Origin of the sequence: Salinicola corii (assembly GCF_008298015.1) — a bacterium.
GTDB classification, from domain to species: domain Bacteria; phylum Pseudomonadota; class Gammaproteobacteria; order Pseudomonadales; family Halomonadaceae; genus Salinicola; species Salinicola corii.
This window is the reverse complement of the sequence record NZ_VTPX01000001.1, coordinates 511,725-569,395: the sequence shown is the minus strand read 5'-3', so window position 1 is coordinate 569,395 and position 57,671 is coordinate 511,725. Positions and strand designations below refer to the sequence as shown.

The 57,671-nt window shown below is 66.2% G+C and carries 49 protein-coding genes (2 of these 49 cut by a window edge); 25 read left to right on the top strand and 24 right to left on the bottom strand.

The features are described from left to right. A protein-coding gene (locus tag F0A16_RS02605) for a lysylphosphatidylglycerol synthase transmembrane domain-containing protein (protein WP_149433821.1) crosses the window boundary here: on the top strand, positions 1-445 show its end. It extends 545 nt beyond the left edge of the window; the window shows 445 of its 990 coding nt (coding positions 546-990); the start codon falls outside the window, past its left edge; the stop codon is at positions 443-445. A gap of 2 nt (positions 446-447) precedes the next feature. Here the strand turns inward: F0A16_RS02605 and F0A16_RS02600 are convergent, their stop codons facing one another. Continuing rightward, positions 448-1,347: a RibD family protein gene (locus tag F0A16_RS02600; RefSeq protein ID WP_239023682.1), complete on the bottom strand. Its 900-nt coding sequence runs from the start codon at positions 1,345-1,347 to the stop codon at positions 448-450. A gap of 183 nt (positions 1,348-1,530) precedes the next feature. Between F0A16_RS02600 and ribA the strand changes: the two genes are divergently transcribed. Continuing rightward, the gene (gene ribA / locus F0A16_RS02595; RefSeq protein WP_149433820.1) at positions 1,531-2,670 is read left to right on the top strand and encodes a GTP cyclohydrolase II RibA; all 1,140 of its coding nucleotides are present in this window, start codon (positions 1,531-1,533) and stop codon (positions 2,668-2,670) included. A gap of 51 nt (positions 2,671-2,721) precedes the next feature. On the opposite strand, the gene F0A16_RS02590 is transcribed toward ribA, so the two are convergent. The 4 genes from F0A16_RS02590 to recC are packed head-to-tail and all read right to left on the bottom strand — an operon-like array spanning position 2,722 to position 13,353. Next, positions 2,722-3,531 (bottom strand): creatininase family protein, encoded by an 810-nt coding sequence (locus F0A16_RS02590; RefSeq protein ID WP_149433819.1) that lies wholly within the window; start codon positions 3,529-3,531, stop codon positions 2,722-2,724. After that, a complete protein-coding gene (gene recD / locus F0A16_RS02585; protein WP_149433818.1) occupies positions 3,528-5,621 on the bottom strand; it encodes an exodeoxyribonuclease V subunit alpha in 2,094 nt (697 codons plus the stop codon). Before recD ends, F0A16_RS02590 begins: the two co-directional genes overlap by 4 nt. Continuing rightward, on the bottom strand, positions 5,618-9,619 hold the full coding sequence (gene recB / locus F0A16_RS02580) for an exodeoxyribonuclease V subunit beta (RefSeq protein ID WP_149433817.1): 4,002 nt from the start codon (positions 9,617-9,619) through the stop codon (positions 5,618-5,620). The genes recD and recB overlap by 4 nt, the downstream gene beginning before the upstream one ends. Further along, entirely contained in the window at positions 9,616-13,353 is a 3,738-nt protein-coding gene (gene recC, locus F0A16_RS02575; protein ID WP_187775880.1) for an exodeoxyribonuclease V subunit gamma, read from the bottom strand. Before recC ends, recB begins: the two co-directional genes overlap by 4 nt. 172 nt (positions 13,354-13,525) lie before the next feature. On the opposite strand from recC, the gene F0A16_RS02570 reads away from it, so the two are divergent. The 3 genes from F0A16_RS02570 (at position 13,526) to F0A16_RS02560 (ending at position 16,290) form a co-directional block, all read left to right on the top strand. After that, positions 13,526-14,368, top strand: coding sequence for an EamA family transporter (locus F0A16_RS02570; protein WP_149433815.1), 843 nt, complete (start codon positions 13,526-13,528; stop codon positions 14,366-14,368). A 126-nt stretch (positions 14,369-14,494) separates the two neighbouring features. After that, complete coding sequence (locus F0A16_RS02565; protein ID WP_149433814.1) at positions 14,495-15,499, top strand: amidoligase family protein; 1,005 nt, start codon at positions 14,495-14,497, stop codon at positions 15,497-15,499. Then, complete coding sequence (locus F0A16_RS02560) at positions 15,499-16,290, top strand: gamma-glutamyl-gamma-aminobutyrate hydrolase family protein (protein ID WP_149433813.1); 792 nt, start codon at positions 15,499-15,501, stop codon at positions 16,288-16,290. Before F0A16_RS02565 ends, F0A16_RS02560 begins: the two co-directional genes overlap by 1 nt. Here the strand turns inward: F0A16_RS02560 and F0A16_RS02555 are convergent. The 15 genes from F0A16_RS02555 to F0A16_RS02485 form a co-directional block, all read right to left on the bottom strand. Beyond that, positions 16,258-16,608, bottom strand: coding sequence for a RidA family protein (locus F0A16_RS02555; protein ID WP_149433812.1), 351 nt, complete (start codon positions 16,606-16,608; stop codon positions 16,258-16,260). The two genes, F0A16_RS02560 and F0A16_RS02555, sit on opposite strands and share 33 nt — an antisense overlap. 48 nt (positions 16,609-16,656) lie before the next feature. Further along, entirely contained in the window at positions 16,657-17,832 is a 1,176-nt protein-coding gene (locus F0A16_RS02550; RefSeq protein ID WP_239023681.1) for an NAD(P)/FAD-dependent oxidoreductase, read from the bottom strand. Beyond that, complete coding sequence (locus tag F0A16_RS02545) at positions 17,805-19,235, bottom strand: FAD/NAD(P)-dependent oxidoreductase (protein WP_149433811.1); 1,431 nt, start codon at positions 19,233-19,235, stop codon at positions 17,805-17,807. The genes F0A16_RS02550 and F0A16_RS02545 overlap by 28 nt, the downstream gene beginning before the upstream one ends. Next, positions 19,232-19,531: a (2Fe-2S)-binding protein gene (locus tag F0A16_RS02540; protein ID WP_149433810.1), complete on the bottom strand. Its 300-nt coding sequence runs from the start codon at positions 19,529-19,531 to the stop codon at positions 19,232-19,234. Before F0A16_RS02540 ends, F0A16_RS02545 begins: the two co-directional genes overlap by 4 nt. Beyond that, the gene (locus F0A16_RS02535; RefSeq protein WP_149433809.1) at positions 19,506-20,624 is read right to left on the bottom strand and encodes an NAD(P)/FAD-dependent oxidoreductase; all 1,119 of its coding nucleotides are present in this window, start codon (positions 20,622-20,624) and stop codon (positions 19,506-19,508) included. Before F0A16_RS02535 ends, F0A16_RS02540 begins: the two co-directional genes overlap by 26 nt. A gap of 95 nt (positions 20,625-20,719) precedes the next feature. After that, positions 20,720-21,526 (bottom strand): ABC transporter permease, encoded by an 807-nt coding sequence (locus F0A16_RS02530; protein WP_149433808.1) that lies wholly within the window; start codon positions 21,524-21,526, stop codon positions 20,720-20,722. Positions 21,527-21,528: 2 nt separating this feature from the next. Then, entirely contained in the window at positions 21,529-22,446 is a 918-nt protein-coding gene (locus tag F0A16_RS02525; RefSeq protein ID WP_149433807.1) for an ABC transporter permease, read from the bottom strand. Beyond that, entirely contained in the window at positions 22,443-23,531 is a 1,089-nt protein-coding gene (locus F0A16_RS02520; RefSeq protein ID WP_149433806.1) for an ABC transporter ATP-binding protein, read from the bottom strand. Before F0A16_RS02520 ends, F0A16_RS02525 begins: the two co-directional genes overlap by 4 nt. 90 nt (positions 23,532-23,621) lie before the next feature. Beyond that, a complete protein-coding gene (locus F0A16_RS02515; RefSeq protein WP_149433805.1) occupies positions 23,622-24,668 on the bottom strand; it encodes an ABC transporter substrate-binding protein in 1,047 nt (348 codons plus the stop codon). 154 nt (positions 24,669-24,822) lie between these two features. Continuing rightward, a complete protein-coding gene (locus F0A16_RS02510) occupies positions 24,823-25,728 on the bottom strand; it encodes a LysR substrate-binding domain-containing protein (RefSeq protein ID WP_149433804.1) in 906 nt (301 codons plus the stop codon). Between the two features lie 171 nt (positions 25,729-25,899). Beyond that, positions 25,900-27,198, bottom strand: a complete 1,299-nt coding sequence (locus F0A16_RS02505) for an MFS transporter (protein WP_149433803.1) — start codon at positions 27,196-27,198, stop codon at positions 25,900-25,902. Between the two features lie 104 nt (positions 27,199-27,302). After that, entirely contained in the window at positions 27,303-28,610 is a 1,308-nt protein-coding gene (locus tag F0A16_RS02500) for an MFS transporter (RefSeq protein ID WP_149433802.1), read from the bottom strand. Positions 28,611-28,835: 225 nt separating this feature from the next. Then, a complete protein-coding gene (locus F0A16_RS02495) occupies positions 28,836-29,267 on the bottom strand; it encodes an OsmC family protein (RefSeq protein ID WP_149433801.1) in 432 nt (143 codons plus the stop codon). Positions 29,268-29,400: 133 nt separating this feature from the next. Next, a complete protein-coding gene (gene tpx / locus F0A16_RS02490; RefSeq protein ID WP_149433800.1) occupies positions 29,401-29,904 on the bottom strand; it encodes a thiol peroxidase in 504 nt (167 codons plus the stop codon). A gap of 94 nt (positions 29,905-29,998) precedes the next feature. Continuing rightward, positions 29,999-30,625, bottom strand: a complete 627-nt coding sequence (locus F0A16_RS02485) for a DUF1415 domain-containing protein (protein ID WP_239023680.1) — start codon at positions 30,623-30,625, stop codon at positions 29,999-30,001. A gap of 140 nt (positions 30,626-30,765) precedes the next feature. On the opposite strand from F0A16_RS02485, the gene F0A16_RS02480 reads away from it, so the two are divergent. Further along, positions 30,766-31,665 (top strand): aldo/keto reductase, encoded by a 900-nt coding sequence (locus F0A16_RS02480; RefSeq protein WP_149433798.1) that lies wholly within the window; start codon positions 30,766-30,768, stop codon positions 31,663-31,665. An 85-nt stretch (positions 31,666-31,750) separates the two neighbouring features. Next, on the top strand, positions 31,751-32,839 hold the full coding sequence (locus F0A16_RS02475; protein WP_239023679.1) for an alpha/beta fold hydrolase: 1,089 nt from the start codon (positions 31,751-31,753) through the stop codon (positions 32,837-32,839). A gap of 12 nt (positions 32,840-32,851) precedes the next feature. Here the strand turns inward: F0A16_RS02475 and nfi are convergent, their stop codons facing one another. Continuing rightward, positions 32,852-33,583, bottom strand: a complete 732-nt coding sequence (gene nfi, locus F0A16_RS02470) for a deoxyribonuclease V (RefSeq protein ID WP_149433797.1) — start codon at positions 33,581-33,583, stop codon at positions 32,852-32,854. A gap of 154 nt (positions 33,584-33,737) precedes the next feature. Here nfi and F0A16_RS02465 point away from each other — a divergent pair, with 154 nt between their 5' ends. From F0A16_RS02465 to F0A16_RS02455, 3 genes are all read left to right on the top strand, one after another. Next, positions 33,738-34,964, top strand: coding sequence for an exonuclease SbcCD subunit D C-terminal domain-containing protein (locus tag F0A16_RS02465; protein WP_149433796.1), 1,227 nt, complete (start codon positions 33,738-33,740; stop codon positions 34,962-34,964). Next, positions 34,961-38,269, top strand: a complete 3,309-nt coding sequence (locus F0A16_RS02460; protein ID WP_149433795.1) for an AAA family ATPase — start codon at positions 34,961-34,963, stop codon at positions 38,267-38,269. Before F0A16_RS02465 ends, F0A16_RS02460 begins: the two co-directional genes overlap by 4 nt. A 337-nt stretch (positions 38,270-38,606) precedes the next feature. Beyond that, positions 38,607-39,902, top strand: a complete 1,296-nt coding sequence (locus F0A16_RS02455) for a CitMHS family transporter (RefSeq protein WP_149433794.1) — start codon at positions 38,607-38,609, stop codon at positions 39,900-39,902. Positions 39,903-39,908: 6 nt separating this feature from the next. Here F0A16_RS02455 and F0A16_RS02450 read toward each other — a convergent pair whose 3' ends face one another. Beyond that, positions 39,909-41,099 (bottom strand): ROK family transcriptional regulator, encoded by a 1,191-nt coding sequence (locus F0A16_RS02450; RefSeq protein WP_149433793.1) that lies wholly within the window; start codon positions 41,097-41,099, stop codon positions 39,909-39,911. A gap of 187 nt (positions 41,100-41,286) precedes the next feature. On the opposite strand from F0A16_RS02450, the gene xylB reads away from it, so the two are divergent. The 4 genes from xylB (at position 41,287) to F0A16_RS02430 (ending at position 46,605) form a co-directional block, all read left to right on the top strand. Beyond that, positions 41,287-42,021: a D-xylose 1-dehydrogenase gene (gene xylB, locus F0A16_RS02445; protein ID WP_149433792.1), complete on the top strand. Its 735-nt coding sequence runs from the start codon at positions 41,287-41,289 to the stop codon at positions 42,019-42,021. A 46-nt stretch (positions 42,022-42,067) separates the two neighbouring features. After that, entirely contained in the window at positions 42,068-43,474 is a 1,407-nt protein-coding gene (locus tag F0A16_RS02440; protein WP_149433791.1) for a sugar porter family MFS transporter, read from the top strand. Between the two features lie 84 nt (positions 43,475-43,558). Next, positions 43,559-44,962: an MFS transporter gene (locus F0A16_RS02435; protein ID WP_149433790.1), complete on the top strand. Its 1,404-nt coding sequence runs from the start codon at positions 43,559-43,561 to the stop codon at positions 44,960-44,962. Between the two features lie 23 nt (positions 44,963-44,985). Continuing rightward, a complete protein-coding gene (locus tag F0A16_RS02430) occupies positions 44,986-46,605 on the top strand; it encodes a glycoside hydrolase family 43 protein (protein ID WP_149433789.1) in 1,620 nt (539 codons plus the stop codon). Positions 46,606-46,659: 54 nt separating this feature from the next. Here F0A16_RS02430 and wrbA read toward each other — a convergent pair whose 3' ends face one another. Continuing rightward, the gene (gene wrbA, locus F0A16_RS02425; protein ID WP_149433788.1) at positions 46,660-47,265 is read right to left on the bottom strand and encodes an NAD(P)H:quinone oxidoreductase; all 606 of its coding nucleotides are present in this window, start codon (positions 47,263-47,265) and stop codon (positions 46,660-46,662) included. Between the two features lie 257 nt (positions 47,266-47,522). On the opposite strand from wrbA, the gene argE reads away from it, so the two are divergent. Both argE and F0A16_RS02415 read left to right on the top strand, forming a co-directional pair. Continuing rightward, a complete protein-coding gene (argE, locus tag F0A16_RS02420) occupies positions 47,523-48,683 on the top strand; it encodes an acetylornithine deacetylase (RefSeq protein WP_149433787.1) in 1,161 nt (386 codons plus the stop codon). A 45-nt stretch (positions 48,684-48,728) separates the two neighbouring features. Then, positions 48,729-49,160, top strand: coding sequence for a gamma-glutamylcyclotransferase family protein (locus F0A16_RS02415; RefSeq protein ID WP_149433786.1), 432 nt, complete (start codon positions 48,729-48,731; stop codon positions 49,158-49,160). Between the two features lie 33 nt (positions 49,161-49,193). Here the strand turns inward: F0A16_RS02415 and F0A16_RS02410 are convergent, their stop codons facing one another. Continuing rightward, complete coding sequence (locus F0A16_RS02410; protein ID WP_149433785.1) at positions 49,194-49,949, bottom strand: FadR/GntR family transcriptional regulator; 756 nt, start codon at positions 49,947-49,949, stop codon at positions 49,194-49,196. A 307-nt stretch (positions 49,950-50,256) separates the two neighbouring features. Between F0A16_RS02410 and F0A16_RS02405 the strand changes: the two genes are divergently transcribed. The 9 genes from F0A16_RS02405 to F0A16_RS02365 form a co-directional block, all read left to right on the top strand. Beyond that, positions 50,257-50,997 (top strand): SDR family oxidoreductase, encoded by a 741-nt coding sequence (locus F0A16_RS02405; RefSeq protein WP_149433784.1) that lies wholly within the window; start codon positions 50,257-50,259, stop codon positions 50,995-50,997. Positions 50,998-51,203: 206 nt separating this feature from the next. Continuing rightward, a complete protein-coding gene (locus tag F0A16_RS02400; protein ID WP_149433783.1) occupies positions 51,204-52,046 on the top strand; it encodes an ureidoglycolate lyase in 843 nt (280 codons plus the stop codon). A gap of 29 nt (positions 52,047-52,075) precedes the next feature. Further along, entirely contained in the window at positions 52,076-52,978 is a 903-nt protein-coding gene (locus F0A16_RS02395; RefSeq protein WP_149433782.1) for an amidohydrolase family protein, read from the top strand. Next, complete coding sequence (locus tag F0A16_RS02390) at positions 52,975-53,775, top strand: L-fucose dehydrogenase (RefSeq protein ID WP_149433781.1); 801 nt, start codon at positions 52,975-52,977, stop codon at positions 53,773-53,775. The genes F0A16_RS02395 and F0A16_RS02390 overlap by 4 nt, the downstream gene beginning before the upstream one ends. A gap of 20 nt (positions 53,776-53,795) precedes the next feature. Beyond that, positions 53,796-54,134 carry an L-rhamnose mutarotase gene (locus tag F0A16_RS02385; RefSeq protein ID WP_149433780.1) on the top strand — a complete coding sequence of 113 codons (339 nt, stop codon included), beginning with the start codon at positions 53,796-53,798 and terminating at the stop codon, positions 54,132-54,134. After that, positions 54,092-55,108, top strand: a complete 1,017-nt coding sequence (locus tag F0A16_RS02380; RefSeq protein WP_149433779.1) for an ABC transporter permease — start codon at positions 54,092-54,094, stop codon at positions 55,106-55,108. Before F0A16_RS02385 ends, F0A16_RS02380 begins: the two co-directional genes overlap by 43 nt. 10 nt (positions 55,109-55,118) lie before the next feature. Further along, positions 55,119-55,877 carry an ATP-binding cassette domain-containing protein gene (locus F0A16_RS02375; protein WP_149433778.1) on the top strand — a complete coding sequence of 253 codons (759 nt, stop codon included), beginning with the start codon at positions 55,119-55,121 and terminating at the stop codon, positions 55,875-55,877. Positions 55,878-55,951: 74 nt separating this feature from the next. Continuing rightward, the gene (locus F0A16_RS02370; protein WP_149433777.1) at positions 55,952-56,989 is read left to right on the top strand and encodes an ABC transporter substrate-binding protein; all 1,038 of its coding nucleotides are present in this window, start codon (positions 55,952-55,954) and stop codon (positions 56,987-56,989) included. A gap of 151 nt (positions 56,990-57,140) precedes the next feature. Beyond that, on the top strand, positions 57,141-57,671 hold the 5' portion of the coding sequence (locus F0A16_RS02365) for a zinc-binding alcohol dehydrogenase family protein (protein WP_149433776.1). It continues 513 nt past the right edge of the window; 531 of the gene's 1,044 nt are visible here — the first part of the coding sequence; its start codon is at positions 57,141-57,143; the stop codon falls past the right edge of the window.

Below are 57,671 nucleotides of genomic sequence, written 5' to 3'. Positions count from 1 at the left end.
CGTGTTGAGGCGGCGGCGCTGGCCGGCACTGGCAACGTTCGGCCAGGACATCAGGCGAACGCTGCTGGCAATATCCGTGTGGCCCGCCCAACTAGTCAGCTCGCTACTGGTGATTGCCACCTACGTCGCCGTATTTCTCTGCGCCGCCCAGGCCTTGGGCCTTCAACGGCCGGTCCCGCAGTTGCTGCCGCTGATTCCTCCCCTACTGATGGCCATGGCGATCCCCTTGACCGTCGCAGGCTGGGGGTTACGGGAAGGCGCTGCCGCGCTGATCTGGCCGCTGGCCGGACTGCCGGCCCAGGAGGGAGTCGCGCTGTCCGTGACCTACGGCCTGCTCGTTCTTGCCGCCAGTCTGCCGGGATTGGTGGTGGTGCTGTGGGACCGTCGAGCGAGCCGGGTAGCCTCGGTCCGCCAAAAGATGGCATCGGAGGGACATCCCGGATGAGATCAAGACGCCGACGGAGCTCGGTCGCGCAGATCGAGATCGAACAGCATATCGTCGCCCAGCCGGAAGTGACGGCAGACGGGGCGCAGCGCGTCTTCCAGCGAATCGATTTCGGGCAGCGTCAGCGCCGGGCGACCGGAGCCGATCAGCATGGGTGCGACCACGCTGTGCAGGCGGTCGAGACGCTTCGCTTCGAGAAAACGGGAGATCGTCAGGCCGCCGCCCTCGACCAGAATCCGCCGGCAGCCTTGCTCTGCGAGCAGCGCGATGACCTCGGCCGGATCGACGCCGGCGGCCCCCTTCGTCAGCGTCTTGACGCTGACGTGCGCCGCCGTGCCGTGGCCACCGACGCCAGCACCGACCAGATGCCAGGTGGGCACCGCCGGCCGCATGAAGACGCCTCTCTCGGCCGGCACGCGACCGCGCGGATCGAGCACCACCCGCAGCGGGTTGTCGCCCTCGACATGACGCACGGTGAGCTGCGGATCGTCGGCATCGACCGTGCTGGCGCCCACGATTACGGCATCGACCAGCGCCCGCAAGCGATGGAGGTGAACCAGGCTCTGCTCGCCGGTGACATAGTGCGAGGCGCCACCGACTGTGGCGATGCGACCGTCGAGACTCTGGCCGATTTGGGCAATGACTCGCGGTCCATCAGCGATATCCGCCATGCACCACGGCAGCCAGATTGTCAGCAGTTGCGCGGCCTCCTCGTCGACCGGATGGCTACAATACCAACCGCCAGCGGCGTCAATCTCCAGGTGGTGATGTCCATCGATGACCGTACCATCAAACATATCGTCACGGGTCAGGGCCGCCACCTGGCGAAGCCAGCGCCAGGCCAGGGACGCGGACACGGTGGGCGTAACGGCGTGGGCGGGGTTATCGGACGAGGCGGTCACGGTCATTCCTTGGCCAGAAGGCATCACAGCGTAACAAAGATCGCCCTTGGCGCGGAGAGCGTTCGGCGGTGAGCGCCGTCATTCCGGCTCACCTCGCCGCTCTTCCACGCCGACCACGGGTGCCGATCACGGATAGCGATCACAGATGAGACTGATCATGGACGACAGGATAAGGAGACGAGCATGCGACAGGTAGAACGCGCGATATTCGATCTGCGACGCGGCCTCCCGGTTCTCGTGCGTGCCGCCAGCGGCGACGTGGTGGTCCACCCGCTCGAGGGCTGCGACGACGACGCGCTGGCGGCACTGCCGGCGCTCGCCGGCAACCCGGCCGCACTGGCGCTGACCCGCCACCGCCTGGCGCGGCTGGGCATCGACTTCGGCCCACGCGTAGGGCTGGTGCCGGTCATCCCCGGCGACGACGCCCACGCCATTGCCGCCTGGGCCAGCGACGAAACGCAGCGGCTGCCCGTGGATTGCCAGCCCGTCGCCGCCAATCCGGCGAGCGGGGCGGCGCTGGATCTGATGCGAATCGGCCTGCTAATCCCGGCGGCCGTGGTCGCCGAGGTCAGCCACGCGCAACGCGCCCAGGTCAAAGCGCTGGTCGCGGAAGGTACCATCCTGGCGGTCGCCGCCGAGCAGATCGATGCCTACTCCGAGAGTCGGTCGCGCTTTCTCAAACGCACCAGTGACGCGGACATCCCGCTATCCCACGCCGAACGCGCGAAATTCGTCATGTTCCGGGAGGCCGACGGCATGCGCGAGCACATCGCGATCGTGATTGGCAATCGCGGCGAATGGAACGATGCCGTGCCGGTGCGTCTCCATTCGGCCTGCCTCACCGGCGATCTTTTCGGCAGTTTGCGCTGCGACTGCGGCGAGCAGCTGCGCGAGAGCGTGCGCACCATCGACGAACGCGGCGGCGGCGTCCTGCTTTACCTCGCCCAGGAAGGCCGGGGTATCGGGCTGGCCAACAAGCTGCGTGCCTATACCCTGCAGGATGGAGGCCTGGATACGGTCGATGCCGATCAGGTACTCGGGTTCGGGGAGGACGAGCGAACCTACGAAGTCGCCCTGGAGATGCTCGAGCAGCTCGAGATCGCGCGAATCGAACTGTTGACCAACAATCCCGAGAAGATCGCCGCCATGGACCAGGGCGGTATCGAGGTGGTCAACCGGCGTGGCGTCTACGGCAAGCTGACCAAGCAGAACCGACGCTACCTGAATGCCAAGGCCAAGCGCGCCGGCCACTGGCTGGAAGAGGTTCTCGACGACGGCGAGGAGGGATCGGCCACGCCTTTCCGGCGTCCGGTGGCGCGCTGAGCGCCACCCCAATCGTCGCCGCAGCCATCGGCGTTCGGGAGACGCACCCCGTCACCCCGACGCCGGATGGCGTTGGCGCAAGGTATCGAGATCGAACTCTCCCGCCTCTTCGATCACCTGCGCCAGCCGGGCGCCGAAATGATCGACCAGTCGACGCCCGGTCTCGGCGTCGGCCAGGGTCGCGTTGCCGGTCACCCCGCTGGCGTGCAGATCCTGTGCCATCCAGGCGTAGCCGGCATCCCCCTCCGGCCCCAGGGTCGATCCGGCCTGCTCGCGGATTCGCCCTTCGGAGACCGCATCGGCCAGCCGGGCGACCCGAACCTTGTCCGGGGCGAGATGCAGCATCATCGACGTTTCCAGCGCGCCACCGTGCAGGCCATGGCGGAGTTCCTCGGCGGGAAGCGTCTGCGCCGGCGGCGTGAAGCGAAAGTAGTTGGCCTTGACCACCAGCATGGCGTGCCTCGCGCGCAGCTTGAGCGCGGCCAGGTCGATGACCGCCTTGTTGCCGCCGTGGCTGTTGAACAGCACCAGACGGCGAATACCGGCGCGGCTCACCGCCTCGCCCAGCGCCTCGATGACCGCGATCGCCGTTTCCGGCAGCAGGCTCAACGTCCCCGTGAAATCGGCGTGTTCCAGACTCGAGCCCAGCGCCAGCGGCGGCAGCAGGATCACGTTCCGATCCGGTGCGAGTCTTGCCGCCGCCGCCTCGAGCAGGCCCAGCCCGATGTCCAGATCGGTGGAAAGCGGCAGATGCGCGCCGTGCTGCTCGATCGCCGCCAGCGGCAGCACGGCCACCGTCCCCGCGTCGACCAGTCCGGCCATTTCCGTCGTGGTCAGTTCCTGCCACTCGTGGACACTCATGTTTCACTCCCTGACGAATCCCTTGGCACAGAGGATCCCGGCGGACTCAGCAGCCGCTCCGCGATCGCGCTGTCCCTGACCACCTGCCGGGCGATGGCCTCGCGTAACGTCCGCTCGTCGTTGCCGCCCTGTGCCAGCGCCAGCGTCAGCCGCGAGCGGGCTCGGGTGATGCCAGTGTAGATCAGCTCCCGGGTGACGATGGGATTGGCCCGCGCCGGCAGTGCGAACAGGACGTGATCGAACTCCGATCCCTGGGATTTGTGCACGGTCATCGCGAATGCCGTTGCCGCGGCATCGAGCCGCGACGGCAGTACCTGGCGGGTGCCGTCGCCCTGCGGGAAACAGACCCGCAGCCGGCCGGCGTCGTCGGCCAGGGTCAGCCCCAGGTCGCCGTTGTAGAGCCCCAACTGGGGGTCGTTGTGGGTCACCATCACCGGGCGCCCCGCGAACCAGCCATCGGTGCGCGAGATCCAGCCCTGCTGCCACAGCGCCCGGGCGATGCGATCGTTCAGCCCCTCGACGCCCCACGGCCCGCGTCGCAGGGCGCACAGCACCTGGAAGCGGGCCTGCAGCGCGAGAATCGATGCCACGTCCGCCCCGCCAAGCAGCGCCTCGAACAGCGGCCGGTAGCCTGTCACCACGGCCCGCTCGAATGCCGCCGCGTCGATGTCCAGCGTCTCCACGTCCTGAAAACCCGATTTCAACAGCCGCGTGAAGTCGCGGCCGTCGCCGGCGTTGGCGGCCCTGGCGAGAGCCCCGATGCCGCTGTCTGCCCGAAAGCGGAAACTCCGGCGCAGCATGGCCACGTGATCGGCCAGCGGATTGGTCTCGGCGGCAACGGGCAACGGCTCGCCGGCGATCGACTGAAGATAGTCGCGAGTCGCCTCGGAGTATCCGGCGTCGCCGGCCCCCGCGCACAGATCGCCCAGCACCGAACCCGCCTCCACCGAGGCCAGTTGATCCTTGTCGCCGAGCAGGATCAGGCGCGCCTCCGCCGGCATGGCATCGAGCAGCGCCGCCATCATCTCGAGATCGACCATCGAGGCCTCGTCCACCACCAGCAGGTCGAGGCTCAGCGGCGCCTCGGCATGGTGACGGAAATGGCGCGTGTCCGGGCGCGCCCCCAGCAGCCGGTGGAGCGTCTGCGCCTCCTGGGGTATGGCGGCGCGCACGACGTCGGAGACCTCCAGCCGGCCGACCGCTCCCGCGATCGACTCCGATAGCCTGGCGGCCGCCTTGCCGGTGGGCGCGGCCAGCCGTATCCGCAGCGGCTCGCCCCCGCCCGACAGCGACTGCTCCTGCAGCAGCGCCAGCAGGCGAGTCACGGTGGTGGTCTTGCCGGTCCCCGGCCCGCCGGAGATGATCGTCAGCCGCTGCCGCAGCGCCAGGGCGCACGCCACGCGCTGCCAGTCAGGTTCGCCCTGCTCGCGCCGATTGCCGGTGAACAGCGCCTGCAATCGCGTGGACACCCCCTCGTCAACCGCCAGTGGCGGCCCCAGACGCTGGCGCAGCCGTGCCGCCACCCCGCTCTCGGCCTGCCAGTACCGGCGCAGGTAGACCCGGTCGCCGTCCACGACCAGCGGTGTGGCGAGCCCCTCGGCCACCGTCGCCTCGGCAACGGTGGTGGACCCGATCAGCGCGTCGAACCATCGCGCCGGCGTGACCGGGTCGAGCAGGGATTCCGGCAGCACCACCGCCCCCGCCGACTCGCTCTCGCCCTCGTTCTCCAGGGGCGGCAACGACAGCGCGGAGCGTGGTGCGTCCAGCACCCGGGAGAGCGACAGGCAGACATGGCCCCGGCCCACCTGGTGGCTGACCAGCGCCGCGGCAAGACCGACCAGCGGATCGGCAGCGGGATCGCGCTCGAGCAGAAAGAGCGCGAAGTGGCGGTCGAGCTGGCGCAGCCAACCCAGCGCCACCCACAGCGACAGCGCCGCCAGCAGGGTGTCACGGGTGAGCGCGCCGGCCTCGGCCGCGGTCGGCGACGTGGGGGCGTCGTCGCCATCCAGGGCCAGCGAGAACTGGTCCGCGCCCTGCGAGCCGGGGCTCGCCCCCCGATTCGGCTGCGTTGTCGACGGTCGGCGGCTCATGTCGGGATCTCCGTGGGTTGTCGCAGCAACGTTCCCGCCGGCCCGGCGTCCCCCTCGAGCCACGCATCCAGCGCCTCGATCAACGCCCGCGACGGGCGCCGGTGGAACACCCCGGGGGCGACTTCTGACGCCATGCCAGACTCGAACGCGTCCTGGGCCGCCATAGCAGACTCAGGCGCGTCTTCGGGCGCCTTGGCAAACTCAGGCGCGTCTTTGGGCGCCTTGGCAGACTCAGGCGCGTCTTTGGGCGCCTTGGCAGACTCAGGCGCGGCTTTGGGCGCCTTGGAGAGTGGCGCCATGGAGGACGACGCCTCGGAAAGCCCCCGCAGGAAGACATAGCAGGCGCCGCCCATGTGCCGGTCGTAATCGTAATCCTCCAGCCGCGACGCGAGTAGGCGGTGCAGTGCCAGCACGTAGAGCACGTACTGCAGATCGTAGCGGTGATCCACCATCGCCACGGCCAGACGCTCGCCTTGGTAGTCGGCCGGCGTATCGCCCAAGTGATTGGATTTCCAGTCGAGCACGTACCAGCGCCCCCCCGATTCGAAGACCAGATCGATATAGCCCTTGAGCATGCCGTTGAGCTTGCGCGGCGCCAGCCGGGGACGCCGGCCGGGCAGCGGCTCGAGCCGTGAGACGAGACGGTCCAGCGGCTCGCTCCAGGCCGCCGATGCCGGCAGCCAGAATTCGAGTTCGGGGCGCCACGACCCGAGGCGATCGAGGCGCACCGGGTGGCCGTCGACGCTCATCAGCGGCGAGCGCAGCCCCTCGAGCAGCAGCGCCTGCAGTAGCGGCGCCCATTCGGCATCGAAGCCGTTGGTCGCCAGGCGGCGGTCGATCTCCCGGCGCAGCGCCACGGCGTAGCCGGGTTCGTCCAGGCGATCGAAGTCGAGCGTCTCCAGCAAACCGTGCAGGAAGGTTCCCGGCCTCGGCCCCCGTGGGAAATCGAACAGCGAGCGGATACTGGGCCGCGGCACCGGATCGCGCTCGCGACTGACCTCGATGTCCAGCGTCGCCGGCAGGTCCTCGCTGGCCGCGATGGCATCCTCGCCGCCGCCATCGCCGGTGGCGTCCCACGCCTCGTCGTCCTCGCCCACAGCGCGACGAGCATCCGCAATCAGCGAGGTGTAGGAGGCGATCCACCAGTCATCGTCGATCTCGCCGCCGAAGACCCGCGCCGGTTTGGTTTGCGGCGCTGTCACCGCCGTTCGCAGCCGGTGATCCGGCGCTTCGGGCAGCGGCTCGATCGCCAGCCAGCCGTCGCACTGGCCCTGTCGCAGCCGATCCAGCAGCGCCGCGCCATCGTCCGCCTTCTCGCTGCCCAGCAACCGTCCCAGCGCGGTCTCGTGCAGGCAACCGCCCTGGCCCCGACCGCGACCGACATGGGCGACACCCAGGCGACAAGCGTAGGCGGCACGGGTCAGCGCGACGTAGAGCAGGCGGACATCCTCGTCGAGTCGCGCCAGATCGGCCTCGCGCTGGTGATCGTCGTCGGGCGAGGCCACCAGCACGCTGCCTTCGTCGCCGGGGGGCCTCATCGCCAGCAGTCCGGTCCGGCGATCCGGCTCCGCCGGCCGATGCGAGCAGACGAACGGCAGCAACACGATGGGATACTCGAGGCCCTTGGACTTGTGCACGGTGACCACCCGGACCAGATCCTCGTCGCTCTCGAGACGCTGGCTGAGCGCCTGGCGGTCCAGGGTCGCGACGCCCTCCTGCAGCGCCCGGTGCCACCAGCGCAGCAGCGCCTGTTCACCGTCGAGCCGCTGCTGGGCGTTCTGGGCCAGCTCACCGAGATGGAGCAGATCGGTCAACGCCCGCTCGCCGTCGACGCGCTGGGCGAGCCGTTCGGCGACGCGGAAGTCCTGCATCACCCTGCGCAACATGGGCAGTACGCCGCGCCGTTGCCACTGGCGGTGGTAGTCGCCGAAGCGCTCCACCTCGCGCTCCCACGCCAACTCGTCGGCCAGCAGCGCTTCCAGGGTCCGCGGCGAGTCGTTGAGCAACTGGGTCGCCAGCGCCGCCTTGAGCCGGGCATCCTGGCGCGGCTGGGCCACCGCCTCCAACAGCTGCAGCAGCTCGAACGCCTGCGGCGTGTCGAACACGCTCGACTTCTCGCTGAGATAGACGCTACGGATCCCGCCGTCGGCGAGTGCCCGACGCACCTTGAGCGCTTCCGGCCCGTTGCGTACCAGGATGGCGATATCGGCCGGCTGCACCGCCCGCTCGCCGGTGTCGTCGGCGAAGCGCCACTCGCCCTCCAGCAGCCGCTGGACCTCGGCGCGGGTGGCCGAGGCCATCGCCGTCTGGTAATCGCCCTGGCTGTAGCGCTCGGTGTCCGGCCACCACACTCCCAGCGCGGACACCGGCCCACCGTCTCGATCGACCAGCCGTGCCGCCTTGGGCTGGGATCCGATCGCCACGAACGGTATCTCGTCGCTGCCGAACGGCCGCGGGTGGCGCTGAAACAGCGCGTTGGTGGCCTCGACCATGGCCTGTGTCGAGCGGAAGTTGCGCATCAGCGTGAAGCGGCTCGGCGTTGCCCGGCGCGCACGCAGATAGGTGTGGATGTCAGCACCGCGAAAGGCGTAGATCGCCTGCTTGGGGTCGCCGATCATCAGCAGCGCGGTGGTGGTGGGGTCGCTCTCCGGGGCCCGATAGACTTGCGAGAAGATCCGGTACTGGACCGGATCGGTATCCTGGAACTCGTCGATCAGCGCCACCGGCAGTTCCTGGCGGATACGCGCCGCCAGCCGCAGCGCGGCATCGCCGCCGTTCCGGGTCGGCGCCAGGGCGGCATCGAGATCGTTGAGCAGATCCGAGAACTCCCACAGCCCGCGGCGCCGCTTCTCCTCCGCGAACGCTTTCGCGATCCGGTCGCGGGCGTGCACCAGCACCTGGGTGGCGATGGCATCGAACGGGGTACCGGCCTCGGCGAGCCGATCCAGCCAGCCGAAGAACGGATGCTCGGGCACCGCCGCGTTCTTCTTCGTCGCGCCCGCCAGCTTCTCCTGGCTGAGCCAGAAACGCCCGCTGCTGTCGGTGACATCCTCCGCCTTGTCGAAGCTGCCCTGCTCGAGCCAGCTCTGGAAGACGGCGAGACGGGCCTCGAGCTCTTCTGCCTTGTAGCTGTTCTTCTTCAACGCGTCGGCGTCGAACGTCGCCTGCAGCGTCTGGCGGATCGCCTCCCCATCCCAGTGCGCGTGCAGGGCGGACTCGATCTCCTGGCGTTTCTCCATTTCACGCTCGAAGCCGCCGAGCAGCGCTGCCAGCGATGTCGGCGCGGTTACCGCCACGCCACCCACCCACAGTGGCTGTGGCTCGCCATCCTTCAGCAAGGGCCGCAATGCGGTCGCCAAGGCCTCCGGCCCGCTCCAGCGGGAGCGGATCTGGCGCTGCCAGCGCTCGTCGAGCGGATAGAACTCGCACCGCCAGTAATCCTCCACCGTCCGGGCCAGCAGCGTCTGTCCATCCTGCAGCAGTTCGGCGGAGAACCGCGCTCCGGCGTCGAAGGCGTGGCGGGTCAGCATCCGCTGGCAGAAGCCGTGAATGGTGAAGATCGCCGCCTCGTCCATCAGTCGCGCGGCCTGGTCCAGCCGCTTGGCCCCGCCGCGGCATGCGGTCTCTCCGGTAGCCGCCAGCGGTGCCAGCAGGGTCGCCAGCACCGGGTCGGCGCGCTCCCCGGGGCGGGCCAGCAGCCAGTCACGCGCCTGCTTGAGACGCGCACGGATACGCCCGCGAAGCTCGGCGGTGGCGGCCTCGGTGAAGGTCACCACCAGAATCTCCGGCGGCGTCAACGGACGCGGAAAATCCACCGTCTCGCGCCCGGGTAGCGGCCCCAGCACCAGGCGAACGTAGAGTGCCGCCAGGGTGAAGGTCTTGCCGGTGCCGGCACTGGCCTCGATCAGGTGCCGTCCGGTCAACGGCAGGCCGTCGAGCGCCAGCGGGACGACCCCCTCGTCCATCGCGGCATCGGCACGGTCGCGGCTGTCGGTCATGAGTCGCCCCTCGGGAGATGAATGCGCTGCGACGCCTGGCGCATCGCCTCCAGCAGCGGCTGGTAGTGGCGGACGCTCTCGGCCACGCCACCGGCCGCCTCGAACGCCTCGAAGTCACGCCAGAGCTGGCCCAGGCCGCCCTCCCGCTGGACCAGCGCCGCGATCTGGTAGTTGCCGGCCTCGTAGTCCGCGGCGAGGCGCTCGTGCAGCGCCGGTTCGAGGGGCTCTCCCGCTGCCAGGGCTTGCAGCGTCTCGGCGCGACACTGGCCCCACAGCGTTCGAGCCAGCTCCCCCGACGCCGGCAGCGGCTTGCACCAGGCCCGCCACCAGCTTGCCAGCCATGCCGCCAGCCGTCGCCTCGCCTCGAGCCGTTCCAGCGGCGGGAAATCGAGACAGCGATCCTCGAAGATTGCCGTCCAGTGACACGACGCCTCGCCAGCCCCATTGAGCAGCAGCCAGCGCAGATAGCCGGCATGGAGTCGATGCGGCTTGCCGAGCTTCTTCCACGGGCCGTCACCCTCGGGCTTGAAATGGCCGAAATGGCTGGTTTCCAGCGTCATCAACCGCCAACCTCCCTGTTCATCCACGAACAGCCCGTCGACACGTCCCTCCAGCGCCAGCGGCGGCGCGCCGTTGGCAGCCGCTGTCTCGAAACGCAGCAGCGGCGGTTCCCGTTCGCTGGCGGTCGCGGTCAATCGCCGCCAGGTTCCCAGTTGCGTCTCCAGGCGTTTCAGCGTCGGCTCGATGGTGGCCAGGCCAAAGCCGGCAGCCGGCAGGCGCCCCGCCAGACGCAGCCGATCCGCCATCTGCACCAGCGGCTCGCCGCGGCGCCCGGCTTCCAGCAGTTCGCGTTTGACGGTGTGCTCCTCGAGCGCATCGAGAACGAAAGGCTCGCTATCCTCGTCGGGAACTTCGGCATCCTGGAAACGCACTCCCAGGCGGCCGAGGTAGACACTCCAGGGTCGACGCAGCAGCCGCTGCAGGTCGGCCAGTGCCAGCGCTTCGTCCGGCGGCGGGGGCGGGGCCGGCTCGGTGACCGCATGCCCGGTGTCCCGTTCGGCATCGTGGCGGGCGTCGTGCAACGGCGCCCAGCTGGCATCGAAGGTGTAGCGCGGATCGTCGGCCTGGAAGTAGCGTCGCGAAAACGGCTGCAGCGGGTGGGCCTCGATCAGTCGTGCCGCCAGCGCCGCCTCATCGTCCAGCGTCGGGCCATCGTCCGGAGGGTCGGCCGGACGCCAGCCCTGCTCGAGGGTATCGAGCAACTCGCCGATCAGCACCGAGGGCGGTCGCGGCGTGTTGTCGCGCTGGTCGAAGCCGACCCACGAGAGTGTCAGCCGTTCGCGGGCGGAGAGCAGCGCCTCGAGCAGCAGGTAGCGATCGTCGTCGCGGCGCGAGCGATCCCCCGGCCGCGGGCGCCGTGCCATCAGGTCGAAGTCCTGGGGCTGGCGGGTTCGGGGATAGGCGCCGTCGTTCATCCCTAGCAGGTAGACCTGCCGGAACGGAATGGCACGCATCGGCATCAGCGTGGCGAAATTGACCTTGCCTGCGAGGAAGCGCTGGGCCAGGCCGCCGTCGTCGAGCTCGGCCTTGAGGGCGTCACGCACCACCGCCAGGCCGATCGGCTGCGAGAACGAGGCCAGCTCGCAGCTCTGCTGCCAGCGGCCCAGCGCCTGGTCCACCCGCGCCAGCACATCGTGTTCGTCCAGTGCCGTCGGCGCGAACAGCGCCTCCATCAGCGACCGCAGCCGCATCAGCCAGCCTGCTGGCGTGACGGCCTCGCTCAGGGCCTCGCACTGGGCGGCCAGCACCTGCATCAGCTCGGCGAGCCGACCCGCCAGGTCCGCCTCCAGCCCGCCCACCTCGTCGTAGGGTACGATGGCGTCGAACTGCCAGACGCTGTCGGCAGACATCCCGTTCGGTACTTGCGAGCCGGAGGATCGCCCCGGCGGCATCGGGCCGGTGGAGGGCAAAGGGCCGGTGGAATACCCCAGCAGCATGCGTTCGAGCCCGAACGCCCAGCTGTTCTCATGCAGTGCCGGAAACCCGAGCGCCTGGCGATGCGCGCCCGAGAGTCCCCAGCGCACGCCGCTCTCCGACAGCCACCGCCGTAGACGCGGCAGTTCGGACTCGTCGATGGAGAACCGGGCCCGAAACGCCGGCACATCGAGCGCATCGAGCAGTTCGCTCACCCCCAGCCGCCGCTCGGGCAGCTCCAGCAGGGACAGGATCAGCACCATCATCGGATGCGCTTCACTGGCGATCTGGTCGGCAATGGTGAAGGGGATATGACGCGGATCGTCCGCGGGCAACTGGCCGAAAACCGCTTCGATATAGGGGGCGTAGACGTCGATCTCCGGCACCATCACCAGGATGTCACGCGGCCGCAGCGGCGCCCCCTCGGCGCTGGCCTCCTCGAAGGCCGCCAGCAGCCGGTCGTGCAGCACTTCCACTTCGCGCAGCGGCGAATGCACGCTGAACAGCGACAGCGAGGCGTCGTCCGCCGCGATCTTGCGTTTACCGCTCTCTCGGGTGCGCTCCCCCGGATGCCTGAGATCGAGGATGTCCTGCTGCAACTGGTTGAGCAGGGGCGCTCGTTCGGCAGCCGATTCAGCGTCCGCCGCCGGGTCGCGAAAGAGATCGGTCTCGACGTCGAAACCGCCATCCTGGCTCTCGAACTCGTAGAGACCGACGATGAAGTCGCGGCCCTGGGCACCCCAGGCGGCCAACAGTGGATTAGCCTGAAGGTGCAGCGCCTCCTCGTCCAGCGTTTCGAGCCAGGGCGCTTCGGGATGACGGGCCTGCTGGCGTGCCACCGCCTCGGTGGAGAGCCGACCGGCGCGCTTGATCGCCTCCCTGTCGGAGACGATATCGCCCCAGTAGTGGCGACAAGGGTTGGTGATCATCAGAAAGACATCGATGACCCCGGAGAGCGCATGCAGCGCCTCCAGCGTCTGCGACGGCAGCGCCGAGATGCCGAAGACGAACAGCCTCGGCGGCAACCCCCTGGGGCAGCTCTGCAGCCGCCTGGCGGCGTGCAGGAAACGACCGTGCAGGTTGGCGCGGTGAAACGCCCGCTCGTCGGGCCCCGCATCGTCGATCAGCGCCCGCCAAAGCGCCGGCTGCCAGCGCTGGTCGATGGGCAGGTCCCGGGGCGAGTCCTCCCCCGCCTCCCACGCTGCCAGCCAGTCCGGGCGGTAGTTGAGATACTGGTCGAACAGGTCCGCCAAGCGGACCGCCAGTTGCCAGCGCTTGCGCTCCGCCTGCTCGGCCGCCCTGCGCTGCACGCCCGTCATCGCGCGGGCCTCGCCACCGGACTCGCCCCCCGCATCGTCTGGCACCGCGCCATCCGGCCCGGCGCCCAGGTAGTGGGCGAGCGGCGCGAAAACGACCGGTTCCGCGGCGACCGCGCTCTCCAGCAGCCGAAAGATGCGCCACGCCAGCGGCCGCTTGTCGAACGGCGAGTGCAGCGGAATCGACTGCCCCTCGCCCTCCCCTCCGGCCTGTTCGAGCACCGCGCGGTAGGCACGCCAGACGAAGCTCGAGGGTAGCGGGAAATCCACCGAGGCGGCGATGCCGTCGGCTTCGGCCAGCGACAGGCGCAGCCACTGGGCCATGCCGTTGGACTGCACCAGGAAAGTCTCCGGGGTCAGTGGCGGCAGTCGATGGCGCTTGATCAGCGCCAATGCCAGGTCGTGCAGATCTTCGAGATGATTGGCATGCAGGACGCTGAACATCCGTTCTCCGGGATTCACGGGGCGACGGGGATCGATAAGGCATCGATCCATGGTCGTGCCATCCTACCGTGGCACAGGGCGACGATCACCCGAAGCCTGTGGCAAGATATGACAATCGAATGACAGCCGTAGCGTCATTGCCCTCGAATACCCGCAGTGAAAAGGATTTGCGTTGACGACGCCCGTCTTTCTCGCCGTGCTGGCCGGTGCCCTGATGCACGCCAGCTGGAACGCGCTGGTCAAGGTCGGACTGGACCGGTTGCTGAGCATTTCGCTGATTCAGGCCGCCTGCGCCGTGATCGCCCTCGCCGGCGTCGCCTTCGTGCCGCTGCCGCGGGCGGAAGCCTGGCCGTGGCTGGCGATGTCGGCGGTACTGCACATCGGCTACAACGTGTTCCTGGCCCGGGCCTACCGGGTCGGCGACCTCGGCCAGATCTACCCCATCGCCCGGGGCTGCGCACCGCTGCTGGTGACGCTGATCGGCGTCTTCGCGCTCAGCGAGAACCCCTCGTGGATCGGCTATGCGGGGATCGTGGTGCTGGTCCTCGGCATCCTGTGCATGGCCTTCCGAGGCGGCAAGGGGCCACGTCTCGAACGCGCCTCGCTGATCAATGCCCTGACGACCTCCGCCTTCATCGCCGGCTACACCCTGGCCGACGGCAGCGGCGCACGCGCCAACGGCGATGCGATCGGCTACGTGATCTGGCTGTTCCTGCTCGACGGCTTCGGCATGCTGCTGGTGCTGGTGGCCATGCGCGGCGTTCGGACGCTGCCCGAGTTGACCCGCCACTGGCGGGTTGGTCTGATCGGCGGCGCGCTCTCCCTCGGCGCCTACGGCATCACCATCTGGGCCATGACCCAGGCGCCGATCGCGCTGGTCGCGGCCTTGCGCGAGACCAGCGTGCTGTTCGCCATCGCCATCGGCGTGATCTGGTTGAAGGAGCCGTTGCGCCGCGAGCGGCTGCTCGCCGGTGGACTGATTCTCGGCGGCGTCATCCTGACCCACTGGGGCTGACTGTCATCCCCTGCCAGGACTGCTAGGCTTAGCGAAGCGAATCACCGCTCTGCCAACGCCGTTGCCGTGTCTTCCGGCGCCCATTCGACGCTCATCCAGGCGACAGCAATCGGCAAGGAGCCCATCGTGTCTCTCACCGCGCCAACGTATACCACCAATGCCGACGGTCAGCCGCGCCGGGTCGGTGTCGAGATCGAGTTCGCCGGTATCGGCCCCATTCAGGCGGCCCGCCTGGTCGAGATGACGTTCAGCGGTCACGTCCAGCAGCACAGCGCGCATCGACTCCAGGTCACCGGGACGCCATGGGGCGTCTTCCATGTCGAACTGGACAGCAAGTACGTTCATCCCGACGAGCGCTTGCTCGACCGTGCCCGCGCCATCGACGGCCAGCCGCCGGGCATCGGCGAGCACTTGCGTGCCAGCCTGCACAGCCGCACCCGAGAGTGGCTGGGCGACATGGTGGCGGGCCTGGTGCCGACGGAGATCGTCTGCCCGCCGATGCCATGGCACGAACTGGCGCGCCTGGACGAGCTGTTCGCGGCGCTGCGCCGGCACGGGGCGGAGGGCACCGATGCCAGCCTGCTGTACGGCTTCGGTCTCCACCTCAACCCGGAGATTCCCTCCCCCGGCGTCGAGAGCGTGGTGGCCTACCTGCGAGCCTACTTGATACTCGCCGACTGGCTGCGCGACGAGATCGTCGTCGACGTGACGCGGGACATGCTGCCCCACACGCGCCCGTTCCACAGCGACTACACCCGCCGGATACTGGCGCCGGACTACGCTCCCACGCTGCAGGCGCTGATCGACGACTACCTGGTCGCCAACCCGACCCGCAACCGGGAACTGGATCTGCTGCCGCTGTTCGCCTGGCTGATGCCGGACCACCCCAACGCGCTGCTCCGGGAGACGCTGGTCAAGCCCCGGCCGACCTACCATTACCGCCTCCCCAACGCCGCGCTCTCGGACCCCGAATGGGGCGTGAGCGTCGAGTGGAATCGCTGGGCCGAAGTCGAACGCCTGGCCGCCGATACGGACCGCCTGGCCGAACGCAGCGCCGCCTACCGCGCGCACCTCGCCCAGCCGACCCTGAGCCGCTGGCTCGACTCCCTGCGCCACTGGATGCGTCACTGATGGCTTCGACGCAAGCTCAATCCGAACGGAAACGGCGATCCGGGTCGACACGCAGGACGAGCCGGCCGCTGATCGGTATCACCACCTCGGATCACAAGAGCTTCCTGGCCTGGTGGTGCGACTGGATCTCGGTCTGGCGCGCCGGAGGCAGGCCATTGCGGATCTCCCCCGCCCGTCCGCTGCGACGACCGGTGGACGGCCTGATCATCGGCGGGGGCGACGATATCGGTGCCCAGCGCTATGGCGGCGAGATGCAACTCGACGTTCGCATCGACCCCGCCCGCGACGAGCTGGAACTCGAACTGCTGGCCCGCTATCTACCGGAACGGATACCGATCCTGGGCATCTGTCGCGGCGCCCAGATCATCAACATCCACTGCGGTGGCAGCCTGATCGAGGATATCCAGACGACCTATCGGCACATCAGGAACCGGCGCATGGTGCTGCCGCGCAAGCGCATCGAGATCGAGCCGTTCAGCCAGTTGGCCGACATTCTCAACCGCCGCTACTGCCACGTGAACAGCCTGCATCACCAGGCGGTGGATCGGCCGGGGGACGGCCTGAAGGTGGTCGCCCATGACCGCGACGACCTGGTGCAGGCGATCGAGAGCGACCGCCATCCCTTTCTCATCGGCGTGCAGTGGCATCCGGAGTTCCTGCTGTTCAGCCGCTCGCAACAACGGCTGATCCGGGCGCTGGTGGATGCGGCCCGGCTGGGAGCTGCCACCCCGAGGCAAAGCCCCGGGGATGACGGCCGATCACTTGACCGCAGTGACGACCACCTCCAGTAGCGCGCCCGGAGCCAGGTCGCTTACGCCCAGGGTAGCCCTTGCCGGTAACGTCGCCGGATCCAGCCAGGCCTTCCAGACCTCGTTCATGGCGTCTTTCTGCCCGAGATCGGTCGCATAGAGCGTCGCCGCGACGATCTTGCGCTTGTCGGATCCCGCCTCGGCGAGGTAGGCGTCGATCTTGTCCAGAACCTGGCGGGTCTGCCCCGCCATGTCCTGGGACCGGTCCTCGGCCACGATTCCTCCCAGGAACAGAAAGCCGTTGGCCTCGACCACGCGGTGCATGATGGGTGTCGGAATATGACGCTTGATATCGCTCATGAAGAACGCTCCTGTCGATCGATGTCGGAAAGGCGACGGCCGATGCCGTCAGTGTGTATGACTCGCCCGCGCAGCCGCGGAGGACGAATCGAAACGTCGTATGTCGAACGGTGCGATCGGCAACGCGGGTTCCCGCTCCAGTGCGAGATCCCGGACAATCTCGCCGGTAATGGCCGACAACTGGAAGCCGTGGGCCGAGTAGCCGAAGGAGTGGATCAGCCGCGGATGTCGCCAGCTCAGGCCCAGTACGGGAATGCCGTCCCCGGTCACACCTTCGATACCCGCCCAGGTGCGCACCACGCGAACGTCGCGCATGAACGGGAACAGCCCGAGCGCGGTCTGCACGTTCTCGGCCAGGCCCGCCAGGCGCACGTCGGCACGCTCGCCGCCGGTATCGATGCATCCCGCGATGCCGCCGCCGATCATCACGCTGCCGTTGTCCATCTGCTTGAATGACAGCGCGCGCGACGCGCTGCCGATCACCGGCCCGAGAAACGGTGTCACGCGTTCGGTGATCGTCAGCATCAGAGCCTGGGCCTGCATCGCCACGCACTCGTCGAGTGCCCCACATAACTCGCCCGCCCAGCCGCCGGCGCAGTTGATCAGCCAATCGGCATCCAGGCCGGGCAGATCGGGATGATCGGTGGAGAGTCGCCAGCCGCCGCCGGGGGCCCGGTCCACTCGGGTCACCCGCACGCCTTCCCGCCATATCGCGCCTTCGCGCTGGGACTGTCGACGCCAGGCGGTCAACGTGCGGTAGGGATTGGCCGCACCATCGCCATCGCAGGCCAGTGCGCCCACGCAGTGCGGTGCCACGGCCGGCACGCGTCGGCGCAGCTCGTCCCGGGAGAGGGTGATTTCATGATCGAAGCCGAGCTCGCGGACCTCGGCCGCACGCGACACCAACCTGGCCATGTTCTCGTCGTTCTCGGCCACCTTGATCTGGCCGCAGGGATGGAATCCGCCATCGTCGCCGATCAGCGCTTCGAGTCGCTGCCAGCGCTCGAGGGCAGCAACCGCCAGTGGGATTTCGGCGGGATGCCGGCCCAGCCGCCTCACGCCCCCGGCATTGACGCCGGAGGCGTGCCGACCGGCATAGTTCTTCTCGACCACGGTCACCCGGAAACCGCTACGCGCCAATTGCGTCGCCGCGCTCGCGCCATGTAGACCGCCCCCGATGACCAGCGCCGTGGGCTTCACGAAGCGGTCTCGGTCTCGTTCCACGCCGGCGCTCCCGGGGCATCCCCCGCCGCGCTGGCCAGTTGCCCCAGGGTGATGGGCTTGAAAGGCGGACGCAGGCGGTAGTAGCCGGTCTGCTCCAGACTCTGGCCGTTTTCCGCGGCGAGGATCTCGCTCACCGTCAGGCCACACAGGCGTCCCTGACAGGGCCCCATGCCGCAGCGGGTGAAAGATTTCATCTGATTGGGGCCGGCACAGCCGAGCCTGGCGACGCGACGGATCTCGCCGGCGGAGATCTCCTCGCAACGGCAGACCACGACTTCGTCGTCCGGCCGTCGCCAGCTGTCGCCTGGCCGATAGAGGGCATCCAGGAAGGGACGAACGACGAGCTCCGCGTCGAGTTTCCTGCGCACTGGCGCGGCCTCGCGTGCCAGCGTGGGGCCATCGATATGGCCCAGCGATTCGAGCGCCGCCAGCGCCGCCAGCTCGCCCTGGAGTTGGGCTGCGCGCGCTCCTCCGATGCCGCCACCGTCACCAGCGATGAAGAAGTTCTCGATGTCGCTGCGGCCGAACGCATCCCGGCGCGGCCGCCAGCAGAGCTGCTGTTCGGACCAGTCGTGCTCGCCGCCAAGCGCTCTGGTCATCTGGACGTTGGGCACCACGCCGTGATGGAGCAGCAGCGTGGTCGCTTCGCAGTGCTGCCAGTCGTCGGGTCGTTCGGCCGTCCGCCAGCCCACCCCGGTCAGCGCCTCCTCACCCTCGGCGCGCAACGCGACGACGTGACGCTCGTGACGAACCCCGGCGCGCTTCAGTTCGCGCAGTAGCCCCGCGCCTTTCCTCAGGTAGCGCCAGCCTCTGATGGCCCCGCCGATATGGGCAAGGGCCAGTCGCCGGTTCTCCTGCGGTGTCGTCTCGAGGATGGCGGCAACGCTCGCCCCGGCACGCAGGTACTGCACCGCCACCAGATAGAGCAGCGGCCCGCTACCGGCCAGGATCATGGGAGCCCGGGCGACGACACCGGAGGTCTTGAGCAGTACCTGGGCGGCGCCGGCGCCCATGACGCCGGGCAGCGTCCAGCCGGGGACAGGAAATGGCCGTTCCTGGGCACCGGTGGCGAGAACGACGCGCTCGGCCCGGATCAACGCTGCGGTATCGCCGGCGAGCACGCCGATCTCGCCGGCGCGGGTCAACTGCCACACCATATGGCCGGGGCGATAGTCGACCGGCTCGCGCCGCAATGCCTCGATCAACGATCGTCCGTGCCAGTAATCCTGGCCCAGCAGTTCGGGATCGCGCAGCGGCGTCGACTCCAGCGCCCGGTAGATCTGTCCGCCGGGTGCGGGCTGCTCGTCGAAAACGACCGGCCTCAGCCCATGGCGTGCTGCGGTTCGCGCCGCCGCCATCCCGGCCGGGCCGGCACCGATGATCGCCAGTGGAATCGTCTTCATGGCGAGACCCTCCGTGCGCCTTGCTGGCTTCTCACCGTCATGCCCTCGACCACCGTGACCTGACATCCCTGGCGATTGGGCACGCCATCGATCTCCAGCAGGCAATCGAAACAGGCGCCCATCATGCACCACGGACCTCGCGGCGACTGGCTGACCGGCGTGGTCCGGAAGCGATCGATACCAGAAGCGAGGAGTGCCGCCGCAACCGTGTCTCCGGCTCTGGCGATCAGCTTTCGGCCCTCATACTCGATGGTCACGGTACGGCCCTCTTCAGGCCGTTTCAGATACGCGAACATGGAATCTCTCCGCGGTGAGTGGAACGATCTCCTCGGGGCATTCGCCGCCGCCGATCCAGGGGGCGAGACGTTTGGCATGTGCTGCCGCCAGCGTCACGCCGCTGTGGCAGCAAGCCAGGTAGGCCCCCGGATGAGTGACGGAGGCCTGGTAGATCGGGCAGCCGTCCGGCGTCATCACCCGCAACGCTCCCCAGCTCCGGACGATGCGCACGTCGCGCAGGCGGGGGAAGGCCCGCAACGCCCGCTGCGCGATATCCGCCAGGACTTCGGTGCGGGTGCCGTCGTTCATGCCGACGTCCTCGTGAGAGTCGCCGACCTGCAACGAGCCCTCGCCGGTCTGGCGCAGGTAGGTCGTGGGGATATCCAGCAGCGGTGCGACACGCTCGGTGATCATCACCTCGCCACGGTTGGGCAGCAATGGCGCCTCGAGTCCGACCTGCTCCGCCAGGCCTCTGTTGCCCAGACCGGCGGCCAGCACCACCCGTTGGCAGTGGACACTCTCGCCATCCCGTTCGAGTCGGAACCCCCCACCGTCCCGCGCGATACGACGCACCGGGCCCCCACGGCGATATTCACCGCCCCGTTGATGGATTCCGGCATGCAGCGCGCGCAACAGGTAGAGCGGGTTGGCGTGGCCATCCATTGGCGTCCACGAGGCGCCGAAGACGTCATCCCCGATCGCGGGCACCAGCGACGCCAACGCCCGGTGATCGAGCATCTCGAAATGAAACCGCCCTTCGGTCTCGCGCGATAGTCGATCCATCGTCTCGCGGCGCTGCAACCACTCCCGTTCGGTGTGGCAGATATGCACGCCACCGCTGCGCTGGTGCTGGACATCGATGCCGGTCAGCGCCTTGAGCTCAGGCGCCAGTTCGAGCCACAGTCGTGACGAACTCTGGCTCCAGTCCGAATAGTTGGGCATGCCCAGCCCCTTGCTCTGGATCCACACCAGGCCGAAGTTGCCCCGCGACGCGCGATAGGCGACGTCGCCCTCGTCCATCACCACGACCCGATGTCCCTCGCCGCACAATCCGTAGGCGATGGCGCTACCGACCAGACCGCCGCCGACCACCGCAAAATCGTAATTCGCCATAATCCATCCCAAGCCCTGACGGCTCTCGCCGATTCGATTGCACCGCCATGGATGACGGTCGCCCCGGCTCGACGCGCGAGCGCCGAACCCCTGCTCTAACCCTTGCCGCTCAGCACCCGATCCAGGCCATAGAAGCGATCCAGCACCAGCATGAACGCCACGGTCAGCACGATGATCACGGTCGATACCGAGGCCAGCAGCGGATCGATGGTCTGCTCGATGTAGTTGTACATCTTGACCGGCAGCGTGGTGTTGCTCGGCGAGGCGACGAACACGGTCATGGTGAGTTCGTCGAAGCTGGTGATGAAGGCCAGCATCCAGCCACCGGCGACGCCGGGCAGCATCTGCGGCAAGGTGATTCGACGAAAGCTGGTGAGAGGGTTCGCCCCCAGCGAAACGGCGGCGCGCTCCGTCTCGCGATCGAGCCCCATCACCGCCGCCAGCACCAAGCGGAGCGTGTAGGGCATGACGATGATGACGTGGGCGAATACCAGCGAGGCGAAGGTGCCGCCGATACCAATCTCGGAAAAGAAGCGCAGGAATGCCACCCCGAGCACGATATGCGGGATCATCAACGGGGAGAGGAACAGACCATTGAGAAACTCGCGCCCCGCGAAGCGGAAACGCGCCAGCGCCAGCGCCGCCGGGATCGACAACAGTGTCGCCAGCGTTGCCGCGACGATGCCCAGGTTGAGGCTATGGTAGAAGGCATCGATGAAGTCGGGCCGTTCCAGAATCTCGCGAAACCAGCGCAGCGAGAAGCCGGCGGTGGGGTACGAAAGGTAGCCCTTGGGCGTGAAGGCCACCAGGATCACCACTACCAGTGGCGCCATCAGGAAGATCACGAACAGGGTATGAAACGCGAGCGCCAGGCGCCCGTTGCGACGGCTGTCGACACTCATGCTCAGCCCTCCCCCAGGGTGCGGCGAAAACGCCTCTCGACCCACCGGCTGTAACTCATGACGATGATCACGTTGAGCAGCAGCAGTACGATCGAGATCGATGCACCCAGCGGCCAGTTCATGGTGCTGAGGTACTCATCGTAGACGCTGGTGGCGACGACCTTGAGGCGCCGGCCGCCGATGATCGAGGGCGTGGCGAAATAGCTCGCTGTCAGCGCGAACACGATCAGGCTGCCCGACAGCACGCCCGGCAGGACCTGCGGAAAGATCACCCGGCGCATCACGGTGAACGGCTTGGCGCCAAGCGACAGTGCGGCATCTCCGGTACTCAGATCGACCTTGCGCAACGACGCCCAGACCGAGATCACCATGAACGGCACCAGCACGTGAACCATGGCGATCACCACCCCGGTATGGGTGTACATGAGACTCACGCCGCGGGAACCGGCCAACCCCAGCCCTTGCAGCAACTGGCTGAGCAGGCCGTTGCCGCCGATCAGCAGCACCCAGCCCAGGGTTCTCACGACCACCGAAATCAGCAGCGGCCCCAGTGTCACCAGCAGGAAAATCGACCGCCATGGGTTGCGCATGCGATAGAGGATGTAGGCCTCGGGCGCGCCCAGCAGCACACAGAGCACCGTGGTGACGAGGCTGATGGCGTAGGTTCGCAGGAAAATCTCGTGAAAATAGCCGTCGAAAAGCACTTCAGCGTAGTTGGTGAAGGTCAGTGTCTTTTCGATCCCGGCGGTATAGTCGAAGGTGTAGAACGACAGCGCCAGCGTCATCAGCAGCGGCATACCCAGCAGCACCAGGAAGAACACGGCGGCGGGCCCGGTGAGCCACAACGGCAACCAGCGTTCCAGCCGCCTGGCGCGGTTCGGCGACCTCGGCAGCGTCGTCTCCATTACCGTTTCGGTCATGACACACCTCCAACCGACAGCGTCGTTCTCGGCCGGTCCTGCAACAGGCGCATCGAGTCCGGTGTCCAGCGCACGCCCACCTCGTCGCCGACATCGAAGCCGGCCGGACCACAGTTGGGGCAGGTCGCCAGCAGCAGACCGACCGGCGTGTCGATCTGATAGAGCCAGTGGTCGCCGACGAACTGTCGGGTCTGGACCTTGCCGTCGACCAGCCCCTGGCGACAGGCCGTCATCTCCAGCCTCTCGGGCCGGATCGACACCCGCACGGGCCCGGCCCCCACCACGCCCGCACCGGACAGGTCCAGGCGCTGGCCCACTAGGTCCACGCAGGGCTGCCCGTTATCCCCGGCGGCCACCTGGCCTTCGAGCAGATTGGTCTTGCCGACGAACGTCGAAACGAAAATGTCGGCGGGCTCTTCATAGGCACGGAATGGCTCGGCGATCTGCATCGCCCTGCCCTGATCCATCACCACCACCCGATCGCTCATCGACAGTGCCTCGCCCTGATCGTGCGTCACCATCAGCGTGGTCGTTCCGACATTGCGCTGGATGTTGCGCAGCTCCAGTTGCATCTCCTCGCGCAGCTTGGCATCGAGGTTGGAGAGCGGCTCGTCGAGCAGCAGCAGCGGCGGTTCGATCACCAGCGCCCGCGCCAGTGCAACGCGCTGGCGCTGGCCGCCGGAGAGTTCCCGCGGGTAGCGGTCATTGAGATGATCCAGGCGAACCAGCGCCAAGGCCTGGCGGATGCGACGACGTCGTTCCGGCGCCGCGATCTTGCGCATCTCGAGACCGAAACCAACGTTTTCAGTGACGGTCATGTGCGGAAACAGCGCATAACTCTGGAACACGATGCCGAAACCGCGGGCATTGGGGGCCAGATCGGTCATATCCCTGCCATCCATGACGATGCGTCCCGCGCTTGGCAGCGCGAAACCGGCGATCATCTGCAGTGTCGTGGTCTTGCCGCAGCCCGACGGGCCCAGCAGCGAGACGAACTCGCCGCGTTCGATTGAGAGATCGAGCGCGTCGACCGCGGTCGTGTCGCCATAGCGCTTGGTCAAGGAATCGAGAGTCAGGAAGCTCATGCTCAGTCACTCCCGGGCAGCGCCGTCCATGACGACAGCACCACCCGCTGATGGGTTTACCGTTGACAGTGATCTTGAGACGGGACCGGATCAGCGCTCAATGCGTCGATTCCAGAGATTGGTCCAGGCCTGGCGGTTCTCGTTGACCGTATCCCAATCGAGCGTCACGAGATTGGCGACGCGGTCACCGTAGGGAACCTTGGCTGCCAGCTCCTCGGGCAGTTCGACCTGCTTGTTGGTGGGACCGTTACCGCGCTCGCGCGCCAACAGAACCTGCACGTCGGGCGTCAGCAGGTAGTCGATGAAGGCCTGGGCCAGGTCGGCATGGCTAGACCCTTCGACCAGACAGGCGCCCTGGACCAGGGCGACCGCCCCCTCCTTGGGGTAGACGAATTCGATGGGGAAGCCGGTATCGGCCAGCGACTGCACGCGGCCGCTTCCCCACACCGACATCACGATCTCGTGGTTCTGATAGAGTTCGGACGTCTTGCCGGGAGACGGCGTGAAAGAGAGCACGTTGGGCGATATGTCGCGCTCGAAGACCTTGAAACCCGGCTCGATATCGCTCTCGCTGCCCCCATTCATGCGTGCCATCATCACCAGCGCATAAAGCCCATAACTGTTACTGATGGAGGGGACGTTGATGGCGCCGGCGAAGCGTTCGTCGCGCAGGTCGTCCCAGGAGTCGGGCGCCGCCCAGCCCTCCTCGTCGAAGATCGCCTTGTTATAGGCCAGACCGCCGGCAATGATGCCGATGCCCGCCGCCTTGTCGTCGGGGAAACGCGCGAAATCGTAGAGTGCGTCGAGGCTGGAATCCTGGGCCTGGGCCTGGGCCTGGGACTGACACAGCCCGTAGTTGATCGCCTGATAGGTGGGGCCGTCGTCCATGATGGCGACGTCCATCTGCTGATCGTTGCGCTGGGCCTGCAACTTGGCCAGGGTGTCGGTGGAATTGCCGGGAACGTAGACGATGTCGACGTCGTGAGCCTTCTCGAACGCGGGAATGATGGAATCGCGGAAGATGCTCTCGAAGGACCCGCCATAAGCCCCTAGATAGAGCGTTGGCTTGTCCTGCGCCTGCACGGTGGCAGCGGTGGAGAGTGCCATGACGGCACAGACCATTAGCTTACGTTTCATGCTCTAACTCCGTTGTTTTTATGCGTCGTTATGAGTCGTGAACGGACCAGCTCGCTAGTCGAAGCGGCTGTCCTGCAAGCTATCGTCGTTTTTCCATCAGGCCCAATGCCGTTTTAAATGCCGGCTATTCATTAATGTTATGGCTTTTGGCGATTCAAGGCTTTGCCCCCTCCAACTGGCGCACCAGGGCCTCTTCCACCGCCTTGATGAACTCGGTGGCCAGCCGGGACGGCGGGCGAAAAGCGGGCAGTAATGCGCTGTATCGAAAGAGGATGGACGGCTCGAAATCCCGCACCGCCAGCCCACGGCTCACGTAGCTGTAAGCCGTGGCCGGTTCGATCAGGGAAATACCCGCCCCCGCCAGTACCATTTCGCAGGCCACCGATGAGAGCTGTGTCTCCAGACGCAGGTCGCGCTTGATACCCGCCTCGGCAAAGACGCGATCGATGTCGGGCCGAACGTCCAGGAACTGCCCCACGGAGATGAAAGGCTCCCCGGCGAGATCGCTGGCCCGAACCCGTTGCCTCGCTGCCAGCGGATGATTCGGCAACATCACCAGCTTGAGCGGCGCTTCGATCATGGTCCGCTCCTCGACCCCCGGATCTTCGAAGCTCAGTCCGATGAACCCGACATCGCATTGCTGGGTCGAGACCCACTCGACGACTCGCTTGGAGCTGTGGGCCTGCAATGAGATCGAGACCGCCGGATAGCGCTGGGAGAAGCGGTGGACGATGTCCGGCAGCAACGAGATGGAGAGCGCCGGCATGGCGCAGATGAACAGCCGCCCGGAACGGAATTCGCGAATGTCGCGGGCGGTTTCGGTGATGCGCTCCAGCCCGACGAACGAGCGTTCCACCTCCTCGTAGAAGGCCAGCGCTTCCGGTGTGGGTACCAGGCGCCCCTTGTGGCGAAGAAATAGCTCGAAACCGATGTAGTACTCGAGATCGGCAATCAGCCGGCTGACCGCCGGCTGGGAAATATAGAGCGTCTGAGCGGCACGGGTCACCGTCTTGTGGATCATTACCGCGCGGAAGGCTTCTATCTGTCTGAGATTGATCATGGTTTCAGGCGTTGTCGTCCGATCAGCGAAATCTCGACCCACCAATGTAAGCGCTTCCAACGCCGCCGGCCCCCAGCCGCACCGCCGGCGACGCTTTTACGCTACGAACCCCCGCTTGACGCAAGACACCCCGTGCACACGGAGCGTCATCGAAGCGATCCGGCCATACGACTACGACGGCATGACCGCCAGCCGGCGCCCGGCAGGCGTGCGCAGCAGAAACAGGCCGATGAGGACACCCATGACCGATAGCGCGGCGACGTAGATCGCCGGCGACATCGGGTACCAGCGCATCAGCGTGGTGACGATGATCGGCGTGAAGCCGCCGAATATCGCGTAGGCGACGTTGTAGGAGAATGACAACCCGCTGAACCGGACCGCCGCCGGGAACGCCTTGACCGCCACCGCCGGGATGGCACCGGTAATCCCCACTGCGAAGCCGGCCAGGGCGTAGAGCGGCATCAACTGGTCGGGACGCTGGCCGACGACGCTCATCATCAGCCAGTAGCTCGCCCCCAGCAGCACGCTCCAGCCGATCAGGGTCGCGCCGCTGCCGAAATGGTCGGCGCACCAGCCGGCGACCACGCAGCCCACGATCAGGCACAGGATCGCCACCACGTTGGCCAGCGAGGCGTCCAGCCCGGCGTACTGCGCCGCCAGCAGCGGCGGCGTCATCAACATCACCACGACGATGGCCGCGGTCAGAATCCAGCTCACCGCCATGGCAAGCAGCACACCGCCAAGGTGATCGCGCAGCACCGCCTTGACCGGCAGCTCGGCGGCCAGCGCCCGGCGTTCGCGCATCTCGGCGAAGACCGGGGTCTCGCGGAGCCAGCGGCGAAGATAGACCGCCACCAGCCCGAAGATGCCGCCGAGCAGGAACGGGATTCGCCAGGCACCGTCAGCCAGTTCTGCCGGGGAGAAGTGGGACTTCATGATCGCCGCCACCAGAGAGCCGATCAGAATGCCGGCTGCCAATCCCGCCGACAGCGTGCCGCAAGCAAGGCCCACGTGGCGACGCTGGACGTGCTCGGTAACGAACACCCAGGCGCCGGGCACCTCGCCACCCACGGCCGCGCCCTGCAGCATGCGCAGCAGCACGAGCACCAGTGGCGCCAGGTAGCCGATGGCGTGATAGGTCGGCAGGCATCCGATCGCCAGCGTCGGCAGCGCCATCAGCAGGATCGACAGCGTGAACATCCGCTTGCGGCCCAACAGGTCGCCGAAATGCGCCATCACGATGCCGCCCAGCGGACGCACCAGGTAGCCGGCGGCAAAGATACCGAAGACCTGGATCTGGCGCAGCCACTCCGGCATGTCGGGTGGAAAGAACAGCTGGCCGATGACCGTGGCGAAATAAACGAAGATGATGAAGTCGTAGAATTCCAGCGCGCCACCGAGAGCCGACAGCGAGAGCGTCCTGACATCGCTGCGGGAGAGCGGACGCGTCGAAATGGAGTCATGGGACATATCGGAGTTCCAGGCAAACGACGCCCGTGGACGTCGCCACGATCACTAAGGGATCAGGCCGCCAAGCGCCGCGCCGATGCGGCCCGGGGCCTGGCACGGAAAGGTCAGTGCTGCATCAATGCCAGTCGCTGCCCGCTTGGCGCGCGTAGCAGGAACAGACCGATCACCACGCCGAGCGCCGCCAGCGCGGCGATGTAGTAGGCCGGCGCGGCGGGATGACTGGCCATCAACGTCGACACCACTACCGGGGTAAAACCACCGAAGATCGCGTAGGCGACGTTGTAGGAAAAAGAGAGTCCCGAGAACCGCACCGCTGCCGGAAACGACTTGACCGCAATGGTGGGTACCACGCCGACGATGCCGACGCCGAAACCGGCCAGGCAGTAGAGCGGTGTCAGTTGATCGGGGCTGGTCGGCACCGTGTGCATCATCACCCAGTAGCCGACGCCCAGCAGCAGGCTCCAGGCGATGATCGTGATCCCGCTGCCGAGGCGATCGCAGCACCAGCCCGAGACCACGCAGCCGATGATCACACAGACGATGGCCCAGACATTGGCCAGCGAGGCATCGATGCCGTAGAGCGTCTGCAGCAGACTCGGCGTCATCAGCACCACCACCACCACCGCGCCGGTGAGAATCCAGGTCACCGCCATCGACAGCACCACGCTGTCCAGGTGGCGGCTGAGCACGCGCTTGACCGGCAGACCGTCGGAGAGCGCTTTCTTGGCACGCATCTCGGCGAACACCGGCGTCTCTTCCAGATAACGGCGCAGATAGACCGCCAGGAAGCCGAAGACGCCACCGATCAGGAACGGCACCCGCCAGCCGTAGGCGTTCATCTCCTCCGGCGTGTAGTACGACTTCAGGAACGCCGAGATCACCGACCCGATCAGGATGCCGGCCACCAGTCCGGAAGCCAGCGTACCACAGGCCAGCCCTACGTCCTTGCGCGAGACGTGTTCGGTCACGAACACCCAGGCACCGGGAACCTCGCCGCCGACCGCCGCACCCTGCAGGATCCGCATCAGCACCAGCAGCAGTGGCGCCAGGTAGCCGATGGTCTCGTAGGTCGGCAGGCAGCCGATCAGCAGCGTCGGCACGGACATCAGGAAGATCGACAGCGTGAACATGCGCTTGCGACCCAGCAGGTCGCCGAAGTGCGCCATGATGATGCCGCCCAGCGGGCGTGCCAGATAGCCGGCGGCGAAGATGCCGTAGGTCTGGACCATTCGCAGCCACTCCGGCATGTCCGGCGGGAAGAACAGGTGCCCGATCACCGTGGCGAAGTAGACGAAGATGATGAAGTCGTAGAATTCCAGCGCGCCACCCAGAGCGGATAGCGACAGGATCTTGATGTCACCGCGTGACAGCGGACGCGACGGAGCCGCATCGTATTGAGGTGCGTTAGCCATAGCCGTGTTCTTTTTCTGAGGCGTTGAAACGTGCAGGTGTCCAGTAGCCAACTTGCGTCACGGATGCTCGACAGAGGATGCCGCCCGGCGCATGAAGGGGGTCACGACATTACCAGACTTTGCAAGTTCCGTCAGCGCGGTTCACGCAGCGGTGAGGCCAGGATGCAGGCCAACCGGGCACAAAAAAACCGGCCTCGAGGGCCGGTCCTTCCCGTCGCCAAAGGTTCAGCTTTCCAGCTTGGCGTCCAGCGAGATCCTGGCATTCAGCAACTTGGAGATCGGGCACCCTTCCTTGGCCTTCTGGGCGGCGCTGTCGAAGGTCGCCTGGTCGGCTCCCGGAATCTTGGCCACGGTCTTGAGTTGGACTTCGGTGATGGTGAAGCCGCTGTCGTCCTGCTCCATGATGACGGTGGCGTCGGTCTTGATGCTGTCGGGCTCGATGCCCTCCTCGCCCAGCATCATCGACAGCGCCATCGAGAAACAGCTGGCATGAGCGGAGGCAATCAGCTCTTCGGGATTGGTGCCCGGCTGGCCTTCGAAACGGGTATTGAAACCGTAGGGGTTCTGCTCGAGGGCGCCACTCTCGGTGGAAACGACGCCCTTGCCCTTCTTGAGGCTACCCTTCCATTCGGCGGATCCGGATTTCTTGATCGTCATCGTCAGCTCCTTCTGGTTTGATGTGACGTTTCGATGCAATCGACCATCGCGGTGGATGGGCGAGAATCAGTGTAGACCACATGGCTCGGAGGTCATCCCTCCCGCCATCTCTGCCCCCCTGCCATCTCCATCCTCACGCCTCGAGGGCCGCCAGCGCTGCATCGTAGTCGGGTTCGTTCTTGATCTCGCTGACCAGCTCGGTGTGTACGATGGTGTCCTGCTCATCCAGCACGATCACCGCGCGGGCGCACAGTCCGGCCATGGAGCCGCTCTGCAGCGCGACACCGTAGCGCTCGCGGAACTCGGGGTGGCGGAAACTGGAGAGCGTGACGACGCGATCCAACCCTTCGGCACCGCAGAACCGGCTCTGCGCAAACGGCAGGTCCGCCGACACCACCAGCACGACGGTATTGTCGAGCCCGCTGGCATACTCGTTGAACTTGCGCGTGGACATCGCACAGGTCCTGGTGTCGACGCTGGGGATGATGTTGAGCACCTTGCGTCGGCCGGAGAAGTCCGCCAGCGGCACCTCCTCGAGCTCGGCATTGGTCAGGGTAAAGGCCGGGGCTCTATCGCCAACGGCGGGGAAATTACCGCCAACCTCGACGGCCACGCCGCCTCGCGTCACGCTCTGCATGATGATCTCTCCGGAAGGAACGATTCAAAGACGAAACGATTGAAAAACGTTGAGCGCGATATCGGACGACACCAGCGCCACCTATCAGCATAGCCTATTCACCGGGCCCGTCGGACGTTCGATCCAGCAACTGTCGGGATCTGGCCAGGGCCCGCGATCCCGGGGCTCGCAACAGCGTCATGTTACGCTCGGGAATGCCCTCGGGGTCGGTATGGTGCGCGATCGCCCGCTCGAGCTCGGCTTCCCGCAGGATGTGTAGCATCGGATAGGGCGAACGGTTGGTCGCGTTGGCGGGGTCGGTCGCCTCGACGCCGTCGAAGAGATAGTCCGGGTGGAAGCTGGCCAACTGATAGATGCCACCGTACCCCAGGTCTTCCATCAGCCGCTCGGCCAGCTCGAGCCAGTCCAGGTAGTCGTCGAAATCGTCCATACTCACCGGCACGATCAGCAGTGTGGTGGCGATGTCAGCATTCGCATCGAGATGCCGGCACTCGCCCACCAACTCGTGGAGCAGCCCTTCCAGGTCACTGGCCTCGGCCACGGCGTAGCGAATGGCACCACGACGCACTTCGCGCCCGGCAAAGGGGCAGATGTCGTGGGCAACGACGAAGGATTCGACCCAGGCCCGGGTCCGACTGAGCGAAGACGGTTCGATGGTGGTTCTCCTGAAACCGGTAGACGATGGCCGCGAGACGTTCACCCGCACCGCGAAGCGGTTCACGGGAAACCAACGGACGGGGCACATCGGTCGAGCAACGTTACACGGTTGCCGACGAACACGATTTGCCAACGACGTGGTTTGCGAAACTCGCGAGTGGCGACCAGCATAACAGTAAGGCCTCAACCGACAGGGAGTTTTACATGCCACGGCAGATACCACGGATCGAATTGCGCGAATACCGGAACGCCCCATCGATAACCTTGCCGGCCATCGGCCAGGGAACCTGGTACATGGGCGAGAATCTGGTGCCGCGCGAGCAGGAGGTGGCGGCGTTGCGGCACGGCCTGGACCTGGGCCTGACATTGATCGATACGGCCGAGATGTACGGCGACGGCGGTGCCGAGGAGGTCGTCGGCGAAGCGATACGCGATCGTCGCGACGACGCCTTCGTGGTCTCCAAGGTCTACCCCTGGAACGCCGGCCGGGACAGCGCCATCGCCGCCTGCGAAGGCAGCCTCGAACGGTTGGGGATCGAGACGCTCGATCTCTATCTGCTGCACTGGCCCGGCAGCATTCCCCTGGAAGAGACGTTCGAGGCGTTCGAGCGACTGCGTGATCAGGGCAAGATACGCCGGTTTGGCGTCTCCAACTTCGATGCCGGCAACCTCAGAGCCATGGATGCGCTGCCGGCCGCCGCCGATTGCGCGACCAACCAGGTGCTCTATCACCTCGGTTCCCGCGGCATCGAGGTCGACGTCCTCCCATGGATGCAGGATCACCATATCCCGGTGATGGCCTACTGCCCCCTTGCCCAGGGCGGTCGACTGCGCGCCAAGCTGCTCTCCTCCACGGTGGTCAACGAGATAGCCGACAAGCATGGCGCCAGCGCCGCACAGATCCTGCTGGCCTGGACCATTCGCCCTGTCGGCGGCCACCGCGAGGGACCGAGATCGGTCGTCGCCATTCCCAAGGCGTCGACCCTGGCGCACGTCGAGGCCAATGCCGAAGCTTTGAATATCGAGCTCGACGATGACGACCTCACCCGGCTCGACGACACCTTCCCGGCGCCCAGGGAGCCGGTGTCGCTGGATATCGTTTGAACTATCGGCGACGCCGTCGTCTAAAACCGTATCAACGCACTTTCCCTCCCAGCACTTTCCCACGCAGCCCCATCAGGAGCGATGCATGCAAGCGATGTCAGCGACCCCGGCCTCTCCCTACCGCCATTGGCTACCGGCCTTGAGCCTCGCCCTTGGCACCACGCTGGCTGGCGTATCGGTGAGCGCCGAGGCCCAGGAAGCCGAGGCGTCGCCGCGAGATCGTGAAGTCACGCCCAGCTACGGCGCCGAACTCGAGGGTTTCGACTACCCCTATCCGGTGGAACGCTTTCGCTTCAGCTCCCAGCGTCAGGAGGTGCAGATGGCCTATCTCGACGTTCCCGCCGACGAGCCCAATGGCCACACCATCGTGCTGCTCCACGGCAAGAACTTCTGCGCCGCGACCTGGGAAGACTCCATCGAGCGTCTCAACGCAGCAGGCTACCGCGTGATCGCGCCGGATCAGATCGGTTTCTGCAAGTCGAGCAAGCCCGAAGCGTACCAGTTCAGCTTCCACCAGCTCGCGGCCAACACGCATGCCCTGCTCGAAAGCCTCGATCTCGAAGATGTCACGATCATGGGCCACTCCATGGGCGGCATGCTGGCGAGCCGCTACGCGCTGATGTACCCCGAGCAGACCGAGAAACTGGTATTGGTCAACCCGATCGGCCTCGAGGACTGGAAGGCCATGGGCGTGCCTTACCAGCCGATCGACGAGGCCTATGCCAGCGAGCGGAAGAAAGACGCCGAGGGGATCCGCCAGTATCAGCAGTCGACCTACTACGTCGGCGAATGGGAGCCGCGCTACGACCGCTGGGTCGACATGCTGGCCGGTATGTACGCGGGGCCGGAAGGGGGTCTCGTCGCCTGGGATCAGGCCCTCACCTCGGACATGGTCTTCACCCAGCCGGTAATCCATGAAGTCGACGAGATCCAGGTGCCGACGCTGCTGCTGATCGGGGAGAAGGACAACACGGCGATCGGCAAGGGGCTCGCCTCCGACGAGGTCAAAAAAACCCTGGGCCACTACGACGTGCTGGGCGAACGCGCCGCCGAACGTATCCCCGACGCCGAGCTGGTCGAATTCCCCGACCTGGGCCACTCACCGCATATTCAGCAGCCCGAGCGATTTCACGAGGCACTGTTCGACGGCCTGAAGCGCCTCGAGGAATCCTGAACGGCGAGCACGCTACAGCGACAGCTGCCCGCTGACCGCCACTTCGCCCTTTCTCGACGCCAGCCGATCCGCCAGCCGGGTCGGCTCCGGCAGCTTGGTCTTGTCCAGGCAGCGCACCACCCACTCCACGGCACTGTCCAGCGACATCCGGTGCCCCGGCGACACGAACAGCGGCTTCACCCCCACCCGCGAGCGCAGCACCGCGCCGATGGTGACGCGTCCGCGCTCGTCGACGGTGACATCGCTCGGGTCCTGTTCTCGGCGCCGGTCGGTCAGCGGCGTCCACTCGCCCTTGACCGACGGTACCTCGCCGAACTGGCCGCACAAGCGGCTCTTGCCGACGCCGATGGTCGGCAGGTCGAGCCACAGCCCCAGATGCGAGGCGATTCCCAGACGACGCGGATGGGCGATGCCCTGGCCGTCGACCATGATCAGGTCCGGGCGCTGGGAAAGCTGCTCGAACGCCCCCAGCGCCGCCGGAATCTCGCGAAACGACAAAAGCCCCGGCACGTAGGGCATGCGCGTCGGTTCGCGATGCACCACCTGCTCCACCAGCGCGAGCGACGGCCACTCGAGCAGCACCAGCGCCGCGCAGGTGGTCTCCCCGCCATCTTCGAAGCCGATATCCATCCCCGCGATCAGGCCGACCTCTCCCAGCGCATTCTCGCGCATGATTCTCGGCGCCAGCTGCTTCTGCAGCGCGATCGCCGCCTCGGGCGTCAGATTCCATTCGTGTAGCGCCATCCCGCGCCTCCCGTCGTCCAGGTTGAGGACACCAGCCTAGCCGCGGAAAGTGTCGACCTCCACTCGCGATTCCCCTTCAATCGACGCGACGTCGCGTTACACTTGGCCACGCTTGTACCGCTTCGTCTCCTCAGATGTCACAGGGCGCCACGCCATGAAACTCCTCCACACCGCCGACTGGCATCTGGGCCAGTCCTTCCATGGCCAGGAGCGCCATGTCGAGCATCGCGCCTTTCTCGACTGGCTGCTGGCGACGCTCGTCGAGCGCCAGTCCGATGCGCTGCTGATCGCCGGTGACATCTTCGATGTGGTCAATCCCTCGCTGCGCGCCCAGGAGCTGCTCTACGACTTCATCGTCGCCGCCCACGCCGCGCTACCGGCGCTGGAGATCGTGATGATCGCCGGCAACCACGACAGCGGTTCGCGCATCGAGCTGCCCGCGCCGCTGATGAAGAGCCTCAAGACCCATGCCCTGGGGCGGGTGCACTGGCTCGATGATGGCCGTCTCGACAGCGACCGCCTGCTGGTTCCGCTGCATGACGCCAAGGGTACGCTCAAGGGGTGGTGTCTGGCGCTACCCTTTCTGCGCCCCGCTGAGGTGACCGGTGGTGAAATCGACGACTATCGCGATGGTATCGCTCGGGTTCATCAGGAGCTGATCGCCGCGGCCGAAGCGCACCGCCAGCCGGGACAGGCCCTGGTGGCGATGAGCCACGCCCATCTGCAGGGCGCCGCCGTTTCCGAAGCGAGCGAGCGACCCATCGTCATCGGTGGCGAGGAGTCGGTGCCGGCGACGCTGTTTCCCGAATCGATTGCCTACGTCGCGCTCGGTCATCTGCACCGGCCGCAGCAGGTCGGCGAAGCCCGGATTCGCTACAGCGGCTCGCCGCTGCCGCTCGATTTCAGCGAGAGTCACTATCCGCACCAGGTGCTCGAGGTCACCCTCGACGGTGACACGCTGGGTGAGATCGAGACGCTGCCGATTCCGCGTCATGTGGCACTACAGCGCGTGGGGCCAGGCAGCCTCGAGGAGATCGAACGGGAGCTCGAGGCACTGGAAGCCGATGCCGAGCTGCCCCGGGAACGCTGGCCGTGGCTGGAGATCCGGGTCGATCTCGACGCACCGCGCCCCGATCTGCGCGCGCGCATCGAGGCGGCGATGGCGGGCAAACCTCTGCGCCTGCTGCGCATTCACAGCCGCTATCCCAATGCCAGCTCGCAGGAGGACGTGAACGCCAACGTCGACCTCGACAGCCTGACACCGCAGGAGATTTTCACGCGGACCTGGCAGAGCCGTTACGGCAACCCGCCACCGGAAGACGTGCTGGCCGATTTCGCCAGCCTGCTGCAACAGGTTCAGGACAGCGAGGCCGAGGTATGAAGATTCTCGCCATTCGACTGGAAAACCTCGCCTCTCTGGCCGGTCACCACGAGATCGACTTCACTGCCTCGCCGCTGGCCGATCAGGGACTGTTCGCCATCACCGGCCCCACCGGCGCCGGCAAGAGCACCCTGCTCGACGCACTCTGCCTGGCGCTCTACGGCAGCACGCCGCGCCTGCGCCAGGCGCCACGGCGGGATTCCCAGATCGCCGACGTCAACGCCGACACGCTGACCACCGCCGACGCCCGTACCCTGCTGCGCCGCGGCTGTTCCGGCGGCTTCGCCGAGGTCGATTTCGTCGGCCGCGATGGCCGTCGCTACCGCGCTCGCTGGTCGGTGCGCCGCGCCCGCGACAAGGTCGACGGCAGCCTGCAGAAAGCCGAGCAGTCGTTGACCGACCTGGACGCCAACCAGTTGCTGACCGCCCAGACCCGGGAGTTCGAGAAGCTGCTGCCCGAGCGGCTGGGACTCAAGTTTGACCAGTTCACTCGCGCCGTGCTGCTGGCCCAGAGCGAATTCGCCGCCTTCCTCAAGGCCGATGACAACGAGCGCAGCGAGCTGCTCGAGCGTCTCACCGACACCCAGCACTACTCCGAGATATCCAAGGCCGCCTATCAACGCGTGCGTGATGCCAAAGCCGCGCTCGAGGCGATCGACGCGCGGCTGGCCGATTCCCTCCCGGTGGATGCCGAGACTCGCGCTGAACTCGAACGCCAAGCCCAGATCGAGGAGCAGGCGCTGGCCGAACTGCAGGCAGAGTTGAACCGCCATCAGGCCCAGGCCGTCGAACTCGAACGCGATGCCCAGCTTCATCAGGCGTGGCAGCAGGCCGATGCGCAATGGCAGCGGGTCGAACAGGCTTGGCAGCAGAGCCAGCCGCAGCGTGAACGACTGGCGCAACTCGACGACCTGGCACCCTGGCGCGAGCGTGCCGAACGTCGTCAGGCGCTGGAACGGTCGCTGACCGCCCACCGGCAGACACTGGAAGACGAACGACGCCAGTTGGAAGCGTGCGACACCGAACGACGCACGCTCGAGCCGCAATTGAGCGCGGCACGAGAAGCGCGTGAGCAGGCGAGAAACGCCTATCAGGCCGCGCAGCCTGAACTGGAACAGGCCCGCCGACTGGCGGCCGATCTCGAACACCAGCAACAACGGCTGGAGCAGCAGCAACAGGAACACCGCCAGCTTGCCGAGACGAGCAAGGCCGACGACGAACGCCACCGGCAACTGGTGGCGTCCCGCCAGCCGCTTGAACAGCGGCTGCAGCGACAGCGTGCGACGCTCGTTGGCCTTCTCGGCAAGCGCGAAGGCGTGGATTCACGCCAGATCGCTCATGACACCCGCAGCGCCCTGAACGATCGGCGCGATCAAGCCCAGCGCGATCTGCAGGCCCTTCAGACCCTTCAGCAGGACTGGCGCGAGGGTGAGCGCCTGCGCCAGGAGCGCAGCACCACGCAGCACCAACTCCAAAGCGAACGCCAGCGACTGGCGGATCTGGAAACCCAGGGCAAGCGCGCGAAGGTGCAGCTCACCGCAGCCGAGGCCGAGGAGACCGCGGTCCGCCAGCAGATAGAGGGTGCCAGCGCCGCGCGCAGCGACGCGGTCGATCGACTGCGCCAGCAGTTGAGCGATGACCAGCCCTGCCCGGTTTGCGGCGGCACCGATCACCCATACCGCCATTCGCCGCCATCTCGACCCGACGCCACGCTGATCGAGGCGATCGAGCGCCAGGAGCAGGTGCAGCTCGCCGATCAACGCCGCAAAGTCGAGAACGCTCATCAGGTCTATCACCAGTGCAGCGCAGACTACCGCGCCTGCCGCCAGGGCCTACAGGAGCGAGAAAGCCATCTCGAGACCGTGACGCGCCAGCTCGAGCATGCCGAGCAGGTCATCGATGCCCACAGTGCCGCATCCGCCCTACGCCAGAGCGGGAACGCCGCTCACTGGCTCGAGTCACGCCAGCAACAATTCACCCGGCAATGGCGCGAGGCCAGCGATCAGCTCAGTGCGCTCGACGAGGCCGAACGCGCCCTCCAGCCGCTGGAAGCCGAATGGCAGCAGCTCTCGCTGGAACTCGGCCGGCTCGAGGAGCGTCGATCGTTGAGCCATGAACGCCAGCAAGCGCTGGAGACCTCACTGCCCGCGCTTCGGCAGGCCCGCGACGATATCTCGCGGCAACTGTCGGCTCGATTGGGTCACCATGCTTCGGTCAGCGACTGGCAAGCCACTCTGGAGCAGCACCGAGAGCATGCGGAGGCGGCTCTGGAAACGTGCCAGACACGTTGGCAGAACCTGACTCAGACGCACACGCAGTCGACCCAACGCGTGGCGGACCTTGAGCAGCGCCAGACCGAAGCACAGATGGAATTCGAGGCTCTCGATGGCGCCTGGCAGGCCTGGCGCGCGGCGCGGCCGAAGCTCGACGATGAACGCATCGATAGCTTGCTGGGTGTCAGCGCAGACGACCACCGCCAGCTTCGCGATGCCCTGGCGCAGCAGGAGCGCGAGCGAAACGCCGCGAGCATCAAGCGCGAGGAGCGTCGGGAGGCGCTACGAGACCAGCGCCGTCGGTTGCTGCCAGCAGCGGACACGGCGCAGTTGCTCGACGAGACGAACACCCATGCGCTATCGGTGCGTCTGACCACCCAACGCGAGACCGCGCAGGCGTTGATCCGCCAGCGCGACGAACGCCAGGAAACCCGAGATGCCTCTCAGCACCGCCTGCGCGAAGACGACCGCCGTCGCCTGGCCCAGCGCGAGGGTGCCCGGGCGCGCGAGTCGGCCCAGCGCGAGGTCGATCGCTGGGAGCGCCTCAACGGCCTCATCGGCAGCGCCGATGGCAAGCGTTTCCGCCGAATCGCCCAGGCCTACAATCTCGACCACCTGCTGACCCACGCCAACCAGCACTTGCACGCCCTGACGCCGCGCTACCGCCTCACTCGCGGCGGCAGCGAACTCGGCATCCTGGTGATCGATGGCGACATGGCCGACGAGCGGCGCTCGGTGCACTCGCTCTCCGGCGGCGAGACCTTCCTGGTGTCGCTGGCGCTGGCGCTGGGGCTGGCCTCGATGGCGTCGCATCAATTGGCGATCGAATCACTGTTCATCGACGAAGGGTTCGGCAGTCTCGATCCCCAGTCACTGGCACTGGCCATGGACGCGCTCGACGGTCTGCAGGCCCAGGGGCGGCGTGTCGGCGTGATCTCCCACGTTCAGGAAATGCACGAGCGAATCCCGCTACAGATACGGGTCGAGCCCAGTGGCAACGGCGCCAGCCAGCTCGTGATTCGACGCGTTTGAATGTCTTCCATTGAGCGACATCGGCAGGCCGCCTCGAGATTAGACTTTGGTCTATAAATCAATGCCGCATCGATGGCATGAACCTTTCCGATTGGAAAGGTTCATGTCATCTCGAGAGCGTCACCAACCGATGAATTCATCAGGAATTACAACGACGAGCGCCAATAATCCACACCACCTCAGCATCCACCTCAGACCACAAAATCCTTACAAATCAGTAATGTTTACGTTTATGTAAGAATTGCCTCGAAGAAAAGGCTCTGCCTACTATCCCGCCGCATCGTCATTTCATGCCGAACCGTTTCCGGTGACGCATGCCATCTTGCGGAGGTGTTTTTTGCTCACGATCATTGGCCTTGGCATCATCATCGCCATTGTGGCGTTACTGCTTACCGAACGCGTCACACCGATCATTGCGCTGTCGATGGTCCCGTTGATCGGCGCCCTTCTGGCCGGTTTCGGGCCGACGGACATTGCCGGGTTCTTCGAGTCGGGATTACAGGATGTCGCCAATGTGGCGGTGATGTTCATCTTCGCCATCCTCTTCTTCGGCGTGCTCCAGGATGTCGGCCTGTTCGACCCCTTGATCAACCGCGTGGTGGCGCTCACTCGCGGCAACGTGATCGCCGTCGCCATGGGTACCGGCGTGATCGGCACCATCGCCCATCTAGATGGTTCCGGCGCTTCCACGTTCCTGATCTCCATACCCGCGCTGCTACCGCTCTATCAGCGCCTGCGAATGAGTCCTTACCTGCTGCTGCTGATCGTCTCGGCGAGCATCGGCATCATGAATCTCGTCCCGTGGGCGGGTCCGATCGGACGCGCCGCCGCCGTTACCGGCATCAGTCCCACCGAGTTGTGGCGCGCCATGCTGCCGGTGCAGATCGCTGGCTTCGCCATCCTGATGATCTTCGCCGCTCTCCTCGGCCTGCGCGAACAGGGAAGGATCCGGCGGTTACCCGCCCAAGACGATCGACCCTCGCCGGACAACGTCGTTGCCGATGCCGAGAACGGCAAGGCGCTGCCGCCACGGTTCTGGCTCAACCTGGGCATCGCCGTCGCCACCATCGGCGTGCTGGCATCCGGCGTCATGCCGCCCGCCTACATGTTCATGCTGGCGCTCGGTGTCGTGCTGCTGGCCAACTACCCCAAGCCCAGCCAGCAGATGGAGCGTATCAAGGCGCACGCGCCCGGTGCCCTGCTGATGGCATCGATCATCAGCGCCGCCGGCGCCTTTCTGGGGATCCTTTCCGGTACCGGCATGCTCGAATCGATCGCCACCGACCTGGCCCAGGTGCTGCCCCAATCCATGGTGCCCTACCTGCATCTGGTGATCGGCGTCTTCGGCGTGCCGCTGGACATGCTGACCAGCACCGACGCCTATTACTTCGCCCTGCTGCCAGTGGTCGAGCAGGTCGCTTCGACCCAGGGCGTCGCCGCCGACAGCGTGGTGTACGCCATGACAATCGGCAACAACGTCGGCAAGATGATCAGCCCGTTCTCTCCCGCCATGTGGCTGGCGCTTGGCCTGGCCGGCGCGGAGATGGGCCGCCATATCCGCTACTCATTCTTCCTGCTGTGGCTGTTCAGCCTGGTGATGCTGGCTTTCGCCTACCTGATCGGACTGCTCTGATCTGGCTCAAATCTCGATCGCCGCCCGAGCCATTACTTGGGCGGCGGCGCCTCTGGCGGCCACGTAGGTGCTGTCCCCGATCACCTTGACGGGTACCGTCTGCGACTGCCGGAGCAGGTCGTTCTGGTGGGTGGCGAAGTAGGCCAGGGCCGGCCCGGTCAGGCTCTCGCCCAGCTTCATCAACGATCCCCCCAGAATCAGCATCGACGGGTTGAGCGTGTGATGCAGGTTGAGCATCAGCAGGCCGAGCGCTTCGCCGGCTCGCTTCATCACGGCCTGGACCTCGCCATCCTCGGCCCGGGCCAGAACCGCGTTGCTGAGACTGGCATCGATGTCGACGTGCAGCGCCTCGCGCAGCGCCCACCCACTGACCAGCGTCTCCGCGCAGCCGTGATTGCCGCAGTGGCAGAGCGCGCCTCCCGGCTGTATCACGGTATGCCCGATCTCCCCCACCAGCCCCTGGTGGCCCCGCGGCACCAGCGGAAAGTGCTCGCCGCTGACCACGCCACAGCCAATGCCGCTGCCGGCGCTGATGTAGGCGATCGACTCAGGGGGCACGCCCTCGAAGAAATAGAACTCGCCGAAGGCGGCGGCGTTCGCCTCGTTGTCCAGCAGCCACACCCCGTCCGGCAGGTCCGGTTGCTCGCGCAGCAGCGCCAGGAAGTCGATGTCCACCCAGCCCAGGTTGGGCGCCAGGCTGAGGATCGGCGCCCTGGGCGAGACGGGGCCCGGCACCGCGACCCCTAGTCCAAGGCAGCGGCGTTCCGCGATGTCGGGCGCCTGACGCAGCTGTACCAGCAGCGCCGCCAGCCGCTTCGCGGTCGTGGCAGGATCGGTGGGAGGCTCCTCCTGGTGGATGCTTGCCAGGACGACGCCAAGCAGATTGCAAGCGACCAGCCGCAGCCCCTTGACCCCGACCTCGGCACCCAGCATGTAGTGGCGCTCGCCATCCAGGTAGAGCGCCCGCCCCGGCCGCCCCCCGCCGCGCGCGTGGAGCTCCCCTTCGCGCAGCCATCCCCGCTCGACCAGCGCCTGCACCACGCTGCCCACCGTGGCCTTGGTCAGGCCGGTTCGCAGCGCGATGTCGGCCCGCGACAACCCGGGGCTCCGGCGCACGGTGCTCAGGATCGTGCTGCGGTTGAGGCTCTTGAGGTAGTTGAGATCGCCGGAGGTCTGCGGCGTGAACGCATTATGCATTGGATGATGGCAACGTCGGGTGGCGGTGGATGCCGCGACTATACCAAAGCCGGCCGATTCCCACCGAAGGCGCTCCTCTCGTCGCGACCTAAGTCTTAACACCAATGACCAATGGCAGCCGGTTCGCCAAGCGCGCATGCTGCGGCAACACTTAGTTAACAGCATTTACTAACCATCGAGAGACCTCATGCAGTCAGCCATCTATCCCAGTCTCGAAAGCAAGCGCGTCGTCGTCACCGGCGGCGGTTCCGGCATCGGGGCGGGCCTGGTACGCGCCTTCGCCGCGCAGCGCGCCCAGGTTCATTTTATCGATATCCTCGATGACGCCGAGGCGCTGGCGGACGAGCTGGGCGAACGGGTCCATTTTCATCGCTGCGACCTCACCGATGCCGAGGCGTTGATCGCGACGCTTGCCGGCATCGGTGACATCGACGTGCTGGTCAACAACGCCGCCAATGACGACCGCCATCGACTCGAGGACGTCACGCCCGAGTACTGGGAAAACCGCATGGCGGTCAACCTGCGCCATCTGGTGCTGGCCGCACGCGAGGTCGCCCCGGCCATGCGCCGCCGTGGACAGGGCGTGATCATCAACCTGGGCTCGATCAGCTGGCACCTGGGCCAGCCCGGCATGGTGCTCTACGAAACCGCCAAGGCCGGCATCGAGGGGCTGACCCGGGCCCTGGCGAGCGAGCTGGGCAGCGACGGCATCCGGGTCAACTGCGTGATCCCCGGCAATGTCAAGACGCCGCGTCAGTCCCGCTGGTACGGCCCCGAGGACGAAGCCCAGATCGTCGCCGAGCAGAAGCTCAAGGTGCGTATCCATCCCCACCACGTGGCCGCCATGGTGCTGTTCCTATCCTCGGATGACGCGGCCGCCTGCACCGCACACAACTACTGGGTCGACGCCGGCTGGCTCTGATCGCGAGTCGCCGACGCCGCCCTCGATACACCAACGGAGCTTCACAATGCCAACTCAAGTTGCTTCACAACGCCCTGTCGTGGTTCTGCTCACCTGTTGCGTCGCCGCTATCGGCGGCTTCCTGTTCGGCTTCGACAGCGGCGTCATCAACGGCACCGTCGACGGCCTGCAGCAGGCCTTCCAGTCGCAGAGCGTCGGCACTGGATTCAATGTCGCCTCGATGCTGCTCGGCTGCGCCGTCGGCGCCTTCTTCGCCGGTCGCCTGGCGGACAAGTTCGGCCGCCGCACGCTGCTGCTGGTGGCCGCCGTCTTCTTCATCATCAGTGCCTGGGGTTCCGGTATCGCCGGCGGATCGCTCGAGTTCGTGATCTATCGTGTCCTGGGCGGCCTGGCGGTTGGCGCGGCCAGCGTCATGTCGCCGGCCTATATCAGCGAGATCGCCCCGTCCCACCTGCGCGGCCGGCTGGCAACGATCCAGCAGGTGGCGATCATCGGGGGCCTGTTCTTCTCCTTTCTCAACAACTACATCCTGGCCAATGTCGCCGGTAGCTCCACCGCAACGCTGTGGTTCGGGTTCGAGGCCTGGCGCTGCATGTTCTGGATGGAACTGATCCCGGCGGTCATCTTCCTGATCGCGCTGATGTTCATTCCGGAAAGCCCGCGCTTCCTGGTCAGCGCCGGACACCACGACAAGGCCGAGCGGGTCCTTCGCCTGGTCTATGACGAAGCCGGTACCCACAAGCGTCTGGCCGATATCCGTGCCTCCCTCTCCAGTCGTCACCAGCCGCGCCTGCGGGACCTGATCAATCCGCAGACCGGCAAGGTGCTGAAGCTGGTCTGGATCGGCATCGGTCTGGCCGTGTTCCAGCAGCTGGTGGGTATCAACGTGGTGTTCTACTACGGCGCGGTACTGTGGCAGGCGGTCGGTTTTTCCGAGAGCGATGCGTTGATGATCAACGTCATCAGTGGCGCCGTCAGCATCGCCGCCTGCCTGGTCACCATCGGCCTGATCGATCGGATCGGGCGCAAGCCGCTGCTGTGGGGCGGCTCCGTAGGCATGACCGTCACCCTGGCGATGCTGGTCTACGCCTTCTCCACCGCCGACATCGTCAACGGTTCGCTGGCGCTCTCCACGGGCAATGGCGTGCTCGCGCTGATCGCTGCCAACGTCTACGTCTTCTTCTTCAACGTCTCCTGGGGCCCGGTGATGTGGGTCATGCTCGGCGAGATGTTCCCCAACCAGGTACGCGGCTCGGGCCTGGCCATCGCCGGCCTGTTCCAGTGGCTCGCCAACTTCGCCATCACCATGACCTTCCCGATCATGCTGGCGTCGATCGGCCTGACCGGCGCCTACGGCTTCTATGCCCTCTGCGCGCTGATCTCGGCCATCTTCGTCGCCCGCTTCGTGCGTGAAACCAACGGCAAGGAACTCGAGGAGATGGCCTACGAGTAAGGCGGCAATTCATGGATAGGGATGGTCGTCGCGGTCCCGCCGAGAGCAGCGGCCGCGGCGGCCATCACCGGTAGCGAGGTGACAATGACGAGCGACACAGGTGCGATCGAGACAAGCACGGTAGAGACAGACCCACGGTCAGCGCACGACCCCGCGGCGGCCGTCCCGCTGATGGAGCGGATCGGCTACGGCTGCGGGGATCTGGCCAGCAATTTCATCTGGCAGGCGATGAGCATCTTCATCGTCTACTACTACACCGATGTGATTGGCATCGCCGCCGGCATCATCGGCTCGATCATGCTGTTTTCGCGGGTGTTCGACGGCGTCTCGGACATCGCCATGGGCTACGTGATCGACAAGACCACCTCGCGACACGGCAAGGCCAGGCCCTGGCTGCTGTGGCTGGCGGTGCCGTTCGCGATCTCGGCGGTGCTGCTGTTCGCGGTGCCCGATGTCTCTCCGTTCTGGCAGACGGTCTACATCGCGGTGACCTACAACCTGGTATGCCTGGTCTATACCGGCCTCAACGTGCCCTACGGCACGCTCAACTCGCTGATCACCCAGGACCAGTATCAGCGCTCGCTGCTCAATGTCTTTCGCATGAGCCTGGCGCTGGTCGGGGTGCTTCTCGTCAGCAACCTGACGCTGCCGGTGGCCACGCTGTTCGGCGGCGGCCAGGGAGGATGGATCGTCACCTTCGCGATCTTCGGCGCCATCGGCACGGGGCTGTTCCTGTTCACCTTCAAGAGCACCCGCGAACGCGTCCAGCCGGCCGACGAGAAACGGCGCCAGACGCCGGTCCCACTGAAGCAGAGCCTGCGTACGCTCGGCAAGAATCGCTACTGGGCGCTGGCCACGCTGTTCATCCTGATCACCTACGTCTTCAACGCGCTCAATTCCGGGGCCGTCGTCTACTACGCCCAGTATCTACTCGACGATACCTGGCTGGTGGGCGTCATCACCACCGCCTACATCGTCTTCATCCTGGCAGGAATGGCGTTCGTGGCGCCGATCACCAAGCGCTACGGCAAGCGCAACGCGATCATCGTCGGCGAACTGATCACCCTGGTCGGCTATGGCGTCATGCTGATCGACCTCGGCAACGTCTACCTGATCGTCGCCGGCACCGTCATCCGCGGGCTCGGCAAGGCACCGATCAACGGCAGCATGTTCGCACTGCTCGGCGACACCATCGAGTACGGGGAGTGGAAGACCGGGATTCGCAACGAAGGCATGGTCTACAGCGGCGGCAGCATGGGCATCAAGATCGGCAGCGGGCTGGGCACGGCACTGCTGGGATGGATACTGGCCTTCGGCGGCTATGTCGGCGGTGGCGGCGAGCAGAGCGACACGGCGCTGTTCGCGATCCAGGCGCTGTTCGTCTATCTGCCGATGGGCCTTTGCGCGCTGATGATCGTGCTGATGCTGTTCTACGACCTCGACAAGCGCTATCCGGCCATCGTCGCCGACCTCGCCGCCAAACGCTGAAACCCGTCGCGACAGGAGATCGAATGTCCACCATTGCCAACCCCATCCTGCCCGGCTTTCATCCGGACCCGTCGATACTCCGGGTCGACGACGACTACTACATCGCCACCTCGACCTTCGAATGGTTTCCCGGGGTCGCGCTCCATCACTCCCGGGACCTGCTCCAGTGGCGCCAGTTGCCGTCGCCCCTCGACCGGCGCTCGCAGCTGGACATGATCGGCGACATCGATTCCGGCGGCGTGTGGGCACCGTGCCTGAGCTACGCGCATGGCCGCTTCCATCTGATCTACACCAACGTCAAGAGTCGCCGTGGCGCGTTCAAGGACACCCACAACTATCTGGTCAGCGCCGAGCGGATCGAGGGGCCCTGGTCGGAACCGGTTCCTCTCAACAGTAGCGGCTTCGACCCCTCGCTGTTCCACGACGATGACGGCAGCAGCTGGCTGCTCAACATGATCTGGGATTTCCGCAAGGGCCGTAACGCCTTCGCCGGTATCGCCCTGCAGCGCTACGACATCGAACGCCAGCGACTCACCGGGCCCGTGCACAACATCTTTCGGGGCACGTCCCTGGGCGTCACCGAAGCCCCGCATCTCTATCGAAGAAACGGCTACTACTACCTGGTCACCGCCGAGGGCGGTACCGGCTACGGCCATGCCATGACGGTAGCCCGCTCGCGCCAGTTGACGGGGCCCTACGAGGTCGACCCGACCAACCCGGTGCTCACCTCGAACCCGGATGCCGCCGACCAGCTGCAGAAGGCCGGCCACGGCAGCCTGGTGGAGGCCGCCGGGGGCGAGTGGTACTGCGCCCATCTCTGTGCCCGACCGGTCGTCGCCGGGCGCTGCATGCTGGGGCGCGAGACCGCCCTGCAGCGCTGCGTCTGGACCGAGGACGACTGGCTCCGCATCGAGGGCGGCCCCTATCCCAGCCACCGGGTGGCCGGCCCGGATCTTCACTGGCAGGCTCCCCTCGCCGAGCCGGATCGCGATACCTTCGAGAGCCCCGGCCTCCACCGCTACTGGCAGAGTCTGCGCAGGCCGTTCGACGACACCTGGCTGTCGCTGACCGAGCGCCCGGGCTGCCTGCGGCTCAAGGGCGGCGAGTCGATGCAGTCGACCCACCGACAGAGCCTGCTGGCCAGGCGCCTGACCCATCTCGAGGTGGAGGTGGAGACGCGACTGTCCTTCCACCCCGACCATTTCCAGCAGATGGCGGGGCTGATCCTCTACTACGACACCCAGGATTACGTCTACCTGAGGGTGACCCGGGACGAGACGCTGGGCCGTTGCCTCGGCATCCTCGTCTCGCGCCATGGCGTCTATGACGAGCCGCTGACCAGCGATTTCCCCCTGGTCGATGGCGACGTGCGCTTGATGGCGCGTCTGGAGCGCGAATGGCTGCGTTTCTTCCATGCGCCGGGCGATGCGCAGGGCGATCCGGATCGAGATGGCGACGGTATCGAGTGGCAGCCGATCGGCGAGCCGCTCGACATCTCCCATCTCTGCGACGACGATCCGGACTATATCCGCTTCACCGGTACCTTCGTCGGCCTCTGCGCCCAGGATCTCTCCGGGGCCGGACTCGCGGCGGACTTTCACGAGTTCGACTACCGCCCAGCAAAAAGCCGCCGATCTTCATGAGATCAGCGGCTCTCGGATGCCGGTCCGGCCGCGAAGGGCCGTGGCCGACCGGCTTCAGCCGGCGAGTCTAGCCGCCAGTTCAGCCACGTGCTTGCCCTGGAATCGCGCGATCGCCAACTCGTTCTCGCTAGGCGTGCGACTGCCGTCGGCGTTGGCCAGCGTGGTGGCGCCGTAGGGCGTACCGCCGGTGATCTCGTCCATGTTGGAAAGCTCGGGGCAGCTGTAGGGGACGCCCACGATCACCATGCCGTGGTGAAGCAGCGTGGTGTGGATCGAGGTGAGCGTGGTCTCCTGCCCGCCGTGCTGCGTCGCCGTCGAGGCAAAGGCGCTGCCGATCTTGCCGATCAGCTTGCCCTGCGCCCACGGGCCCCCAGTCATGTCCCAGAAATTGCGCATCTGGGAGGCCATGTTACCGAACCGGGTTGGCGTGCCGACGATGATGGCGTCATAGTCGGCCAGCACATCCGGCCCTTCGATCAAGGGCGCGCCCTGGTCCATCTTGTAGCCGGATTTTTCCGCCACTTCATCCGGCACCAGCTCCGGCACGCGGCGGATATCGACCTGGGTGCCACCGACGCTTTGGGCACCGTCCGCCACCGCCTTGGCCATGGTCTCGATATGACCGTAGCTCGAGTAATACAACACCAGCACCTTGCTCATGAAAATCTCCTGGGGAGTTGGAGTTTCGGGAAGAAACGCTTTTCAGACTAGGCGCGTAAATCATTCGGCGCCATGGCGTCGAGACTGCGTTTTTTGAGCCGAAAGCAGCGAAACGATCGAACGCTTCGCCCCCGAGGGCGCGCCGCGGCATCCGACGCCACGCCTGTTCGGGGGTGTTTGTTGCTACGGAAGGATAGCCGCTATTCTGTGGCCTCACCCACTGAACCGGGGTCCACACTGGTGGACCGGAGCAAGCGATGACCACTTCCCGCGACCTGCTGGCCTCCCTGATCGGCTTCGATACCGTCTCCCGGCACTCGAATCTCGAGTTGATCGATTTCGTCGAACGCTATCTCGCCTCTCACCGCGTGCCGGCCCAGCGCATCACCAACGTCGATGGCAGCAAGTCCAACCTCCTGGCACGCATCGGCCCGGCGGTCGAGGGCGGCGTGGTACTTTCCGGTCACACCGATGTGGTGCCGGTCGACGGCCAACCGTGGAATAGCGACCCGTTCACCCTGACGGACAAGCAGGACGGACGACTCTACGGTCGCGGCAGCTGCGACATGAAGGGGTTTCTCGCCTGCGCCCTGGCGCAGGTGCCCGCCTGGCAGGCGCTGGATCTCGCGCGGCCGATCTACCTGGCCTTCTCGTTTGATGAGGAGATCGGCTGTCTCGGCGCGCCGGCAATGATCGAGCGGCTGATGGCGGATGAGCCATTGCCCGGCGCGGTGATCATCGGCGAGCCCACCTCGATGCAACCGATCGTGGCACAGAAGGGAATTACCACCCTGCGCACCACGGTGACCGGCAAGGAATCCCATTCCAGCCAGATCAATCAAGGTGTGTCGGCGATCCACGTGGCCGCCAAACTGGTGACAAAAATCGAGGCGATCATGCAGGAACTGGTCGACGAGGGCGCGCTGGAACATGTCTTCAACGTCCAGCACTCGAGCTTGCATGTCGGGCTGATCGAGGGCGGCACCGCGATCAACATCATGGCTCGCCACTGCCAGTTCGACTGGGAGATCCGCCACCTGCCCAGCGACGATTTCGAGGCGGTCTCCACCCGTTTCGAGCGCTACGCCAAAGCGCTGGAAGCCGAGCTGCAAAAGCGTGCACCGGAGATCAGCATCGTCACCGAGCAACTGGTCGATACCGTGCCGGCGCTGGCCGATCGCGACAACGCACCGGCGCTCGACCTCTGCCGCGCGTGTCTCGACGACCCCGACATCGACACCGGTGGCGTCGCCTACGCCACCGAGGGCGGCCAGTTCCAGCGCGCCGGCCTGGCCACGGTCGTCTGCGGCCCTGGCAGCATCGAACAGGCGCATCAGCCCGACGAGTACATCGAGATTCACCAGCTCGAGGCCGGCGATCGCTTCATGCAGCGGCTGGGCGAGCGGATGGCGCGTTGAGCGCTGCCGTTACTCTACTCCAGTCAGACAAGGGGGACCAAATTCATGCATACGCCAGCTCTGGCTGTTCGTTGCACCGCGCTGGTAGCCGTCTACGGCACCTTGAAACGCGGGCTGCGCAACCATCACTGGCTCGACGGTGCCGACTTCGTCGGCGAGGACGTCATCACCACGGCGACGCTCTACGATATCGGCCCCTATCCGGGAGCCAAGGCTGAATCCTCCCTGGGCGTGGAGATCGAAGTGTTTCGCGTCGACGCGGCCTGCCTGAAACGCCTCGACCGCCTGGAAAACTACCGGGTGAGACGACCGAAATTCGGCGACTACGATCGCGCCGTCCACGCCACCGCATTCGGACCCGCCTGGCTCTATCTCTACAACCGCGACGTGGCCGGCTGTCCGGTGATTCGCCAGGGCGGCTGGCCGGTGGTGGCGTCATCGATCGTGGCCCACCCCAGGGCCACCAAGTACCCGTAGGCAGGAGAGATTCGCTGACTGTCCGCCAGCCGTTCACGCGTCGAAGAACACTCTCAGGACGTGATCCATGTGCACTTCCATCGCCTTCCTCGCCGCATCGGGATCGCGACTCTCGATCGCCGCCAGGATGCGCTCGTGATCATCCTGTGACTGGCGCGGCATGTCGGTTTCCATGAACAGTTCCTGGAGGCGGCGAAACATCTTGCCGTACTGGTGGCCGAGCAGATGCTTGATGGTCATGGCGTAGGCCGCGTTGCCCGACGCCTCGGCGATGCGGATGTGCAGCAGTCGATCGCCGGCCTGGTTGCGCCCGCCGTGACGATTGTCCTCGACATTGCGCGCATAGGCGGCGCGCATCGCGGCGAGCTCCTCGTCGCTGGCGTTGAGCGCCGCCAGCGCCGCCGTCTCGGGCTCGAGATAGCGTCTCGCCTGCAACAGCGAGAACGGCGGGATCTCCTGGTCCAGGTCGAGTTCGATCTCGCTGGCGAACTCCGGGTCCAGCGCCCACCCTTCCTGGCGCCGGGCCGCGCTCATCACCGAGCTGCCCACCTCCTCGTGCCGCTCCAGCACCAGCACGCCGTGCCCGACGCGCACCTCGACCTGGCCGACGACTTCCAGCGCGATCAGCGCCTCCCGCACCGACGCCCGACTGACCCCCAGCTGCTGCGCCAGGTCACGCTCCGGCGGCAACAAGGTGCCCGGCGGAAACTCCCCCTGGCGAATCAACACCAGCAACTGGTCGGCAATCTGACGATAGAGCCGCTGTGCGCGAATGGTCTGGATCGGCATCCATCGATCTCCCGGTTTCATGAGCAGGACGAGCCAGGCTCTGCTTGAAGAATTGACGGCCGGTGTCTCTCCGAGTGTCAACGTCGAAGTGACGAACGCGGCCATTTTTCAGGCAGAGCATAGACATTGGTCGCAAATGACAACGCTACCAGCGGCTTTCGGCGGCTTATTAGACGTTTGGCGATTTGCGAGCCGTTTCGGCAAAGGATAATACTTGGATCAAAGGTCAGGCCTTTAGACATTAGAACCAACCTTCTCTTCAGAAGCAAAAAACAGAGCATCGAAGCCGCCTTCAGGAGCCCCGGTCATGCGACTCGCCAACAAAACCGCACTGATTACCGCTGCAGGACAAGGCATCGGCCACGCCACCGTCGAACGGTTCCTGGCCGAGGGCGCCCGCGTGATCGCCACCGATATCGACCCGGCCAAGCTGGAAGGGTTGGCCGGTGCCCAGTGCCACACGCTGGATGTGACCGATGCCGAAGCCGTGCGGGTGCTGATCGAGTCGCTGCCACCGCTGGATATCCTGTTCAACTGCGCCGGCACGGTGCCGAGCGGCTCGATCCTCGAGTGCGACGAGGCCCAGTGGGCCTTTGCCCAGCGCCTCAACGTCGACTCCATGTTCTACACCATCCGCGCCGCGCTGCCAGCAATGCTGGCCAATGGCGGCGGCAGCATCATCAACATGTCGTCGCTCGCCTCCAGCGCCAAGGGCGTGGTCAATCGCTTCGCCTACGGCACCACCAAGGCCGCCGTGGTCGGACTGACCAAATCCGTCGCCGCCGATTTCATGACCCGTGGCATCCGCTGCAACGCGATCTGCCCGGGCACGGTCGACTCCCCCTCCCTGCGCGAGCGGGTCGCCGAGCAGGCGCGCCAGCAGGGCCGCACCAACGACGAGGTCTTTGCCGAATTCATCGCCCGCCAACCCATGGGTCGGCTGGGCAAGGTGGAGGAGATCGCCGCACTGGCAACGCATCTGGCCAGCGACGAGGCCTCGTTTATTACCGGCACGGTGCAGATGATCGATGGAGGCTGGTCCAATTAGGGAGGCACTGTATAAATGGCTGCGCAGGTGAATCGCCGCGTTACGCGGTGCTCGGAATCCTCAGCTATACCCCATAGCCTCCGGTTCCTGTGCTCCGGGCGCCTTGCGCTTCATCCTGCTCGCCAATTTATCCAGCACTCCCTCATTCCGGAACACGGTAAAAGTCTCAAAGCAGCCCAAACAGAATTCATCCAGAAGGAAACCGCATGAAACTGCTACGCCACGGCCCCAAGGGTCAGGAAAAGCCCGGTCTGGTCGATGCCAACGGCACCGTTCGCGACCTCTCCGGCCAGATCGACGATATCGCCGGCGACGTGCTCTCTGACTCGGGCCTGGCTCGGCTGGCACAGATCGATACCGCCAGCCTGCCGGAAGTCTCAGCCGATACGCGGCTTGGCCCTTGCGTCGGCCGGGTCGGCAAGTTCATCTGCATCGGGCTGAACTACTCCGATCACGCCGCCGAGACCGGCGCCGAGGTGCCCGCCGAGCCTGTCGTCTTCAACAAGTGGACCAGCGCCATCTGTGGGCCCAACGACGATGTCGAGATTCCGCGGGGTTCCCGAAAGACCGACTGGGAAGTGGAACTCGGCGTGATCATCGGCAAGGGCGGGCGCTATATCGATGAAGCCCACGCCATGAGCCACGTCGCCGGCTTCTGCGTGGTCAACGATGTCTCCGAGCGCGAGTATCAGCTCGAGCGTTCCGGCACCTGGGACAAGGGCAAGGGCTGCGACACCTTCGGCCCGCTCGGCCCCTGGCTCGTCACCCGCGACGAGATCGCCGATCCACAGAATCTGGACATGTGGCTCGAAGTCGACGGCAAGCGCTATCAGAACGGCTCGACCCAGACCATGGTGTTCCAGGTCCCGCATCTGGTCGCTTACCTGAGCCGCTTCATGAGCCTGCAGCCGGGCGACGTGATTTCTACCGGCACGCCCCCGGGCGTCGGCATGGGTCAGAACCCGAAGGTCTTCCTCAAACCGGGCCAGACCATGCGCCTGGGGATCGAAGGGCTGGGTGAACAGCAGCAGCGCTGCGTCGAGAGCTGATCCGACCATCGTCCACGGAGGTCACCGTCATGCGTATCGATGCCCATCAGCATTTCTGGCACTACCGGGCGAGCGAGTTTCCGTGGATCGACGGCGCCATGGGCGAGCTGCAGCGGGATTTCCTGCCGCCGGATCTCGCCGCCGAACGGCAGGCCTGGGACATCGACGCGACGATCGCGGTCCAGGCGCGACCGCTGACCCGGGAGACCGACTTCTTGCTCGATCTGGCCGAGCACGACCCGTCGATCGTCGGCGTGGTCGGCTGGATCGATCCGGTGGCGGGCGACCTGGAGACACAGCTGGATCGCCGGCACTCGTCGCGGTTGTGCGGCTTTCGTCACTTGATCCAGGACGAGGCCGAGCCCAGCGACTATCTGCGCCGGCGCGACGTGCAGCTAGGCGTCCAGCAGCTCCAGCGCGCGGGCTGGTGCTACGACGTGCTGGTCACCGCCGCCCATCTGCCGGCGACGCTCGACTTCTGCCGCGCCTGCGACGGGCACACGCTGATACTCGATCATCTCGGCAAGCCCGACCTGCGCGGCCATCTCGACGACCCCTGTGGCGGCGGCTTCGATACCTGGCGCCGCGAGCTGACGAGCCTCGGTGAACTACCCCATGTCGCCTGCAAGCTCTCCGGACTGATCACCGAAGCCGACTGGCGGCACTGGCGTGCTCACGATATCCAGCCCTATCTCGACGTGGCACTGGAAGCGTTCGGTGAGGAGCGGCTGCTGTTCGGCTCCGACTGGCCGGTCTGCCTGGTGGCCGGCAGCTATCACGACGTCCTGGCGCTGATCGATGACTGGGCCACCCGACGCGGGCTCGACAAGAAAGCGCTGTTCGGTGGCAACGCTCGACGCCTGTATGGCTTGAAGATGCCTGATGTGCGCTCGCTGAACTCTCCCGATAACGATAAAGAGCCCTGCACATGAACCTGGAACTCCAAGACAACGTCATCATCGTCACCGGCGGCGCCTCCGGCATCGGGGCTGCGATCAGCGAAGCGCTGGTCGCCGAGGGAGCGATACCGGTCATCGTGGCGCGCGACGAACCGCCGGCGGAATGGCTGGCGAAGCTCCGCGAATCCGGCAGCATCGAGTTCATCGCCACGGAGCTGACCGACGACGAAGCCTGCCGCTCGGCGGTGGCCCGGACGGTCGATCGGCATGGGCGGCTCGATGGGCTGGTCAACAACGCCGGCGTCAACGACCGGATCGGGCTCGAGGCCGGGGTCGAGGCGTTCCAGGCCTCGCTGGATCGCAATCTGCTCCACTACTACGCCATGGCGCATCACAGCCTGCCCCACCTGCGGCGAAGCCGTGGCGCCATCGTCAATGTCGCCTCCAAGACCGCGCTCACCGGCCAGGGCGGCACCAGTGGTTACAGCGCGGCCAAGGGCGGCCAGTTGGCGCTGACCCGGGAGTGGGCGGTGAGCCTCGCCGGCGACGGCATTCGCGTCAACGCGGTGGTGCCGGCCGAGGTCATGACGCCGCTCTATCGCCGCTGGATCGATAGCTTCGACGACACCGAGGCTCGCCTCGCCTCCATCACCGCCACGATTCCCCTCGGCCAACGCATGACCGAACCCCGGGAGATCGCCGACAGCACGCTGTTTCTGCTGTCTCCACGAGCGTCCCACACCACCGGCCAGTGGCTGTTCGTCGACGGTGGCTACGTCCATCTCGATCGCGCCATGACGGCGCCTTCGACAACGGGTCGGCAAGGCTGACAACAACGGAGGCCGAAGACATGCGTTACTGCCTGGCGCTGGATCTGGTCGAAGACGACGCCTCGATTGCCGAGTATGAGCGCCGACATCGAGAGGTCTGGCCGGTAGTCGAATCCCACCTGCGCGGCTGCGGGGTGGAAAGCCTCGAGATTTTTCGCTTGGGCTCGCGACTGGTCATGGTCATGGAAACCGATGACGACCGATTCAGTTTCGACGCCATGGCCGCCGCCGAGCGTAATAACCCGGCGGTGCAACGGTGGGAGGCGGAAATGTGGCGCTACCAGCGCCCGACGCCCTGGACGGAGGAGAACAACAAATGGCAACCCATGACGCCAATCTACCGCTTGGGCGCGGCATGAAAGCCCCGGCAGCCACGGGCACGCGCCACCTGCGCAAGTGGGGCCTACCGGTGGAGACGCTGGTGCTCGGCCTCACGCTACTGCTATGGGTGGTGATGGCGCTGACGACCTCGACCTTTCTGACGACCAATAACGTGGTCAACATTCTGCGCCAGGTGTCGATCGACAGCATCATCGCCTTCGGCGTGCTGTTCCCGATCCTGATCCGCGGTATCGATCTGTCGGTGGGCTCGGTGGTGGCGCTCTCCGGCGTCGTCTGCGCGACGCTGCTGACCGCGGGCGTGCCGATCCCCCTCGCCATTGCGCTGACGCTCGTGCTCGGCGTGGCAATCGGCTCGCTCAACGCCTTCTCCGTCTACCGCCTCGGCATCCCGGCCTTCATCATCACCCTCGCCGGTCTGCAGGCGTTTCGCGGTGGCGCCTTCCTGGTCAGCGACGGCACCAGCGTGTTCGGCCTGCCCAAGGCGCTTTCCGCCTTTGCCCGCGCCGAATGGCTCGGCATTCCGTCGCTGTTCTGGAGCATGCTGGTCATCGGCGTGGTGCTGCACTTCATCCTCAGCCGTACGCGCACCGGACGCTACATGATCGCCATGGGCAGCAACCACGAGTCCGCCCGCCGCGCAGGGATCAACATCAAGCGCATCGTCTTCTTCGCCTACATCGTCAGCTCCGTCACTGCCTGCATCGCCGGCATGCTGCTGATGGCGCGCATGAGCATCGGCTCGCCCACCGCCGGGGTCGCCTACGAGCTCAACGCCATCGCCGCCGCCGTGGTGGGGGGCGCCAGCCTCTTCGGCGGTCGCGGCAGCGTACTCGGCACCTTCATCGGCGCCCTGCTGTTCGCCACCATCGCCAACGCCGCCAACCTGCTGGGCATCGACTCGTTCTGGCAGATGGTCGCGACCGGGATTCTCATCGCCGCCGTCGTCTACGTCGATAACTTGCATAAGCGCCGCCAGAGCGGCGTGAAATAGGAGTCCGACCATGTCGCTACTCGAAGTCAGGGATCTCAAGAAACGCTTCGGTGCCGTGGAAGTCCTCTGCGGGGTCGACCTCACCCTCGAGGCCGGCGAGGTGCTCGCCGTGGTGGGTGACAACGGCGCCGGCAAGTCGACGCTGATCAAGCACATCTCCGGCGTCTACCGCCGCGACAGCGGCGACATCGCCCTCGGTGGCAAGGCGGTGGCATTCGACTCCCCCAAGGAGGCGCGCCGCGCCGGCATCGAGACCGTCTATCAGGATCTGGCGCTGGCCGACGAACTCTCGGTGGGCGCCAATATCTTCCTGGGGCGCGAGCCGGTCCGCCGCTGGCTCGGCCTGCTGCCGGTGATCGATCGCGGGCGCATCCTGCAGGAGACGCAGCGGCTGATCGACAGCATCGAAAGCCACATCCCCGATGGGGCCAGCACGGTCGCGGGGTTGTCCGGCGGGCAACGCCAGGCCGTCGCCATCGCGCGCGCACTCTACTGGGATGCCAAGGTGGTGATCCTCGACGAGCCCACCGCCGCGCTGGCGGTGATGGAGCGGGAGAACGTCATCAAGCTATCGCGAATGCTCGCCGCCAAGGGCGTCGGCGTGATCTACATCGGTCACAACCTGGTGGAGATCCTGGAAGTCGCCGACCGCATCGCGGTGATGTATCGCGGCCGCATCGTCCACGTCGCGCGATCCGAGGAGACCACCCAGGAGGAGCTGATCAAGTACATGACCGGCTACAGCGAACGCCGGGAGAGCGCCGCCTGAACGCGGCACTCCATTTCGAAAGGCAGCAACGACCGCAGGACCCGAAAACCAACCACAATAGGCGGAGAACGCTCATGCCAAGCCACACGCCACGCTCACGTCGACTCGCCCCGCTCGCCCTCGGCGTTGCGCTCGCCGGGCTCTCGACCAGCCCGCTCGCCAGCGCCCAGGACGCCGACATCACCATTCCGGTGGTGATCAAGGCGACCACCGCCTCCTACTGGCAGGCGGTGTTCGACGGTGCCCACCAGGCAGCCGACCGTCTCGGCATCCAGATCGAGGAGCTGGGGCCGGCCAACGAGACCGAGGTCGCCCGCCAGATCTCGATCATGGAGAACCTGATCAGCCGCAAGCCCACGGCGATCGTCCTCGCCCCGGTTTCCACCGATGCCATGGCCGGTCCGGTGGAGAGCGCGACCGCCGCCGGCATTCCGGTGGTGATCATCGACTCCGGCGTCGACACCGATCGCTACGCCTCGTTGATCGCCACCGACAACTTCGCCGCGGGCCAGCGCGCCGGACATGCGCTGGCCGAGTGTATCGAGCGGACCAACGGCGAGGCTTCCGGTCAGGTGGCGTACCTGCGCACCAACCCCAACGGCGAGTCGCTGGTCTCCCGTGACAACGGCTTCCTGGATGCGATCGGCGAGTACCCGGACATCGAGGTGGTCGACAATCGCGTCGCCAACAACGACACCACCAAGGCGATGAACGATACCCTCGACCTGCTCAATCGCTACCCCGAGCTCAAGGGCATCTTCGCCGACAACCAACTGATGGGAGACGGTGCCGGTACCGCCTTTGCCGAACAGAGCGCGGACGACGTCTGCCTGGTGGCCTTCGACTCCAGCGAGCTCGAGGTGGATTTTCTGCGCCAGGGCGTGATCGATTCCCTGGTCGTCCAGGATCCCTACATGATGGGGTACTCCGGGGTGTGGTTCGCCTACGCCGCGTCCCAGGGCGTCGCGCTACCCAAGAGCGTCGACACCGGCGTCCACGTCGCGACCACCGAGAGCGTCGACGAACCCGACTTCACCGGCCTGCTCGACCCCAAGCAGCGCAAGTTGACGCCCTATCTGGCACCGACCGCGACTGCGGCAGGCGACGAGTAACCCGAGCCGGGGCCGAGCCCGCCGAGTCGGGCCGGCCCCTTCGATCGATCTTACGCCCGGCGATTTGGGTATCCCGCCGGGCCGACCGTCCACGCAATGGTCCGACCTTTGTTCCTTTGACATACGAGGTCGGCGTTTCAGGAGTCCACACATGCAAGTCGTCGTCTGTTCGAAGCCCGGCGAGATGGCCGTCATCGACCGGCCGGTGCCCGATTGCGGGCCCGGCGAGGCGCTGGTGGCGATTCGCCGTATCGGCATCTGCGGCACCGATATTCACGCCTTCGGCGGCAATCAGCCCTACTTCGCCTACCCCCGCGTGCTGGGTCACGAACTCAGCGGCGAGGTGGTGCTGACCGGCGACGATGTCTCCCCCGAACTCATTGGCCAGCCAGTCTACGTGATCCCCTACCTCCACTGCGGCGAATGCCGCGCCTGTCGCCAGGGCAGTACCAACTGCTGCCAGCGTCTCGAGGTGGTCGGCGTGCATCGCGACGGCGGCATGGCGGAGTGGCTCAACGTCCCGGCGTCGCATCTGGTGCCGGTGCCCGGGCTGTCGGCGGAAGCCTTGGCGCTGGTCGAGTGTCAGGCGATCGGCGCCCACGCCGTCCGCCGCGGCCAGGTCGAAAGAGACGAACTGGTGGTGGTGGTGGGTGCCGGCCCGATCGGCATTGGCGTACTGCAG

Bases quoted from the DNA above. Each gene is read 5' to 3' on its own strand.
- ribA (WP_149433820.1), top strand. From the start codon at position 1,531: ATGCGACAGGTAGAACGCGCGATATTCGATCTGCGACGCGGCCTCCCG.
- F0A16_RS02590 (WP_149433819.1), bottom strand. From the start codon at position 3,531: ATGAGTGTCCACGAGTGGCAGGAACTGACCACGACGGAAATGGCCGGA.
- recD (WP_149433818.1), bottom strand. From the start codon at position 5,621: ATGAGCCGCCGACCGTCGACAACGCAGCCGAATCGGGGGGCGAGCCCC.
- recB (WP_149433817.1), bottom strand. From the start codon at position 9,619: ATGACCGACAGCCGCGACCGTGCCGATGCCGCGATGGACGAGGGGGTC.
- recC (WP_187775880.1), bottom strand. From the start codon at position 13,353: ATGTTCAGCGTCCTGCATGCCAATCATCTCGAAGATCTGCACGACCTG.
- F0A16_RS02560 (WP_149433813.1), top strand. From the start codon at position 15,499: ATGGCTTCGACGCAAGCTCAATCCGAACGGAAACGGCGATCCGGGTCG.
- F0A16_RS02555 (WP_149433812.1), bottom strand. From the start codon at position 16,608: ATGAGCGATATCAAGCGTCATATTCCGACACCCATCATGCACCGCGTG.
- F0A16_RS02545 (WP_149433811.1), bottom strand. From the start codon at position 19,235: ATGAAGACGATTCCACTGGCGATCATCGGTGCCGGCCCGGCCGGGATG.
- F0A16_RS02540 (WP_149433810.1), bottom strand. From the start codon at position 19,531: ATGTTCGCGTATCTGAAACGGCCTGAAGAGGGCCGTACCGTGACCATC.
- F0A16_RS02535 (WP_149433809.1), bottom strand. From the start codon at position 20,624: ATGGCGAATTACGATTTTGCGGTGGTCGGCGGCGGTCTGGTCGGTAGC.
- F0A16_RS02530 (WP_149433808.1), bottom strand. From the start codon at position 21,526: ATGAGTGTCGACAGCCGTCGCAACGGGCGCCTGGCGCTCGCGTTTCAT.
- F0A16_RS02525 (WP_149433807.1), bottom strand. From the start codon at position 22,446: ATGACCGAAACGGTAATGGAGACGACGCTGCCGAGGTCGCCGAACCGC.
- F0A16_RS02520 (WP_149433806.1), bottom strand. From the start codon at position 23,531: ATGAGCTTCCTGACTCTCGATTCCTTGACCAAGCGCTATGGCGACACG.
- F0A16_RS02515 (WP_149433805.1), bottom strand. From the start codon at position 24,668: ATGAAACGTAAGCTAATGGTCTGTGCCGTCATGGCACTCTCCACCGCT.
- F0A16_RS02510 (WP_149433804.1), bottom strand. From the start codon at position 25,728: ATGATCAATCTCAGACAGATAGAAGCCTTCCGCGCGGTAATGATCCAC.
- F0A16_RS02505 (WP_149433803.1), bottom strand. From the start codon at position 27,198: ATGTCCCATGACTCCATTTCGACGCGTCCGCTCTCCCGCAGCGATGTC.
- F0A16_RS02500 (WP_149433802.1), bottom strand. From the start codon at position 28,610: ATGGCTAACGCACCTCAATACGATGCGGCTCCGTCGCGTCCGCTGTCA.
- F0A16_RS02495 (WP_149433801.1), bottom strand. From the start codon at position 29,267: ATGACGATCAAGAAATCCGGATCCGCCGAATGGAAGGGTAGCCTCAAG.
- tpx (WP_149433800.1), bottom strand. From the start codon at position 29,904: ATGCAGAGCGTGACGCGAGGCGGCGTGGCCGTCGAGGTTGGCGGTAAT.
- F0A16_RS02480 (WP_149433798.1), top strand. From the start codon at position 30,766: ATGCCACGGCAGATACCACGGATCGAATTGCGCGAATACCGGAACGCC.
- F0A16_RS02475 (WP_239023679.1), top strand. From the start codon at position 31,751: ATGCAAGCGATGTCAGCGACCCCGGCCTCTCCCTACCGCCATTGGCTA.
- nfi (WP_149433797.1), bottom strand. From the start codon at position 33,583: ATGGCGCTACACGAATGGAATCTGACGCCCGAGGCGGCGATCGCGCTG.
- F0A16_RS02465 (WP_149433796.1), top strand. From the start codon at position 33,738: ATGAAACTCCTCCACACCGCCGACTGGCATCTGGGCCAGTCCTTCCAT.
- F0A16_RS02460 (WP_149433795.1), top strand. From the start codon at position 34,961: ATGAAGATTCTCGCCATTCGACTGGAAAACCTCGCCTCTCTGGCCGGT.
- F0A16_RS02450 (WP_149433793.1), bottom strand. From the start codon at position 41,099: ATGCATAATGCGTTCACGCCGCAGACCTCCGGCGATCTCAACTACCTC.
- xylB (WP_149433792.1), top strand. From the start codon at position 41,287: ATGCAGTCAGCCATCTATCCCAGTCTCGAAAGCAAGCGCGTCGTCGTC.
- F0A16_RS02440 (WP_149433791.1), top strand. From the start codon at position 42,068: ATGCCAACTCAAGTTGCTTCACAACGCCCTGTCGTGGTTCTGCTCACC.
- F0A16_RS02435 (WP_149433790.1), top strand. From the start codon at position 43,559: ATGACGAGCGACACAGGTGCGATCGAGACAAGCACGGTAGAGACAGAC.
- F0A16_RS02430 (WP_149433789.1), top strand. From the start codon at position 44,986: ATGTCCACCATTGCCAACCCCATCCTGCCCGGCTTTCATCCGGACCCG.
- wrbA (WP_149433788.1), bottom strand. From the start codon at position 47,265: ATGAGCAAGGTGCTGGTGTTGTATTACTCGAGCTACGGTCATATCGAG.
- argE (WP_149433787.1), top strand. From the start codon at position 47,523: ATGACCACTTCCCGCGACCTGCTGGCCTCCCTGATCGGCTTCGATACC.
- F0A16_RS02415 (WP_149433786.1), top strand. From the start codon at position 48,729: ATGCATACGCCAGCTCTGGCTGTTCGTTGCACCGCGCTGGTAGCCGTC.
- F0A16_RS02410 (WP_149433785.1), bottom strand. From the start codon at position 49,949: ATGCCGATCCAGACCATTCGCGCACAGCGGCTCTATCGTCAGATTGCC.
- F0A16_RS02405 (WP_149433784.1), top strand. From the start codon at position 50,257: ATGCGACTCGCCAACAAAACCGCACTGATTACCGCTGCAGGACAAGGC.
- F0A16_RS02400 (WP_149433783.1), top strand. From the start codon at position 51,204: ATGAAACTGCTACGCCACGGCCCCAAGGGTCAGGAAAAGCCCGGTCTG.
- F0A16_RS02395 (WP_149433782.1), top strand. From the start codon at position 52,076: ATGCGTATCGATGCCCATCAGCATTTCTGGCACTACCGGGCGAGCGAG.
- F0A16_RS02390 (WP_149433781.1), top strand. From the start codon at position 52,975: ATGAACCTGGAACTCCAAGACAACGTCATCATCGTCACCGGCGGCGCC.
- F0A16_RS02385 (WP_149433780.1), top strand. From the start codon at position 53,796: ATGCGTTACTGCCTGGCGCTGGATCTGGTCGAAGACGACGCCTCGATT.
- F0A16_RS02380 (WP_149433779.1), top strand. From the start codon at position 54,092: ATGGCAACCCATGACGCCAATCTACCGCTTGGGCGCGGCATGAAAGCC.
- F0A16_RS02375 (WP_149433778.1), top strand. From the start codon at position 55,119: ATGTCGCTACTCGAAGTCAGGGATCTCAAGAAACGCTTCGGTGCCGTG.
- F0A16_RS02370 (WP_149433777.1), top strand. From the start codon at position 55,952: ATGCCAAGCCACACGCCACGCTCACGTCGACTCGCCCCGCTCGCCCTC.